Consider the following 57,671-nt stretch of genomic DNA (forward strand, 5'->3'; position numbering starts at 1 on the left):
AGCCACGCTGCGCTCTGCTCCCGGGGGCGGCGCTTGACGCGCCTTGCCCGGGCTACAGGTATTCCGCCGTCTGCGGGCCGGTAGTCCCCACGGTTTACCGCCGTCTGCGGTTGGGTAGCCCGGACAGATGCGCAGCATCGCCTCCGGGAAATTCAGCCACGGTGCACTTTGGTCCCGGGGGCGGCGCTTGACGCGCCTTGCCCGGGCTACAGGTACTCCGCCGTCTGCGGGCCGGTAGTCCCCACGGTTTACCGCCGTCTGCGGTTGGGTAGCCCGGACAGATGCGCAGCATCGCCTCCGGGAAGCTGGACGCTCCGTAGCCTGATGCTATCGTGCCAGCCGCAGCTGCTGCAGGTTGCCATCCAGCTGTAAATCGGTTTGCAGGCGCGCGATTTCCCGGCAGGTGAAGGCCATCTCTTTGTGTTCTTCCAGCTTTTTACGCCACTTCTCCGGCACGTCCGCCAGCCGGGCGTAGATCCCTTCCAGATCCTGAAAATCGGTTAATAACTGGGCTGCGCTTTTGGGCCCAATGCCCGCCACGCCGGGAACCCTGGAGCTGCTGATGCCCGCCAGCCCCCAGTAGTCGGGTAGCTGCTCCGGCGTCACGCCGAACTCTTTGGCGATAAACGGCGCGTCGAGCCAGCGCTTCTGGAAATAGTCGCGGATGCGGATCGTCGGCGACAGTAGCTGGCAGTAGCCTTTGTCGGTTGAAACGATGGTCGCCTGGTGCCCGGCCTGCGCCACCTTAACCGCCAGAGTCGCGGCAAGATCGTCGGCTTCGCTGCCGCTGAGCGCCCAGCAACGAAACCCGCGCTGCTCAAATGCCGCCCGCAGCGCCGGCATTTCCGCCTCGAGGGTTTCCGGCATCGGCGCGCGCCCGGCTTTATAATCGGGCAGGCGCTGGTGCCGCCAGCCGTGGCCGCGATCTTCGTCATCAAATACCGCCACCACGTGGGTCGGCTGGCTGTGGAGCACCAGCTGCTCGAGGGCATGTAAGCAGGTATCGACGCAGGGTGAACCCTGCACCGCGTGGATGCGGCGAATCAGATTAAGTGCGTCGACGATGAGTAAATGAACGGCCACGATTCTCCCCTTAAAACCTGGCCCATCAGGCTATTTTATTTGCTGGTTTGACGCCGGGCAGTGCGCAAAAGCCTCACGTACTACCTCTACGCTCCGGCTTCTGCACGCTCTTCGGGCCAAACTGTCTGCAACGATGATGCCTGGTGGGTTAGGCTCCTGTTCTCAATGCTTTTTAGGGTAACATCGCCGCGCCGATGAGGCTATTGGCGCCTGGAAAATCAGGAAGATGACTCGCAGTTTCCGGCTAATCGACGTGCATCAGCAGGCCGAGATCGCTATTGGTGGCTTCGCCGTACCACACGGCTTCGCGCACTGAAACCGGTTTGTTGATAAGCCCCAGCGCGTAAAACCGATCGGCGATACTTTGCTGGGCGCGAATCACTTTAAGGTCCATTGTGCGCGGGCGATGGCTGCGGCGCGCCAGGGCTCGGGTCAGAGAAGCGGCGTTAAGACCCAGCTCGGCGGAGAGCAGCTCCGCGGCTTCTTCCCGATGCTGGTCGATAAACTGCCCGGTCTGCGCCAGCTCGGCGAATAGCCGCTGCATAATATCGCTATTGCGGCTGGCGTAGTCGCGGCGCGACAGATAGAACTGATGGTTGTTGACGCGCCCCTCGCCGCTGGCTACTACCCGTAATTCGCCGCTATCTTCCGCGTCGCTAAGCAGCGGATCCCACATCATCCATGCGTCCACCGCCAGGTAGTCGCTGGCGGTCAGCGGATATTTCGGCGGAATATAGACCACTTTAACGTCGTTTAATCCCAGCCCAGCCTCTTCCAGAATATGCAGCAGCAGCCAGTGCACGTTCGAACCTTTATTCAGCGCGATACGCTTGCCGCGCAGGTCGGCAATGGTGCGAATGTCGCTGTGCTGTGGGACGACCATGGCCACGCTTTGCGGCGCGGGCGGTTCCCAGGCGACGTAGACCAGCTCGCTATTATTGGCCTGAGCGAAAACCGGCGGTGCTTCGCCGGTGGTGCCAAAGTCGATTTCATCGCAGGCCAGCGCGTGCAGGAGCTGCGGCCCGGCGGGAAACTCGCTCCACAGTACGCTGACGCCGCGGCTGGCAAAGGCTTTCTCCAGACTTTGCCGCGCCTTCAGAATGCCAAGATTGCCAAAACGCTGGAAGCCGATGCGCAGTTCCCGATCGCGAGAAACGTTATTGACCGCCGCTCCGAAGAGGGGTTCCTGGCGGCGGCGGCTTTTAATGATGCCAAAATTGGCCAGCTGCGTGCGCAGCGTATGGCGGCTAATGCCGAGCAGCGCTGCGGCCTGGCTTTGGTTATCGTCGCATTGCGCCATCGCGCCGCGAATCAACGCCCCGGTGACCCTTTCCCACAGCGGCTCGCCCGGCAGGGAGAGTTGATGACGAATAAAGTCGTCCAGTTCGTTATCGCTTACCGCCGGTGAGGCGTCGCTTAGGGTGGTTAACCGGAGCTGAGCGGGGGCGATCTCCTCTTCTTTACTCAGCAATACCGCATTATGCAGAGTGTTCTCAAGTTCGCGAATATTGCCCGGCCAGGGGTACTCCATCAGCCTTGCCAGCGTCTCCGGGGCCAGACGACGAACCGGCCGACCCAGGCGGCGGGCGTAGAGCGTAAGGAAATGGTCCGCCAGAACGGGAATATCCTGGCGGCGCTGGCGCAGCGGCGGCAGCGGGACGATGGCGATATTCAGGCGATAGTAGAGGTCTTCGCGGAAACGACGCTCGCGGATAGCCTGCATCAGGTCTACGTGGGTGGCGGCGATCACCCGGACATCGACCTTAATCGCTTTACGCGAGCCGACGCGGGTAATTTCGCGTTCCTGCAGGACGCGCAAGAGCTTCACCTGGAGCGCCAGGCTAAGTTCGCCGATTTCATCCAGCAGCAGCGTGCCGCCGTCTGCCGCTTCGAACCAGCCGGGATGGCTTTGCACCGCGCCGGTAAACGCGCCTTTTTCATGGCCGAACAGCTCCGCTTCCGCCAGGCTTTCGCTGAGCGCGCCGCAGTTAACGGCGAGAAACGGCCGCTGACGACGCGGACTATGGTGATGCAGGTAACGGGCGACAACCTCTTTACCAGTACCGGTTTCGCCGACGATCAGCACGGTCGCTTCGGTGGGGGCCAGTTTATCCAGCAGGCTCTGAAAGGCTTTTGACGCCGGATCGATGAGCGCGGGCGTGGCGGCTGGGGTTTGCGGATTCAGCATGGGTGACCTCCGGTATGTGATGTCCTGAACTTATCCTGTGCCGGAGACGGAAACCAGAGGGCAAACCTGTCGTGCTGCTGCAAAGGCGGCAGCCTGAACGCATTGGCTGCTGCATTTGCGACAGCGTTATAAAACTAACTTTTATTTAACTCAATGATTTAAATATGTAAATTTTTTATTCACCATTGGCATGATTATCGCTAACACTCATATAACCAAATTAAAACATCTCTTCGATAAATATCGGATATGGTTATATAGGAAATGGATAATGACGCAAAAAACCGACGATAAAATCAATGTGTTCTGGTTTCTGCCTACCCACGGCGATGGCCGCTATCTGGGTACCGCAGAAGGCGGCCGCCCGGTTGACCTGCCTTACCTGCAGCAGGTGGCGCTGGCGGCCGACAGTCTCGGCTACTACGGGGTGCTGATCCCGACGGGGAAAAGCTGTGAGGACTCATGGCTGGTGGCATCGGCCCTGGCGCCGCTGACCCGCCGCCTGCGCTATCTGGTGGCCGTTCGTCCTGGCCTGCAGCCGCCAACGCTGGCGGCGAGAATGGCGGCGACGCTCGATCGCCTGTCGGGCGGCCGGCTGCTGATTAACGTCGTTACCGGTGGCGATCCGGTGGAGAACAAAGGCGACGGCATTTTCCTCAGCCACGGCGAACGCTATCAGGTGACCCGCGAATTTCTCGACGTCTACTCGCGCCTGCTGCAAGGTGAAAAGGTGGACTATCGCGGTGAGCATATCCACGTGGAAGGCGCTGAAGTGCTGTTTCCACCGGTGCAGGAAAACGGCCCGCCGCTCTACTTTGGCGGATCGTCCGAGGAGGCCATCGACGTCGCCGCCGATCAAATTGATACCTACCTGACCTGGGGCGAGCCGCCGGCGCTGGTGGCCGAAAAGCTGGCTGTGGTGCGCGAGCGCGCCGCCGCCCGGGGCCGTACGCTGCAGTACGGGATTCGTTTGCACGTGATTGTTCGCGAAACCGAAGAAGAGGCGTGGGCCGCCGCCGATCGGCTGATTTCTCATCTTGACGACGAGACTATCGCCCAGGCGCAGAAAATTTTTGCCCGTATGGACTCTACCGGCCAGGCGCGAATGAGTTCGCTGCATAAAGGATCGCGCGACAATCTGCGTATTGCCCCGAATCTGTGGGCGGGCGTGGGGCTGGTGCGCGGCGGGGCCGGAACGGCGCTGGTTGGCAATCCGCAGCAGGTAGCAGAACGCATCCGTGAATATCAGGCGCTCGGTATCACCAACTTTATCTTCTCTGGCTATCCGCATCTGGAAGAGGCCCATCGCTTTGCCGACCTGGTCATGCCGTTATTGCCGCTGGCAGGCCATGAGCAGCCGAAGGCGCGTAGCGTCAATACCGGCCCGTTCGGCGAAACTATCGGCGGCGATAAACGTCCGGTGAAACAGGTGAGCGCAAGCTGAGGGGGACCGTATGTTGCACAGGTTTCTGAAGGCGGTGGGCTATGCAAACTGAACCGCACGTAGTGATTGTCGGCGGCGGATTTAGCGGCGCGGCGGTGGCGATTCATCTCCTGCGCCTGGCGCCGGTTGGCGTGCGGGTCACGCTACTGGAGCCGCGCGAGGTGCCCGGCGCGGGCGTGGCCTACTCCACGACCGAACCGAGCCACAGAATCAACGTTCCCGCCGCGCGAATGCAGCTTGCCGGTGAAGAGGAGGGCGCGTTCGATCGCTGGTACCGCAGCCAGCCTGCTTTTGCAGAAGATCCGCAGGCGCTGCTGGAGGATGGCGCGGTTTATCCGCAGCGCGGTCAGTTTGGCCGCTACGTCGCCCAGCGTTTCGCCGAGGAGGCGCGCGCCAGCGCAGGGCGGCTGACGCATCTGCGCGAACAGGCGCTGAGCATTCATCATGGCGAGGTCGTTACCGACAGCGGTCGGCGGCTATCGGCCGATCTACTGGTGCTGGCCATTAGCCATCCGCCCCCCTCTCTGCCGACGCTGACGATGCCGTTTGCGACTCATCCGGCGCTCATTGCTAATCCCTGGCGAGCGGGCGTGCTGGAAGCTATCGCACCGGAAGCGAGCGTCTCGATCGTGGGCACCGGCCTGACGATGGCGGATACCGTTGCCACCCTGACGCGGCTGGGCCATCGGGGGCCGATAACCGCATTTTCACGCCGCGGGCTGCTGTCCCGCAGCAACCTGAGCGGCAGCGGTGACCCCTGGCCTGGCGAATACGATCGCGGATCGCTGCGCCAGCGGCTGCGGCAGATCCGCGAGGATATCGCTCGCGCGGAGCAGCAGGGGCTGGCCTGGCAGGTGGTGATGGACGCGGTACGTAATCAGGGACAACGCATCTGGCAGGGGTTGACGGTCGCCGATCGCCAGCGCTTCTTGCGTCATTTGCGCAGCTACTGGGACGTTCACCGCTACCGTATCGCTCCGCAGGTCGCCGGGGTCCTTGAGCAGCGCCAGCGCGACGGCAGCCTGCGAGTACTGGCGGCCCGGCTGACGGCGCTGGAAGGCGATGTGCAAAGGCTGACGTTAACCCTGGCGCTCCGGTACGGTGAAGCACAGCGGGTGAGCGCTGACCACGTTATTTTAACCACCGGCCCGGCGCACGGGGCGCTGACCGATAGCCAGCCGCTGCTGCGCCAGCTAAGCCAGGATGGGCTGATTCGCGCCGACGCGTTCGGCCTCGGCCTGGACGTCGATCTTCGCTCGCGGGCCATTGGCCGGGAAGGGCAAGCTAATCCCAAACTACTGGTTTCCGGCCCTGCCGCGCGGGCCCGCTTCGGAGAGCTGATGGGGCTACCGCAGGTGGCTGACCATGCTGCTGACGTGGCCGCCGAAGCGCTGCAGACTCTGGGCGTCAAACAATCCGTCCGATGTCCGGCGTTCTGAACGCCTTTTATCCCCTGATTCCCTTAACTGATTATGCGCGCGGCCCGACAGCGGGGCGCGCCGTGGAGAAGCGCTATGTCATCACAACGTGAAATTCGTCTGAACGCTTTTGATATGAACTGCGTCGGCCATCAGTCGCCGGGGCTGTGGGCCCATCCGCGCGACCGCTCCTGGCAGTATAAAGATCTCGAGTATTGGGTCGACCTGGCGCGTCTGCTGGAGCGCGGCAAGTTTGACGGGCTATTTATCGCCGATGTGCTGGGCGTCTATGATGTACTGAACGGCAACGGCGATGCGGCGATCCGCCAGGCGGCGCAGGTGCCCGTCAACGATCCGCTGGCGCTGATTACGCCGATGGCGCTGGTGACGGAGCATCTGGGATTCGGCCTGACCGCTTCGCTCTCCTTTGAGCATCCCTATCCGTTCGCCCGCCGTCTTTCGACCCTCGACCATCTGACGAAGGGGCGGGTGGGCTGGAATATCGTGACCTCCTATCTGGAGAGCGGGGCGCGGAATATTGGGCAAAAAGCGCAGACCGACCATGACGCCCGCTACGACTACGCCGATGAATACCTGGAGGTGGTCTATAAGCTGCTGGAAGGCAGCTGGGAAGACGGCGCGGTGCTGCGCGACAGGGAGCGCAAGATCTTCAGCGATCCGCGAAAAATTCATCCGATCAACCATCAGGGGAACTTCTTCTCGGTACCGGGGATCCACCTTTGTGAGCCGTCGCCGCAGCGTACGCCGGTGCTCTATCAGGCGGGCGCCTCCAGCCGCGGCAAGCAGTTCGCCGCCGGCCACGCGGAGTGCGTATTTGTCGGCGCGCCGTCGAAGGTACTGCTGAAAAAGACGGTGGCGGATATTCGCCGTCGCGCCGAGGAAGCCGGGCGCGATCCGCGCAGCATCCTGATCTTCAATATGCAGACGGTCATCGTCGGCGAAACCGACCGTGAAGCCCAGGCTAAATGGCAGGAGTATAAACCGTACGTCAGCTACGAAGGGGCGCTGGCGCTGCTCTCCGGCTGGACCGGTATCGACCTTGGCCAGTATCAGCCGGACCAGGTGCTGGAGTATCTGCATACCAATGCGATTCAGTCGATGGTGGAGGCGTTTTCCACTGCCGATCCGAACAGCCAGTGGACCGTGCAGAAGCTGGCGGACTGGGCGGGAATTGGCGGCTTCGGGCCGCTGGTGGTCGGCAGTCCACAGACGGTCGCCGATGAGCTGCAGTCCTGGGTCGAAGAGACCGACGTCGATGGGTTTAATCTCGCCTATGCGGTGACCCACGAAACCTTCCGCGACGTGGTGGATTTACTGGTCCCGGAGCTGCAAAAGCGCGGCGTGTTTAAGCAGGAGTATCGCGAAGGAACCCTGCGCGAGAAGCTGTTCGGCGCCGGCCCGCGGCTGGCTGCGCCGCATCCGGGTGCAGGCTATCGCCACGGCGCGCGGGTGGCGGTCGGGAGCGAAGAGAAGGTGAGTTAATTTTGCTGGTCGCCCTCTCCCCGAAGGGCGGGGGACTGAACTGTGGGGCGGTAGGTTTTTCCCGGAGGCGGCGCTTGACGCGCCTGTCCGGGCTACGGGTCCACCGATGTCTGCGGATCGATAGCCCGGGTAAGGCGCTGGCGCCGGACCCGGGAAGGGAAAGCTTACTGCTTATCCAGCGACCAGGTCGCGCTGCGGACGTCCACCTTCACCGGTAGCAGACCGATGCGGGTGAAAGTGTCCGCCAGCGCCTGCTGCTCGTTATAGACCGCAGGCGTCATCCGCTCGGCGCCATAGGGCAGGCGCGCCAGCGTCTTCAGCCAGATAGCCTTATCCAGCCCGGTAGAGGCCGAGAGGATCCCGGCGGCATCGTCCTGATGGCTGTTGGCCCATTCGCTCAGTTTACCCAGTTCATCGACCACCTGCTTCGCGGTTTCAGGATAAGTGTCGGCAAATTTGCGGCTGGCCAGGTAGAAGGTATAGTGCGGTACCAGCCCTTCGGCATTGCGGATCTGTCGGGCTTTGGCGTTTGTTTCCACCTCGGCGAGGAACGGATCCCAGATAACCCATGCGTCAATCGCGCCGCGCTGGAAGGCGGCGCGGGCGTCGGCAGGCGGCAAATAGACCGGAGTGATATCTTTATAGCTTAATCCGGCTTTCTCCAGCGCAGCCACCAGCAGGTAGTTTACGTCGGAGCCTTTGTTAAGCCCCACGCGCTTGCCCTTAAGGTCGGCCACGCTCTTAATCGCCGAGTTTTCCGCCACTACGATGGCCTCGGTTTTTGGATTCGCCGGCGAGTGGGCTAAGTAGACCAGATCTGCCTGCGCCGCCTGGGCAAAGGCCGGCGGCGCATCGCCGGTTGCGGCGAGGTCGATGCTGCCGACGTTCAGCCCTTCCAGCATTTGCGGCCCGGCGGGGAATTCAATCCAGCGCACGGCGATGCCCTGCTTTTTAAACGTTTCATCGAGGGTGCCGCGATATTTCAGCAGCGCGAAGATATTGGCTTTCTGATAGCCGATATTGACGGTTTCCGGCGTTTTCGCCAGCGCGGAAGCGGATACGCCAGCCAGCATGAGCAGCAGCGCCGGACGAGACAGTCTGAGCATGATTTGTTCTCCTTGAGCGGTTTACCGTAAGGTAACAAATCGTCTTTATAACTAATAAATAACTAAATTATCATTTATATAACATAAATGAAGGGGGAGAGCAGGGGAAGGAAACCCGGCATGCCGCAGCATACCGGGAGGGGGCGTTAATCGCAGGCGACAATCTTCATGGCCAGGCCGCCGCGTGAGGTTTCACGATATTTGGCGTTCATATCTTTGCCCGTTTCGTACATGGTCTCGATGACTTTATCGAGGCACACCCGCGGCTCGCTGGTGCGGCGCAGCGCCATGCGCGCGGCGTTGACCGCTTTAACCGCAGCGATAGCGTTACGCTCGATGCACGGCACCTGCACCTGACCGGCGACCGGGTCGCAGGTCAGACCGAGGTTGTGCTCCATACCGATTTCGGCGGCGATGCACACCTGGCCCGGGCTGCCGCCCAGCAGTTCCGCCAGTCCGGCTGCAGCCATTGAACAGGCAACGCCGACTTCGCCCTGGCAGCCCACTTCAGCGCCGGAAATCGAGGCGTTCATCTTATAAAGTGAGCCAATGGCGCTGGCGACCAGCATATAGCGCGCCAGCGAGTTGGCGTTCACTTTGCGGATAAATTTGTCGTAGTAGGCCAGTACCGCGGGCACGATGCCGCAGGCGCCGTTGGTTGGTGCGGTCACGACGCGTCCGCCGGCGGCGTTCTCTTCGTTAACCGCCAGGGCGAACATATTAATCCAGTCAACGACCGCCATCGGGTCGCTGCTGGTGTTGTCCTGGCTTACCAGCATCCGGCGCAGCGCAGCGGCGCGGCGGGGAACCCGCAGCTTGCCCGGCAGAACGCCCTCGGTGGTGATGCCGCGCTCAATGCCGCTGCTCATCACTTCCCAGACGGCGGCAAAGTGCTGTTCCAGCGCTTCTTTACTGTGCAGCGCCAGCTCGTTTTGCATCATCAGACCGGAAAGCGACAGCCCGCTTTCACGGCAGTGGCGCTGGAGGTCGGCGGCGTTTTTATACGGAAAAGGTACGGCGACCGGCGCTTCGCGGGTGACGCCGAAATGCGCTTCGTCGACGATAAACCCGCCGCCGATGGAGTAGTACGTCTGGCTGTAGAGAACCTGGTCGCCGGCGAGGGCGGTAATTCGCATGCCGTTCTCATGCAGCGACAGATTGTCGGCATGGAAATTCATGCACTGATCGACCGGGAACGCCACTTCCTGCTGGCCGTTTGCCAGCATCAGGCGGCCATGGGTGTTGACGTCCTGGATAAAACTGGGGATAGCGTCAATGTCGACGGTATCCGGCAGGTTGCCCGCCAGTCCCATAATAATCGCGATGTCGGTATGGTGGCCTTTACCGGTCAGGGAAAGGGAGCCGTAGACATCGACGATGACTTTGGTCACCTCGGAGAGCAGCCCGCGCTCAATAAGATCGTCCGTGAATTGTTTGCCCGCTTTCATCGGTCCAACGGTGTGGGAGCTGGAAGGGCCAATGCCGATTTTAAAAATATCGAATACGCTGATCATGATGCATCCAGTGCTGTCGGGGAGCGCCGCCGTCAGGCGGCGCGGGGATATTAGCTAAACAGAGAGTAGAAAATCGCGGAGATAGCAATCAGGCCCATAATCACCACGAAAACGTTGCTGACGTGGCCGCTGTATTTGCGCATAGCCGGGACTTTCTGAATGGCGTACATCGGCATCAGGAACAGAATCATCGCAATGATCGGGCCGCCCAGGGTTTCGATCATCCCGAGGATGCTTGGGTTCAGCGTTGCCACAATCCAGGTGGTGACCAGCATGAACAGGGCAGTGATTTTGTTCAGTTTATTGATTTCGATGGACTTGCCTTTACCGCGCAGGGATTTAATCACCATGCCGTTAAAGCCTTCGCGAGCGCCCAGATAGTGGCCGAGGAAGGATTTAGTGATGGCGATCATCGCGATGATCGGCGCCATCCAGGCGATGATTGGCGCGTTAAAGTGGTTCGCCAGGTAAGACAGAATCGAGATGTTCTGCTCTTTTGCCGCCGCCAGATCCGCCGGGGAGAGGCTCAGTACGCAGCTGAAGACGAAGAACATAACGGTCAGCACCATCATAATGTGCGCGCGGGCCAGAATGCTGGAGCATTTTTTCTCAGCGCCTTCGCCGTACTCTTCGCGTTTAGCAACGGCGAAGGAGGAGATGATCGGCGAGTGGTTAAAAGAGAATACCATCACCGGTATTGCCAGCCACAGGGTCATCCACAGGCCGTTGCCGGTTGCGGTAGCGCTACTCAGGGAGAGGGTTTCCAGCGCCGCGCCGTTCCACTGCGGGATCAGGTACAGAGCCAGAATCATCAGCGCGACCACGAACGGGAATACCAGCACGCTCATCGCTTTGACGATCATCTGCTCGCCGAAGCGCACGATAGTCATCATGCCGACAATCAGAATCAGGGAAAGAATGGCGCGCGGCGGCGGCGTTATGTGCAACTGGTGCGCCATAAAGCTTTCGACGGTATTGGTGATCGCCACGCTGTATACCAGCAGAATCGGGTAGATGGCGAAAAAGTAAAGCAGGGTAATCAGTTTACCTGCGCCGACGCCGAAGTGCTCCTCGACGACTTCGGTGATGTCTTCGCCCGGGTTCTTACCGGACAGCACGAAACGGGTCATTCCGCGGTGGGCGAAGAAGGTCATCGGAAAGGCCAGAATCGCCATGATGATCAGCGGGATCATACCGCCGACGCCGGCGTTGATCGGCAGGAACAGTACGCCCGCGCCGATAGCCGTGCCGTACAGGCCCAGCATCCACATGGTGTCCGTCTTACGCCAACCGCTACGGGTAGCATCCGTAACGATGGTGCTGGTTTGAGTGGTTTCCATCTGTATCTCCTGGAGGAAGCAACAAAATCTAATGAAAAAAAACGACTAAATAATATGAAATTCGTTTGTGTACGGTTTTTTAGGCATTTTCTCCGTAACAATTGGTGCGGGAAGATACATTTATATGGTGAATGCATCAGTGATCGCGATCCCAAATGCAATAATCCACTTTTAATGTGCGTATTTTTAGTCCAACAGCCTGTTTCTGGTGATCAGCCAGAGAATTGTGGCGCGGAGGCTATCATTTTCAGCATATGAGATAATAGTGGTGTGACGTAATAACGAGGTTTTTACTGTAAAAATGCGATGTTATCGACGTTTTTACGTTAAAAGGCGTTTTTCCTGGTGATATTTATTGCTGTATTTGGAAACGCAAACGATTGGCTTTGTAAAAATGCATCTGGAAAATTCACAAAGTAAATGAATCATTTGGAAATAATACGCGCTGAGTGATGAGCGAGGCAGCAGTACTGTGGCCTGGCGAGGAAGCGTTGCCCGGGCAGAGCGCGAACCGCTGCCCGGGAGAAGAACAGTAGAGAACTCAGGAACAGATTTCGTAGCAGGGGATATAGGCGGTGCCGCCCGGCAGCTTCATACGATGCTGAGCGACGAAGCCCTGCAGCAGATCGTCCATGCGGCGCATCATTGCCGGGTCGCCGTGAATTTTATACGGACCGAATTTTTCGATAGCCTGGATGCCCACCTCTTTGACGTTACCAGCGACGATACCGGAGAAGGCGCGGCGGAGATCCGCTGCCAGCACTTCTACCGGCTGGTCCGGATAGAGTTTGAGATTGGCCATATTCTCATGGGTAGGATCGAACGGCATCTGCAGATCCGGAGCAATGCGCATCGACCAGTTGAAGCTGTAAGCATCGCCGGTCTCGCGACGATTCTCTTTCACCATCGGCATTGCTTTTTTCATCTGGCGGGCTACTTCAGCGGCGTCGTCAACGATAATGCGATAGTGGCGACGGGCGGATTCGCCCAGCGTATGGACGATAAACTCATCCAGCACGCGGAAATAATCGGCGCTCTCTTTTGGCCCGGTAAGAATCAGCGGCAGAACCTGCGACTTGTTCGACGGATGCATCAAAATGCCCAGCAGATAGAGCAGCTCTTCCGCTGTACCTACGCCGCCCGGGAAGATGATAATGCCGTGAGCGATGCGCACGAAGGCTTCCAGACGTTTCTCGATATCCGGCATGATGATCAGCTCGTTGACCAGCGGGTTAGGCGGCTCGGCGGCGATAATGGACGGCTCGGTCATGCCGATAAAGCGGCTGTCTCTGTAGCGCTGCTGCGCGTGGCCGACGGCTGCGCCTTTCATCGGCGCTTCCATGGCGCCCGGCCCGCAGCCGGTACAGATATTCAGCTCACGCAGGCCCAGCTGAGTGCCGACGCGGCGAGCGTAGAGATACTCGTTTTCGTTAATCGAGTGGCCGCCCCAGCAGACAATCATATTTGGCGCTTCGCCGACGTGCAGGGCGCGGGCGTTGCGCAAAATAGAGAACACCAGGTTGGTGATATGCACCGAGCTTTCAAGATCGAGATTCGGGAAGCGGACGGTGTTATGGATCTGGCCGTAGACAAACAGGATATCGCGCAGTACGGCAAACAGGTTGGCCTGCAGGGAACGGATAATACGCCCGTCAACGAAAGCATCTTCCGGCGGGTTAATCAGTTCCAGCTTCACGCCGCGTTCGCGACGCAGCACGTTAATATCGAAGTTTTCAAAACGAGACAGGAGCTCCTTGCTGTTATCGGTCAGGCTCCCCGAGTTGAGCACAGCAAGCGAGCAGTTGCGAAAGAGTTGATACAGGTCACTGCTGGCGGTGCGTTTAAGCATATCCACTTCCAGCTGCGACAGCATATCCATTGAACCAAGCGGGCTAACATGTGTAATCAAGTGAACTCCTTACAGGACGATTATCGTCTTCCTGTGATTACAATAGCCCTGCTGATGGCGTTTTCACAACCTTGCGCGCGGGTTAACGCACGCAAATTGTGAAAATGTTTACTATTGGCGAGCGAGGCGGCCGATGGCCGGAACAAAATCGGTGTTGCTGCGCCACGGGTTGATGTCCAGGCCGCCGCGTCGCGTATAGCGCGCATAAACGGAAAGGGCTTCCGGCTGGCAGAAACGCTGAATATCGCTGAAGATGCGCTCTACGCACTGTTCGTGGAATTCGTTGTGATGGCGGAACGAAACCAGATAGCGCAGCAGCTTTTCGCGATCGATTTTTGCCCCGCGATAGCGGATCTGTACCGAACCCCAGTCGGGCTGGTGGGTAATCAGGCAGTTGGATTTCAGTAAATGGCTGACCAGCGTCTCTTCTACCACTTTGCCGCCAGCGGCATCCTGCAGGTAATCAGCGCTGAACTGATAGTTATCAATTTCAATATCCTGATCGTCAATACAGGTGCCGTGCAGATGCGCCACCGGCTGGCCTTCGAGTTCATCGAGGCGATACAGCGACACCTTGACTTCCCCTTGCGCACAGGCGCTGAGATCGCGCGCCAGCGTCGCCTCGACCTCCTGCCAGTCGGCAAAACGCGTCTGGTTAAAGCTATTGAGATAGAGCTTAAAGCTTTTTGATTCCACCAGATTCACGGTAGTGTCGCTGAGCTCAACGTGGCCCACGGCAACCTGCGGCAGGCCTTTCGCATTCAGCCAGGAGAGTTCATACAGCGTCCAGATATCGGCGCCGTGAAACGGCAGGCTATCGGCGTGCAGGCCCAGCGGATCGCGGTTCAGGCTGCGCGGTACGCCCTGAAGCAGGCTGGCGTCGTAAGTATCGCGGTAATCGGTTGATTTACCGAGCGTCAGGCCGGCGAGCGCCTGGTGGTTATCGTAAGAAGACATGTTTCACCATAGTTAAAGCGGTTACACTATATGCCAAGTGTATCCTGTCTAACGTGAAGAGAGAAACCGGTGGATCAGCAAACCGCAGAAGCGCTACAAGCATTTACCCAACGTTATTGTGAGGCGTGGCAGCAGCAGCGCTCCAGCCTGCCGCGTAGCGAAGAGCTTTACGGCATTCCGTCGCCGTGCATCAGCGCCACGGATGATGATGGCGTTTTCTGGCAGCCACAGCCGTTTTCTTTAGAACAAAACATTAACGCGGTTGAACGGGCGCTGGAGATTGTGGTACAACAACCGCTTCATGCTTATTATACCACTCAGTTTGCCGGCGATATGCAGGCGCGGTTTGCCGGTGAGAGCATGACGCTGCTGCAAACCTGGAGTCCGGACGACTTCCAGCGGGTGCAGGAAAATCTGATTGGCCATCTGCTGGTGCAAAAGCGTTTGAAGCTGTCGCCCACGCTGTTTATCGCCACGCTGGACAGCGAACTGGACGTTATTTCGGTCTGTAATATGAGCGGCGAAGTGATCAAAGAAACGCTCGGGACCCGTAAACGTACGACCCTTTCTCCCTCGCTTGCGAGTTTCCTTAATTCCCTTAAGCCCGTTCTGTAATCTAAAGTTCCTGAGCTTTTGTGAGAGATCTCTTACAAGACCTGTAAGAGATCGTCATCATTTGAGGCGATCCCCTGCAAATACTATTTCAATAAAATCCATTAATTTCAAATGGTTAATGGTTTTATGATTCATCATGAAGACGATAAATCTTAAGATATTGTCTTAACAAGGGTTGTAAGACGGGGCGGAATCAGGGATTCTATACACGTCGACAGGGAGTCGATAAATGAAGTGAACATCAGGATGATGACGCTTCGAGAGGACCCGCCAGGACGGCGTCGCAAGGACAGGCTTCAGGATGAAGCACAGGATAGCGCAGGATTGCGTAAAGGACACCTCCAGGAAGGAGAAAGAGAGCCGGTCAGGATGCCCGGTGGATCAGGAAGATCGGGATAGACTTACGGATGAGTTATTTCACATCGGGGTGGTGTGAAAGCAGGATGCAACAGTTTACGGATGAACATGGTCAGGAGACCTCAGGAAAAGTTTTCAAGGACGAGCAGGGAGCACCAATGTAGCTGGATTGCTGCAAAACGAACCGGGAGCACTGTTTATACAGTGCTCCCTTTTTTTATTTCTCTTCTGAATTTGCTATTCTGCGCCGGTTTTCAACTCATCGAGGTTTCCCATGACTCTTGACCATCGCGTGCGCGAGCGCCTGCTCGCCATTGAAGCGCTGCTGCGCGAAACGGAACACTGGCAGGATAGCGCTCCCGACAGCCGCGCGTTTGCCAGCGAACAGCCGTTTTGCCTCGACACCATGGAGCCGCTTGAATGGCTGCAGTGGGTATTAATACCGCGCATGCATCAGCTTCTGGAAAGCGGCATGCCGCTGCCGCAAAATTTCGCCGTTGCCCCCTACTATGAGATGGCCCTGGATAATGCTCATCCCGTGCGCGAGCGGGTGCTGGCCGAGCTGCTTCTGCTGGATGCGCTGTTTGCCGGCGGCGACGCCTGATGCTGGAGATTTTATATCAGGACCCGTGGCTGGTAGCGGTGAACAAGCCTTCGGGCTGGCTGGTGCATCGTAGCTGGCTGGATCGTGATGAAAAAGTGGTGGTGATGCAGACCGTGCGCGACCAGATAGGCCAGCACGTGTTCACCGCTCACCGCCTCGACAGGCCGACTTCCGGCGTGCTGCTAATGGGACTGTCGAGCGAAGCGGGAAGACTGTTGTCGCAGCAGTTCGAGCAGCATCAAATGCAGAAACGCTATCATGCGATAGCCCGCGGCTGGTTGAGCGAAGAAGCGGAGCTTGATTATCCTCTGGTTGAGGAGCTGGATAAAATTGCCGATAAGTTCGCCCGCGAAAATAAAGATCCGCAGCCGGCGGTCACCCATTATCGCGGCCTGGCGACGATAGAAATGCCGGTGGCGACCGGACGTTATCCTACCACCCGCTATAGCCTGGTGGAGCTGGAACCGAAAACCGGACGTAAGCACCAGCTGCGCCGTCATCTTGCCCATCTTCGCCATCCGATTATCGGCGACAGTAAACACGGCGATCTGCGGCAGAATCGCAGCGCGGCCGAACACTTTGGCTGCGATCGGCTAATGCTTCATGCCAGCCAGCTATCGTTAACGCATCCTTTTACCGGTGAACCGCTGGTTATTCGCGCTGGCCTTGACGACGTCTGGATGCGCGCGCTGTCGCAGTTTGGCTGGCGCGGCCTTCTCCCGTTAAATGAAAGGGTTGAGTTTGCCGACGACTGCGGTCAGGATGAAGAGATACAGGTCACTTCAGGGAGATAGTCATGGCAGAAGTCGGAATTTTTGTCGGTACGATGTATGGAAATTCGCTCCTGGTCGCCGAAGAGGCGCAGGCTATTTTGAGCGGACTGGGGCATCAGGCGAAAGTCTTTGAAGATCCCGAAGTCAAAGACTGGGAGTCGTATACCGGAAAATATGCGCTGGTGGTGACATCGACCACCGGGCAGGGCGATTTACCGGACAGCATTGTGCCTTTATACGAAGGCATCAAAGATATGTATCAGCCGCATTTGCGCTATGGAATTATTGCCCTGGGCGATAGCACCTACGCTAACTTCTGCGGCGGCGGTTTGAAGTTTGATGCGTTATTGCAGGAACAGGGCGGCACGCGCGTTGGCGATATGCTGACGATCGATGCCAGCGAAGATCCGGAACCTGAGAGCGTTGCTAACCCATGGGTAGCGCAGTGGGCGTCGCTGCTTGATTAACAACTTTATCCCATCAGGGCTATTTTGTTTGCCATTTTGCCCTCGGGCGGTGCTCAGACTGTTTGGCTAATACCCTGTCGGCACAGCTTCTAAAAGTTTCGCCCTCTCCCTACACTAGAGGGCGCCCCTTTCTTTACTGATGTTAAATGCCAGTGGCCAGATAAACGGCCAAAATCATCGTAGCAATTCTTCAGGCGCACGGCTTCGGGCATTTGCCTTAAAACCTGTGTAATGCCATGGTCTTTACCGGGCTATTTCACGGGGTCAAGAGAGTTGATTCACACTCCTGTCTTTTGCACCGCGCTTTGCGTCTATGAACGGGCGCGGCTTTTCATTTCCGTGAACCATCCCCCATCTCATTAGGCATAAGCCATAAATCAGATTTACTCAGGCGGCGAAAGCTGTGTATTTGCACGGTGAGCCCGTCAGCCCCTCTTTTTATACTTTTCCTGCCAGTTAAAAATGCAGTGCCAGATATAACGAAAATTATGAAAAACACTAACACGTCATTCTGAGTACCCTACAGGTTGTGCTGTTCAGAATGAACGTAGCTAACGCTATGATTCAGGAGTGCAACAATGAGTTCATTAAGTCAGGCGGCAGGCGGCGCTGAAAAGCGCACCAATGCTCGCTACTGGATAGTGGTGATGTTGTTTATCGTCACATCCTTCAACTACGGCGACCGCGCCACCTTATCCATTGCCGGTTCGGAGATGGCCAAAGATATTGGTCTTGATGCCGTTGGCATGGGCTACGTCTTTTCCGCGTTCTCCTGGGCCTACGTGATCGGCCAGATCCCGGGCGGCTGGCTGCTTGACCGCTTCGGTTCTAAACGCGTCTACTTCTGGTCCATTTTTATCTGGTCCATGTTTACTCTGCTGCAGGGTTTCGTCGATATCTTTAGCGGCTTCGGCATTATCGTCGCGCTGTTCACCCTGCGTTTTCTTGTCGGCCTGGCCGAAGCGCCTTCCTTCCCCGGCAACAGCCGGATCGTCGCGGCGTGGTTCCCGGCGCAGGAGAGGGGCACGGCGGTGGCTATCTTTAACTCCGCGCAATATTTTGCCACCGTTATTTTTGCGCCGATCATGGGTTGGCTGACGCATGAGGTGGGCTGGTCGCACGTATTCTTCTTTATGGGCGGTCTCGGCATTATCATCAGCTTTGTCTGGCTGAAGGTGATTCATGAACCTAACCAGCATCCGGGTGTAAACCAGAAAGAGCTCGATTACATCGCCGCAGGCGGCGCGCTGATCAATATGGATCAGGCGGCGGCCAAAGCTAAGGTGCCGTTTAGCGTAAAATGGGGGCAAATCAAGCAGTTGCTGGGTTCTCGCATGATGATTGGCGTCTATATCGGCCAGTACTGCATTAACGCTTTGACCTATTTCTTTATCACCTGGTTCCCGGTTTATCTGGTGCAGGCGCGCGGCATGTCGATCCTGAAGGCCGGTTTTGTCGCGTCGGTTCCGGCGATCTGCGGTTTCGCGGGCGGGGTTCTCGGCGGGATTATTTCCGACTGGCTGATGCGTCGTACCGGCTCGCTGAACATCGCACGTAAAACGCCTATCGTCATGGGGATGCTGCTGTCGATGGTGATGGTGTTCTGTAACTACGTCAACGTGGAGTGGATGATTATCGGCTTCATGGCGCTGGCCTTCTTCGGTAAAGGCATCGGTGCGCTGGGCTGGGCGGTCATGGCGGATACGGCGCCGAAAGAGATCAGCGGCCTGAGCGGCGGTCTGTTCAACATGTTCGGCAATATCTCCGGTATCGTGACGCCCATTGCTATCGGCTACATCGTTGGCACCACCGGTTCGTTTAACGGCGCGCTGATTTATGTGGGCGTTCATGCGCTGGTGGCGGTGCTGAGCTATCTGGTACTGGTGGGCGATATTAAACGTATCGAACTGAAACCTGTCGCAGGAAAATCATCATGACAACGCAATCGAGCCCTATTATCACCGATATGAAGGTTATCCCGGTGGCCGGGCAGGACAGTATGCTGCTTAACATCGGCGGCGCGCACAATGCGTACTTTACCCGCAATATTGTGGTGCTGACCGATAACGCCGGCAATACCGGGGTCGGCGAAGCACCGGGCGGCGAAGTGATTTATCAGACGCTGGTGGATGCCATCCCGACGGTATTAGGCCAGGAAGTCGCCCGCCTGAACAAAGTGGTTCAGCAGGTGCATAAAGGCAACCAGGCCGCGGACTTTGATACTTTTGGTAAAGGCGCCTGGACATTCGAACTGCGGGTGAACGCGGTGGCGGCGCTGGAGGCTGCGCTGCTGGATCTGCTGGGCAAGGCGCTCAACGTGCCGGTTTGCGAGCTGCTGGGGCCGGGCAAGCAGCGCGATGAGGTGACCGTGCTGGGCTATCTGTTCTACGTGGGCGATCGCACCAAAACCGATCTGCCCTATCTGGAAAGCACGCCGGGCAACCATGAGTGGTATCGTCTACGCCATCAGGAAGCGCTGAACAGCGAGGCGGTGGTGCGCCTGGCGGAGGCCTCACAGGACCGCTACGGCTTTAAAGATTTTAAACTGAAAGGTGGCGTGCTGCCCGGCGAGCAGGAGATCGAAACCGCCCGCGCGTTGAAAAAGCGTTTTCCCGATGCGCGCATTACGGTTGATCCCAACGGCGCCTGGCTGCTGGATGAAGCCATCGCCCTGTGTAAAGGGCTGAACGAGGTGCTGACCTACGCGGAAGACCCCTGCGGCGCCGAACAGGGCTTCTCTGGCCGTGAAGTGATGGCGGAGTTTCGCCGCGCCACCGGTCTGCCGGTGGCAACCAATATGATCGCCACTAACTGGCGCGAAATGGGCCACGCGGTGATGCTGAATGCCGTGGATATTCCGCTGGCCGATCCGCACTTCTGGACCCTTTCCGGCGCGGTGCGCGTGGCGCAGCTGTGCGATGACTGGGGTCTGACCTGGGGCTGCCATTCCAATAACCACTTTGATATTTCACTGGCCATGTTCACCCACGTCGGCGCAGCGGCGCCGGGTAACCCCACGGCCATCGATACCCACTGGATTTGGCAGGAGGGAGATTGCCGCCTGACCAAAAATCCGCTGGAGATTAAGCACGGAAAAATTGCTGTTCCGGACGCGCCTGGACTCGGCGTCGAGCTGGACTGGGAGCAGGTGCAGAAAGCGCATGAGGCGTATAAAAAGCTGCCCGGCGGCGCGCGTAATGACGCAGGCCCAATGCAGTATCTGATCCCCGGATGGACTTTTGACCGTAAACGCCCCGTTTTCGGCCGTCACTGATTTGAATAAGGACTAAATTATGAGCGCACAATTTTCGACCCCCGTTGTTTCTTCTATGCAGGTCATTCCGGTCGCGGGTCACGACAGCATGCTGATGAACCTGAGCGGCGCGCACGCCCCGTTCTTCACGCGTAATATCGTGGTAATCAAAGATAATTCCGGCCATACCGGCGTCGGCGAAATTCCCGGCGGAGAGAAAATCCGCAAGACCCTTGAGGACGCGATCCCGCTGGTGGTCGGTAAAACGCTGGGTGAATATAAAAACGTGCTGACCGCCGTACGCAATACTTTCGCCGATCGGGATGCCGGCGGACGCGGTTTGCAGACCTTCGATCTGCGTACCACAATTCACGTAGTGACCGGGATCGAAGCGGCGATGCTTGACCTGCTGGGCCAGCATCTGGGCGTGAACGTGGCGTCTCTGCTGGGCGATGGACAGCAGCGCAGCGAAGTGGAAATGCTGGGCTATCTGTTCTTCGTCGGCAATCGTAAAGCTACACCGCTGCCTTATCAGAGCCAGCCGGATGACCCGTGCGACTGGTATCGCCTGCGTCATGATGAGGCGATGACCCCGGATGCGGTGGTGCGTCTGGCGGAAGCCGCATATGAGAAATATGGTTTTAACGATTTTAAACTGAAAGGCGGCGTACTGGCCGGGGAAGAGGAAGCGGAGTCTATCGTCGCGCTGGCTAAGCGCTTCCCGCAGGCGCGCGTGACCCTCGATCCGAACGGCGCGTGGTCGCTGGATGAAGCGATCAAAATTGGTAAATACCTGAAAGGATCTCTGGCCTATGCGGAAGATCCGTGCGGCGCCGAGCAGGGCTTCTCGGGGCGTGAAGTGATGGCGGAGTTCCGCCGCGCCACCGGTCTGCCGACGGCGACCAATATGATCGCGACCGACTGGCGTCAGATGGGCCACACGCTGTCGCTGCAGTCCGTGGATATTCCGCTGGCGGATCCGCACTTCTGGACCATGCAGGGCTCCGTCCGCGTGGCGCAGATGTGCCACGAGTTCGGCCTGACCTGGGGCTCGCACTCTAACAACCACTTTGATATCTCGCTGGCGATGTTTACCCACGTGGCGGCAGCCGCGCCGGGTAAAATTACCGCTATTGATACGCACTGGATCTGGCAGGAAGGCAACCAGCGCCTGACCAAAGAACCGTTTGAAATTAAAGGTGGGATGGTACAGGTACCGACGAAACCGGGGCTGGGCGTGGAGCTCGATATGGATCAGGTGATGAAAGCCCATGAGCTGTATCAGAAACACGGTCTGGGCGCGCGCGATGATGCGATGGGAATGCAGTATTTGATCCCGAACTGGACGTTTGATAACAAGCGTCCGTGCATGGTGCGCTAAGGAGATGCCGGTCCCTTCGGGGGCCGGTTTCCTGCACGGCGTCGGGTAATCGTTCATTTTAAGGACAGCATATGAAGATAGTGATCGCACCGGATTCATACAAGGAGAGCCTGAGTGCGCTGGATGTTGCAACCGCGATAGAGCAAGGTTTTCGGGAAGTTTATTCCGATGCGGAGTACGTCAAACTGCCGGTCGCCGACGGTGGCGAAGGAACCGTTGAAGCCATGGTTGCCGCGACCCAAGGGTGCCGGATAGCGGTCACCGTCACCGGTCCGCTCGGCGAGCCCGTAGAGGCTTTTTTTGGTCTTTCGGGCGATAAGCAGTGCGCGTTTATTGAAATGGCGGCGGCAAGCGGTCTGGAGAGCGTGCCGCCGGCGCGACGTAACCCTCTTCTGACGACTTCATGGGGTACCGGCGAGCTGATTCGCCATGCGCTGGACGCGGGCGTCAGGCAAATTATTATCGGCATCGGCGGCAGCGCGACTAACGATGGCGGCGCCGGGATGGTGCAGGCGCTGGGGGCGAAACTGCTGACCCGGGATAACCAGCAGATTGGCGCCGGCGGACAAGCGCTGGAGAGCCTCGCGCGCATCGACGTGAGCGAGTTAGATAAGCGCCTCGCCGGATGCCGCATTGACGTCGCTTGCGATGTCACCAATCCGCTGACGGGCCCGCAGGGCGCGACGGCAGTATTTGGCCCGCAGAAAGGGGCGACGGCGGAGATGATCGCCAGCCTCGATAAGGCGCTGGCCCATTTTGCTGAGATTATCCATCGCGACTTAGAGCTTGATGTGTTGCATCTTGAAGGCGGCGGCGCGGCGGGCGGCATGGGCGCGGGCCTGTATGCCTTTTGCGGGGCTAAGCTGCGGCCGGGCATTGAGATCGTGACCGACGCTTTGCATCTTGCCGATATCGTGGCGGATGCGGATCTGGTGATCACCGGCGAAGGGCGCATCGACAGCCAGACGATTCACGGCAAAGTGCCGGTTGGCGTGGCGCGGGTGGCAAAACGCTATAATCTGCCGGTTATCGCGATTGCCGGGAGCCTGACGGCGGACGTCGGCGTAGTCCATGAGCACGGGCTGGATGCGGTATTCAGCGTTATTTATTCCATTTGCACCCTGGATGAGGCGCTGGAAAATGCCGCCGAAAATGTGCGCATGACGGCGAGAAACGTCGCCGCTGTGCTGAAAATGGGCCAGGTATTATAGATTCTCCCCCGGTCGCAGTGCGCGAGCCGGGGCAGGCGTTTTAGATTCCCTGTAGCTTACAGGCTTCCCGCGCGACGTTGTCCATTTCATCCAGCAGTTCCAGAAGCTCCGGCTCCAGCTCCTCGGCGGCGGTGCCCGCGCGCAGCTGGCTCTCGAGAGTGTGGCAGAGTTTCTTCAGGCGCGGCACGCCGCTGTAGCTACAGCTGCCGTGCAGCTTATGAATGAGATCCAGCAGGCCTTCCGGCTGCTCTCCCACCAGCTGTTCTTCCACCTTGTTACGCACTTCCGGCATAAAAGCGAGCAGCATCTGCAGCATTTCCCGCGCCAGATCCGGTTTCATCGCCGCCTGGCGTAGCGCCAGCTGCCAGTCGAGGGTGATGTCATGGTTAACCGGTAGGTCAACCGGCTCCGCCGCGGCCTGCGGCGCAGCGGCCTGTCCCGGCTGGTAGCGCAGCAGCAGATTGTAGAGCTTATCTTCCTCAATGGGCTTCGCCAGATAGTCGTTCATCCCCGCGCTGAGCAATTTCTCTCGCTGCCCTTCCAGAGCATGGGCCGTCACGGCGATCACCGGTGTTTGCTGTTGATGAGGGAGCTGATGGATCAATTCGCAGGCGCGGATGCCGTCCATTTCCGGCATTTGAATATCCATCAGAATCAGATCCTGCTGCATTTCTCTGGCTCGTTCAACGGCGTTCTGGCCGCTGTCGCAGAGGATGACATGCTGGACTAAATCTTCAAGCAGAGCGCCGATGAGCTTAAGATTCGCCGGATTGTCATCGACGGCCATTACCGTCATGGGCAGCTTTGTACTACCGGAGCGCGGCAGCAGGAGCGTCGGCTGGGTCTGGCAGGTGGCCGTCAGCGCCGGAAGCAAGCGCGTTGAGGTCAGGGGCTTAAGCAGACAGGCTGCGATACCGTCGTGTTTAAGCGTTTCGGCGCTCACCTGGGCGTGGCACGGTAGCGCCAGCAGCAGATGATCGGCAAGCTTACGGGCTCTGGCCAGCTTATCGCGATGCTGGTTCAGATCGCGTATCGACACCGGAATGCCCGCCAGCAGGATATCGTAATGGGCATCCGGTAGGGCAGTCATCGTCGGACTGTAGACCACCTCCAGCGGCGTTGTCGCCAGCAGCTCCATGGTGCACTGCGCCGCCGCTGCGTTAGCCTCAATGTAGGCCAGCTTTTTACCCGCCAGACATTGGGTCGGTACGCTGTCGGGTACCGCGTTAGGGTTGAGATCGAGGCTGATATGGAACCAGAACGTCGAGCCGCGATTAGGCTGGCTATGGAAGGAAATATCGCCGCCCATCTCTTTTACCAGCCGCTGGGTGATAACCAGCCCCAGCCCGGTTCCGCCGTGGCGACGGGAAATACTGGCGTCTGCCTGGCGGAAAGCCTGAAACAGACGCGACTGGTCGCGCTCGGGAATACCGATGCCGGTATCGTGGATCTGAACTTCGATTTGCACTCTTGAATTGCTGATAGCGCGCTGTTCCACCAGCACGTCAATGTTGCCATGTTCGGTGAACTTAATGGCGTTGCCCATCAGGTTAGTAATAATTTGCTGCAGGCGCAGCGGGTCGCCAATCACGTTATCCGGCACATCGTTTTTGATGTTCAGGGTCAATTCCAGCCCCTTATCGTGCGCCGAATGCGCCAACAGCGTGACCACCTCGTCGAGCGAATTTCGCAGCAGGAACGGAATGCTCTCCAGAATGAGCTTCCCGGCTTCGAGCTTAGAGAAGTCCAGAACATCATTAATGATGGCCAGCAGATTGTTCGCTGAACGCTCAATAGTGGTCAGATGATCGCGCTGGGTGGTATTTAAATCGGTTTTCAGCGTCAGGCGGGTAAAGCCAATGACGCCGTTAAGCGGAGTGCGCAGCTCGTGGGACATATTGGCGAGGAATTCGGATTTGATTCGCGCCGCTTCCTGCGCGCGTTTTTTCGCCAGGTCCAGCTCAACGTTCTGGATTTCCATCTGTTCAAGCGTTTCACGCAGGTCGGAGGTGGCCTGATCGACGTTATGCTGCATCTCTTCATGATACGCCGCCAACGACATCGCCATGGAGTTGATCCCGTTTTTCAGCATATCCAGTTCGCCGAGCATAAAACCTTCCACGCGGCTATCAAGCTGGCCCCGGCGGATGCGGTCAACGGTATTCACCATGTTGCGAATCGGCCCGGTCACGTCGCGCATCAGTCGCCAGCCGAAGATCAGCGCGATGCCGATGCAGAACAGCATCATCACGCTGGAGATGAAGATCTCTTTGTACTGCTGCAGCCGCACCGATTTGAGATCCAGCTCCAGCGCCACGTAGCCCAGCATATTGTCCGGCATCTTGGCATCGCTTCCCGGTGATTCATCCGGTGAATAGCTTTCTGAAATAATTGGGGTGCGCAAAATCATCAAATCGCCGTGACGAATCACGCTTAAACGGCGGGGAAAAGGCGCCCCTTTTGGTAGCTGAAGTTCGCCGGGATCGAGCTGAAAGTTGGAGGTGACAAACAGCCTGTTGTGCGAGTCATAGATGGAAATGGCGCGCACAATATCGGAATGGCGGCGATGCAGCACGCTGATCAGCTGCCCGATTGACTCGCGGTTTTGCAAATTCATGCCATATTCACTGGAGACCGCCAGCGGTTCGATGATACTGGCTCCGGCATCTTCCAGCTGGCGCTGTAGGTCGTTATAGCGGTGTGCGACGAAGAATATACTGAGCAGCAGACCGATCAAAACGGTTGGCGCCAGAATAAGAATCATCATGCGGGCACGAAGGCTGTAGTTGGTCATGCGGTTCCATTATGGGAGAATATATACATCATCCTTACAGGCTGCTGAGGCATTGGTTACGCTGGCTCACCCTGAAAGAACTCGTGTATAGAGTCAGTATATTTAATTGAGACAAATCTCTACGATGGCGCAATTCTACTCTGCAAAACGGCGTGTGACGACGCGCCAGATCATAACCGTTACAGTAAATGACCTTGATCCCTTTGGGCAGGGCGTTGCGCGTCACCAGGGGAAGGCGCTGTTTGTTAGCGGTTTATTACCGCAAGAGCAGGCCGAAGTGGTCCTGGTCGAGGATAAAAAACAGTATGCCCGCGCGCAGGTTAAACGCCGTCTTAGCGACAGCCCGCAGCGGCAGGCGCCGCGCTGTCCGCATTTTGGTATCTGCGGCGGATGTCAGCAGCAGCACGCCAGCGTTGAGCTGCAGCAGCAGAGCAAACGCGCCGCCCTCGCGCGGTTAATGAAGCGCGAGGTTGATGACATTATAGCCGCTTCGCCGTGGGGCTATCGCCGCCGGGCGCGTCTGAGCTTGAATTATCAGCCAAAGACCCAACAATTACAGATAGGCTTCCGGAAGGCCAACTCCAGCGAAATTGTTGATGTGGTGCAGTGCCCTGTTTTGGTGCCCACTCTTGGTGCGCTACTGCCCGCGGTACGAGAATGTCTCAGCGGATTGCAATCGCTGCGTCAGCTTGGCCACGTGGAGCTGGTGCAGGCTGACAACGGCCCGCTGATGGTTTTACGCCATACCGCGGCCCTTCCGCCTGCAGATAAAGAAAAGCTGGAACGTTTTTCGCAATCTCACGGTCTTTCACTGTATCTCGCCCCGCAAAGCGAGATACTGGAACAGATTCGCGGGGAAGCGCCCTGGTATACGTCCGACGGTCTACGCTTAGTGTTCAGTCCGCGCGACTTTATTCAGGTCAACGACGGCGTAAACCAGCTCATGGTGCATACGGCGCTGGAATGGCTGGATATCCAGCCTCAGGATCGCGTGCTGGATCTCTTTTGCGGCATGGGCAACTTTACCCTGCCGCTGGCAAAGCGCGCGGCGCAGGTCGTGGGGGTTGAAGGTGTTCCGGCGCTGGTGGCGAAGGGGCAAGAAAACGCAGCGCTGAACGCGTTGCATAATGTGACGTTCTTTCATGAAAATCTTGAAGAGGACGTCACCCGCCAGGCGTGGGCGAAGCACGGTTTTGATAAAGTTCTGCTCGACCCGGCGCGCGCCGGTGCGGCGGGCGTTATGTTACATATAATTAAATTAGCGCCGCGTCGGGTGGTGTATGTTTCTTGTAATCCGGCGACTCTGGCGCGCGATAGCGACGTTTTATTGCAGGCGGGATATACCATTCAACGCCTGGCGATGCTGGATATGTTCCCGCATACCGGTCATCTGGAATCAATGGTGTTGTTTGAGCACAAGAATCATTCAAATCGCAGTGCAGCGGCATCCACAGGCGCAGGCGACTGAGATAAAAGACGAACGCCAAGGTTGATGCGGTTTGAAGGATGAAGTGTAAAAGTTGAGGCTTGCCGACTTCGGCAGGCGGTCCCTTAAGGAGAGGACAATGGTTGCGGTAAGAAGTGCACATTTAAATAAAGCTGGTGAATTTGACCCGAAGAAATGGATCGCGAGTCTGGGAATTTCCAGCCAGCAGTCGTGTGAACGCTTAGCCGAAACCTGGGATTATTGTCGAGAGAAAACGCAGGGACACCCGCAGGCCGATCTCCTGCTATGGCGCGGCGTGGAGATGGTAGAAATTCTCTCCATGCTCAGTATGGACATCGATACGCTGCGAGCGGCGATGCTATTCCCGCTGGCGGATGGCAACGTCGTCAGCGAAGAAATCATGCAGGAGAGCGTCGGGAAATCCGTCGTCACCCTGATCCACGGCGTGCGGGATATGGCCGCGATACGTCAGCTTAAAGCCACCCATACGGATTCGGTCTCCTCTGAACAGGTGGACAACATTCGCCGCATGCTGCTGGCGATGGTTGATGACTTCCGCTGCGTGGTGATTAAAATCGCCGAGCGTATTGCCCATCTGCGTGAAGTGAAAGATGCGCCGGAAGATGAGCGCGTGCTGGCGGCGAAAGAGTGCACCAATATTTACGCGCCGCTGGCCAACCGTCTGGGGATCGGCCAGCTTAAGTGGGAGCTTGAAGATTACTGCTTCCGCTATCTGCACCCGGCGGAATATAAACGCATCGCTAAGCTGTTGCACGAGCGGCGCATCGATCGTGAACATTACATTGACGAGTTCGTCAGCCACTTACGCACGGAAATGAAAACCGAGGGCGTCAAGGCTGAGGTTTACGGTCGTCCTAAGCATATCTATAGCATCTGGCGCAAAATGCAGAAAAAACATCTCGCTTTCGACGAGCTGTTTGACGTGCGGGCGGTGCGGATTGTCGCCGAGCGCCTGCAGGACTGCTATGCCGCGCTGGGGATAGTGCATACTCACTACCGCCATCTGCCGGATGAGTTTGATGATTACGTCGCCAACCCTAAGCCCAATGGCTACCAGTCCATTCATACCGTCGTGCTTGGTCCCGGCGGCAAGACGATCGAAATTCAGATCCGTACCCGCCAGATGCATGAAGATGCCGAGCTGGGCGTGGCTGCGCACTGGAAGTACAAAGAGGGCGCCAGCGCGGGGGCCAGCGGCGGACGCGGCTATGAAGATCGCATTGCATGGCTGCGTAAACTGATCGCCTGGCAGGAAGAGATGGCCGATTCCGGCGAGATGCTGGATGAAGTGCGTAGCCAGGTCTTTGACGACCGGGTTTATGTCTTTACGCCGAAGGGTGACGTAGTGGATTTACCTTCGGGTTCGACTCCGCTCGATTTTGCCTACCATATTCACAGCGATGTCGGTCACCGCTGCATCGGGGCGAAAATCAGCGGACGTATTGTGCCGTTCACCTATCAGCTGCAGATGGGCGACCAGATTGAAATCATCACTCAAAAACAGCCTAACCCAAGCCGTGACTGGCTGAATCCGAACCTTGGCTACGTCACTACCAGCCGCGGGCGTTCCAAAATTCATGCCTGGTTCCGCAAGCAGGATCGCGACAAGAATATTCTTGCCGGACGGCAGATCCTCGATGATGAGCTGGAGCATCTGGGCATCAGCCTGAAGGATGCGGAAAAGTATCTGCTGCCGCGCTACAACTTTAATGAGCAGGACGAACTGCTGGCGGCGATTGGCGGCGGCGATATTCGCCTCAACCAGATGGTTAATTTCCTGCAGGCGCAGTTTAATAAGCCCAGCGCGGCGGAGCAGGATGCGGCGGCACTTAAGCAGCTGCAGCAGAAAACCTATACTCCGCAGAATCGCAGCAAAGACAATGGTCGCGTGGTGGTGGAAGGCGTCGGCAATCTGATGCACCACATTGCGCGCTGCTGCCAGCCGATCCCCGGCGACGAGATTGTGGGCTTTATCACCCAGGGCCGAGGGATCTCGGTGCACCGGGCGGATTGCGATCAGCTCGCGGAGCTACAGTCTCATGCTCCGGAGCGCATCGTTGACGCAGTGTGGGGAGAGAGCTACTCGGCGGGCTACTCGCTGGTGGTGCGGGTCCAGGCCAACGATCGTAGCGGCCTGCTGCGCGATATCACTACTATTCTCGCCAATGAGAAGGTCAACGTGCTGGGCGTTGCCAGCCGCAGCGATACGAAGCAGCAGATGGCAACCATCGATATGACCATTGAGATCTACAACCTGCAGGTTCTGGGCCGGGTACTTGGCAAGCTGAATCAGGTTCCGGACGTCATCGACGCCCGTCGCCTGCACGGCGGTTAAAAGGAAAACGGTAAAAACGCAGCTCAGCTAACAGCTGCGTTTTTACCCTGATAGCCATGGAGCTCCCCGACGGGTGCTGGCTTACTGGATAGGCTTCAATGGATTTGAGCTTAAGTTTCTTTATTCTTTATCTCCTCTCATCCCTCACGCTGATCGCTGTGCAAATCTGGCTGTTTTTTATCGTTTATTCGCCAGACGGATCCTTGAGTTCACACCTGATATGCCGCGCTGCAAATGCCCTTGCCATGTTTGTGCAGCTTTGCGTGACGGTGAAAGGGGAGTTTCCTTTTAACATGCTTTCGTCGCAAATCCGCTATATTGACGACCCGGTGCGCATGCTGGCGTTGGTATTTATCGTGCTGCACGGCATAGTTTATGTTTTTGTAATACGCGGCGGCTTGCCAAAACCGAAACGCGAATGGCGTGACTGAAATGATGAAAAGTGCAGGATCAATAACTATGAAGGCAAATAATGAGATGGAACGGCTGCTCGGCATTATGCAGCGGCTACGCGATCCGGAAAACGGCTGTCCGTGGGACAAAGAGCAGACGTTTGCCACCATCGCTCCCTATACGCTTGAAGAAACCTATGAAGTGCTCGACGCCATCTCCCGCGAAGATTTTGACGATTTGCGCGGCGAGTTGGGCGATCTGCTGTTCCAGGTCGTCTTCTACGCTCAAATGGCGCAGGAAGAGGGGCGCTTTGATTTCAGCGATATCTGCGCCGCTATCAGCGACAAGCTTGAGCGCCGCCACCCGCATATTTTCGGCGATGCCTCCGCCGGTAGCAGCAGCGAAGCGCTGGCCCGCTGGGAGCAGATCAAAAGCGCTGAGCGAGCGGAAAAGTCCCAGCACTCCGCGCTGGACGATATTCCGCATAGCCTTCCGGCGTTGATGCGCGCGCATAAAATCCAAAAACGCTGCTCGGCGGTGGGTTTTGACTGGACCTCTCTCGGACCGGTGCTGGATAAAGTTCATGAAGAACTAGATGAAGTGATGCATGAAGCGCAGCAGGCCGTGGTGGATGAAGCTAAACTGGAGGAGGAAGTTGGCGACCTGCTGTTTGCAACGGTCAATTTATCCCGCCATTTAGGCGTCAAAGCCGAGGTTGCGTTGCAAAAAGCCAATCTCAAATTTGAACGTCGCTTCCGTGAAGTTGAGCGGATTGTCGCCGCGCGCGGCCTGGAAATGACCGGCGTCGACCTCGATACTATGGAGCAGGTGTGGCAGGAAGTAAAACGCCAGGAAACTGATCTCTAAAGAGTTTTCGTGATCAAGCGCTATTTGTGTGATTTTTTAAATAACAAGCGCTTGATTTACGTCAAAAACATTTCGCCAAAAGCGGCTATTTTCTCACTCCCCGCGTTTGTGTGGGCCTGATGAAAAGGAGGGATAATGAAAGTTTGTGGCGTCAGTCATGATCGGGTATACTGCTTTCCCGTCCTGGTTATTCCATCGTCTTTTAAACCTAACTTCTCAGGTTCAGCATGACAACGAACTATATTTTTGTGACCGGCGGGGTCGTATCCTCTCTGGGTAAAGGCATTGCCGCAGCTTCCCTCGCAGCCATTCTTGAAGCCCGTGGGCTTAACGTGACCATGATGAAACTGGATCCGTACATCAACGTCGATCCGGGTACCATGAGCCCAATCCAACACGGGGAAGTGTTCGTTACCGAAGACGGCGCTGAAACCGATCTGGACTTAGGTCACTACGAGCGCTTCATTCGCACCAAGATGACTCGTCGCAACAACTTCACCACCGGCCGTATCTACTCTGATGTCCTGCGCAAAGAGCGTCGTGGCGACTATCTGGGCGCGACCGTGCAGGTGATCCCGCACATCACCAACGCGATTAAAGAGCGCGTGCTGGCGGGCGGCGAAGGTCATGATGTGGTGCTGGTTGAAATCGGCGGTACCGTAGGCGATATCGAGTCGCTGCCGTTCCTTGAAGCGATTCGGCAGCTGGCGGTGGATATCGGTCGTGAAAACGCCCTGTTTATGCATTTGACCCTGGTGCCATACATGGCCGCCGCGGGCGAAGTCAAAACCAAACCGACCCAGCACTCCGTAAAAGAGCTGCTCTCCATCGGTATTCAGCCAGACATTCTGGTTTGCCGCTCCGATCGCGCCATTCCGGCGAACGAACGCGCCAAAATTGCTTTGTTCTGCAATGTGCCAGAAAAAGCCGTTATTTCGATGAAAGACGTCGATTCCATTTATAAAATTCCGGGCCTGTTGAAATCTCAGGGGCTGGACGATTATATTTGTAAACGATTCAGCTTAAACTGTCCGGAAGCGAACCTGGCCGAATGGGAACAGGTTATCTACGAAGAAGCGAACCCGGCAGGCGAAGTCACTATCGGTATGGTCGGCAAGTACATTGAACTGCCGGATGCCTATAAATCAGTGATTGAAGCGCTGAAACACGGCGGTCTGAAAAATCGCGTTACCGTCAACATCAAGCTGATTGATTCGCAGGATGTGGAAACGCGCGGCGTCGAAATTCTGAAGAATTTAGACGCTATCCTGATTCCTGGCGGCTTCGGCTATCGCGGCGTCGAAGGTAAGATCGCTACCGCGCGCTATGCGCGTGAAAACAACATTCCATATCTGGGTATTTGCCTGGGTATGCAGGTTGCGCTGATTGAGTTTGCGCGCAACGTAGCGGGGATGGAAAACGCCAACTCAACGGAATTTGTGCCAGACTGTAAGTACCCGGTCGTGGCCCTGATTACCGAATGGCGTGATGAAGACGGTAATGTCGAAGTTCGCTCTGATAAGAGCGATCTCGGCGGCACGATGCGCCTCGGCGCACAGCAGTGCCAGCTGGCTGAAGATAGCCTGGTGCGCCAGCTGTATGGCGAACCAACCATTACTGAACGCCATCGTCACCGCTACGAAGTCAACAACATGCTGTTGAAGCCGATTGAAAATGCGGGCCTGCGCATTGCGGGCCGTTCCGGGGATGATCAGTTGGTCGAGATCATCGAGGTGCCTAACCATCCGTGGTTCGTCGCCTGTCAGTTCCATCCGGAGTTTACTTCGACGCCGCGTGATGGTCACCCGCTGTTTGCCGGCTTTGTGAAAGCCGCTGGCGAGTACCAGAAGCGTCAGGCGAAGTAAAAGAGTTAGAACGGCAATGCACCCATCCGGGTGCATTGTTTGTCTGGAGTTTTAGTTTAACTTGTACTGAGGAAAACCTAATGTCCAAAATCGTTAAAGTCATCGGTCGTGAAATCATCGACTCCCGTGGTAACCCGACTGTTGAAGCCGAAGTACACCTGGAAGGTGGTTTCGTCGGTATGGCAGCTGCTCCGTCAGGTGCTTCTACTGGCTCCCGCGAAGCGCTGGAACTGCGCGATGGCGACAAGTCCCGTTTCATGGGTAAAGGCGTACTGAAAGCTGTTGCTGCGGTAAACGGCCCGATCGCTCAGGCAATCCTGGGCAAAGATGCCAAAGATCAGGCTGGCATCGACAAAATCATGATCGACCTGGACGGTACTGAAAACAAATCTAACTTCGGTGCGAACGCTATCCTGGCCGTCTCTCTGGCTAACGCCAAAGCTGCCGCTGCTTCTAAAGGTCAGCCGCTGTACGAGCACATCGCTGAGCTGAACGGCACTCCGGGCAAATACTCCATGCCGGTTCCGATGATGAACATCATCAACGGCGGCGAGCACGCTGACAACAACGTCGACATCCAGGAATTTATGATTCAGCCGGTAGGCGCTAAATCCCTGAAAGAAGCCGTACGTATGGGTTCTGAAGTGTTCCACAACCTGGCTAAAGTTCTGAAAGCTAAAGGCATGAACACTGCTGTTGGTGACGAAGGTGGCTACGCGCCGAACCTGGGTTCCAACGCTGAAGCGCTGGCTGTTATCGCTGAAGCCGTTAAAGCCGCTGGCTACGAGCTGGGCAAAGACATCACTCTGGCGATGGACTGCGCGGCTTCTGAATTCTACAAAGACGGTAAATACGTTCTGGCCGGCGAAGGCAACAAAGCGTTCACTTCCGAAGAGTTCACTCACTTCCTGGAAGAGCTGACCAAACAGTACCCGATCGTTTCTATCGAAGACGGTCTGGACGAATCTGATTGGGACGGTTTCGCATACCAGACTAAAGTACTGGGCGACAAAATCCAGCTGGTTGGTGACGATCTGTTCGTAACCAACACCAAGATCCTGAAAGAAGGTATCGAGAAAGGCATCGTTAACTCCATCCTGATCAAATTCAACCAGATCGGTTCTCTGACCGAAACTCTGGCTGCGATCAAAATGGCGAAAGACGCTGGCTACACTGCCGTTATCTCTCACCGTTCTGGCGAAACTGAAGACGCTACCATTGCTGACCTGGCTGTTGGTACCGCTGCAGGCCAGATCAAAACTGGTTCTATGAGCCGTTCTGACCGCGTTGCTAAATACAACCAGCTGATTCGTATCGAAGAAGCGCTGGGTGAAAAAGCGCCGTACAACGGTCGTAAAGAGATCAAAGGTCAGGCATAAGCCTGTCTTAATCTGATATGAAAAAGCCAGCCTACGGGCTGGCTTTTTTTATCTCTACAAAAGTGGCTACTTAAAATCTACCGCCATTTGCTGCGGGATAGAAAGCCCGCGCGTGGTCTGTACGCAGCGGTCAATGTAATCGGTAAAGCGCGGCGGTTTTGGCATACCCATGCTGAGCAGCTTGTCGTTGCTGAATCGTACGTTGAGCGTGGCGAAGGCGCCGTAAAGGCGCATGGCTTTTAGCATCAGCCGTTCGTTGCAGGGGCCAAAAATAGCCTTCAGCTCACGACGCATTTTGACCAGCGTTTCATAGCTGACCTGCGCGTATTTATCGCCGACCGGCGCCTGTTCGAGGGCGGAGGCCATTGCGTTATCGATATCCGCAAACCTTACGCTGTTTTCTTCCCCCGCAGAAATATGCACCACTTCTCCGCGCGCCAGCGGGCTGACAAGCAGCATCAGCAGCGCATCGGCACAGTAATCGACGGGGATCACATCAATGCGGTCTTCCATCGAACACATAAATTTTTGCAGCATCAGCCCCATGCTGAATACCCAGAAAATACTGCTGGAGGGCTGACAGCCGTGATGAGTGTGGCCAACAACAATAGAGGGACGGGCGATCGCCAGCGGTAGGGTTGAGCATTCCTGCCGCATGAGACGCTCAATCATTGATTTAGAGTGCGTGTACTCGACCAGATGCGCAGCGCGTTCACGAAACGCTGTGCTTTCCGCTACCAGAGAATCGGGATCTGGCGAGCAGGACATCGCGGTGCCGACGTGCAGAAAGCGCTCAAGGCGGCTGACCTGAGCCATCCGCCGGGCAAACTGCAGCGTACCTTCGACGTTGATCTTCCAGATAAGCGGGTTGTTACCAAATGAGGCGACGGCAGCGCAGTTGAGCACGTGGGTAACCTGATTCAGGCGCGGGTCGTCGAGAAAGGGCTGCGGATTGGCCAGATCCCCCAGCAGAATGTTGCCTGGCGTCAGGGCAGTTAGTCTCTCTTCGCTAATATTGAATTTTCGCAGATTTTCCTTTACCCGCTCTACGGCAGCTACACTATTATCTGCACGAACTAACAGTAATAGATTAGGCGCATTCTTTTTATTCATAATGCTTTCTAACACTGCTCCACCGAGAAATCCGGTCGCGCCAGTAATTAATAATGTATTCATGAATGCAGTCTCATTATGGTTGGTGGACTGGATTCTAGGCGCGAAAAATTAAACGGATATTAAATGGGTGAAGATCATAACGTACGGTTTATTAAGGTTATTTTAAGGTTGTTTTACGTCGTGGATCGAATTTGACCCTTCGCTATGGCAATAAATTCATTATTTCGTGTATCCATTTGTACATCATTGAAATTTATTATTTTTAAATTTGTTATTTTTATTTTTGGTTTTCAGGGTGATACATGTTTTGTTACACCAAAAATTTCAGCTATGCTGCTTAATAGTAGCCTTATTATTATCAGGCTAGTTAAATCAGCCGCCTCTGGATAGGGATATCGACCAACTGACGGACCTTTATCAATAAGGATTGGGCTTAGCCACCACGCGGCGCAGCGCAGGACAAGATCTGCGCGAGTAAATCTGCGATAATGCGCGCTCTTAACCCAATACAGAGATGATTATGCAGTACCCGATTAACGAGATGTTCCAGACCTTGCAAGGCGAAGGTTACTTCACCGGCGTTCCCGCCATTTTTATTCGTTTACAGGGATGCCCGGTTGGTTGCGCCTGGTGCGATACCAAACATACCTGGGATAAACTTGCCGATCGAGAAGTCTCTCTGTTCAGCATTCTGGCAAAAACCAAAGAGAGCGATAAATGGGGCCCGGCAAGTAGCGAAGATCTGCTGGCCATCATCGGGCGTCAGGGCTGGACTGCTCGACACGTGGTGATTACCGGTGGCGAGCCCTGTATTCATGATTTAACGCCGCTGACCTCGCTGCTGGAGCAAAACGGCTTTAGCTGCCAGATTGAAACCAGCGGCACTCACGAAGTTCGCTGTACGCCTCATACCTGGGTGACGGTATCGCCGAAGGTGAATATGCGCGGCGGCTATGATGTCCTTTCTCAGGCGCTGCAGCGAGCTGATGAAATAAAACATCCTGTTGGACGCGTGCGCGATATCGAAGCGCTCGATGAACTGCTGGAGACGCTGGCTGACGACAAGCCGCGCATCATCGCGCTGCAGCCAATTAGCCAGAAAGAGGACGCGACGCGCCTGTGCATCGAAACCTGCATCGCGCGCAACTGGCGTTTATCTATGCAGACGCATAAGTATCTGAACATCGCCTGATCCCTTCTTTTTTGCCGGGCTGGCTGATAGCTGTCCGGCAAGCACTTTATTCATATATGAATTCATCAAGCCCCCTCGCTTCAGCGTACTAGTTAAGATTCCCGCTCATACCTGCGGTGGTATAATCGATTCGTACATCAGCCGCCCCGGCGCGCTGTCGATATGTTGACTTAAGGATCGAGTTAAACATGCAGCCAATTGAGCCATCCCATGCTTTTTCTATGGAGTTCTTCTCCCTCAAAGGGAAAACCGCCATCGTCACCGGGGGGAATAGCGGACTGGGGCAGGCTCTTGCCCTTGCTCTGGCCACGGCGGGAGCCAATCTGTTTATTCCCGGACGACGCGTCGATAATGCGCAAACCCGTGAACGCATTGAGCAGCAGGGCGCTGAAGTGGAGTTCATGCTGGCGAATATTACCGACAACGGCATGCCGCAGCGCATTATCGCCGCCTGCTGCCAGCGTTTTGGCACGGTCGATATCCTGGTGAACAATGCCGGTATTTGTCGTTTGAATAAGGTCCTGCGCTTTGGCCGCGCCGACTGGGACCCGATGATTGAGACCAACCTGACGGCGGCTTTCGAGCTCAGCCATGAGGCGGCGAAAATAATGGTTCCCCGCCGCGGTGGCAAAATTATCAATATCTGTTCGGTGTTTTCTTATTTAGGCGGCAGCTGGTCGCCGGCTTATGCAGCAACCAAACATGCCCTCGCGGGGTTAACCAAAGCCTATTGTGAAGAGCTCGCTCCATATAACATTCAGGTTAACGGTATTGCCCCCGGCTATTATGAGACCGACATGACGGCGATCGTCCGCAACACGCCTAAGGAAAACAGGCGCGTCCTGGCGCATATTCCGGCCGGCCGTTGGGGTGAGGCGCAGGATCTGATGGGCGCAGTCGTCTTCCTGGCCAGCCGGGCCTCGGATTACGTGAATGGCCATATCCTGGCGGTAGATGGCGGTTATCTGGTGCGCTAGCCGCGAACTAGCCCAGGCGAGGCGGGAAACGGCGAGAGGCGAAAAGGCCATCGCGCCGCTAACAGGCGACCTACGCGATGGCGAAAGGGATCACTCGCCGCGATAGACGCAGCCCGCCGTGCAGGTTTCTTTGATCATCACCGCGCTGAGTAGCGGAACCAAAGGCTTCATCTGCTCCCAGATCCATTTTGCCAGGACTTCGCTGGTAGGATTGGAAAGTCCTGGAATATCGTTCAGATAGTAGTGATCCAGGCGATCGTAGGTGGGTTTGAATGCGGCTTTGAGCTCGGCGAAATCCATGATCCACCCGGTATGGGGATCGACTTCACCGGTAATCTCCAGGCGCACCATAAAAGAGTGACCGTGCAGGCGTCCGCACTTGTGGCCTTCCGGTACGTGCGGCAGGCGGTGAGCGGCTTCGAAAGTGAAATCTTTAAACAGCGTGGTGGACATCTTTTATTCTCAATATGGCAAAAAAACCGCCGTAGGGTACCGGAAAGTACATTTTTTATCATTAACTAAAACGGTCCTGAACACAAAATGGACATATCCATGCGGTTTATGGGAATTATATCTTTATATTACAGCGGCTTATTTAATCGATTTTGTTGTTAATAACTATAACTAAAACAGGTTAGTCCATTTGGTTATTTGTTATTTCCATCCCTTCTTTAATTGTTACTATCTGCGCCGTTAACCTTCTATTCTCTTCTGTTTTATCACGCTGACAGGGCGTGAATCACAGCTTTGCTTACTGGAACATAACGACGCATGACGACACAGGCCCCACCTTCCAATTTGCTACCGCTGAGTCCGGAGCAAATGGCGCGCCTTCAGGCGGCCACGACTGACTTCACGCCTACCCAGCTAGCCTGGGTTTCCGGCTATTTTTGGGGGATGCTGAATCAGCAGCCCGGCGCGGCGGTTGTTGCGCCAGCCCAGGCGGCTGAAGTGCCGTCCATCACGCTGATTTCGGCCTCGCAAACCGGCAATGCCCGCCGCATCGCTGAAGCGCTGCGTGACGATCTACAGGCGGCGCAGCTGAATGTGAAGCTGATTAACGCAGGCGACTATAAATTTAAACAAATTGCCACCGAAAAACTGCTGGTCGTCGTGACGTCAACACAAGGCGAAGGTGAGCCGCCGGAAGAAGCCGTCGCACTGCATAAGTTCCTGTTCTCGAAGAAAGCGCCCAAGCTGACCGATACGGCATTTGCCGTGTTTGGCCTCGGCGATACCTCCTATGAATTCTTCTGCCAGTCCGGCAAGGATTTTGATAACAAGCTGGCCGAGCTGGGCGGTGAACGCCTGCTGGATCGCGTTGACGCTGATGTGGAGTATCAGACCGCCGCTGCCGAATGGCGCGCCCGCGTGGTTGAGGTGCTGAAAGCGCGCGCGCCCGCTGCTTCTCCGTCTCAGCTGGTTACCAGCGGGGCGGTGAATGAAATCCACACCAGCCCGTATACCAAAGAGGCGCCGCTGACTGCGACGCTGGCGGTGAATCAGAAAATCACCGGCCGTGATTCAGAAAAGGATGTGCGCCATATTGAAATCGACCTCGGCGACTCCGGCCTGCGCTATCAGCCGGGCGATGCGCTGGGCGTCTGGTATCAGAACGATCCGGCGCTGGTGAAGGAGCTGGTGGAGCTGCTCTGGCTAACAGGTACGGAACCGGTCACGGTCGACGGCAAAACGCTACCGCTTGCTGAAGCGCTGGAATGGCATTTTGAGCTGACGGTCAACACCGCCAATATCGTGGAAAACTACGCCACCTTAACCCGCAGCGAGTCTTTACTGCCGCTGGTGGGCGATAAGGCACAGCTTCAGCACTACGCCGCAACCACGCCGATCGTCGACATGGTGCGTTTCTCGCCGGCGCAGCTGGATGCCCAGGCGCTGGTTGACCTGCTGCGCCCGTTGACGCCGCGGCTCTACTCGATCGCCTCTTCGCAGGCGGAAGTGGAAAGCGAAGTCCACGTCACCGTTGGCGTAGTGCGTTATGATATTGAAGGTCGCGCTCGTGCCGGCGGCGCTTCCAGTTTCCTGGCTGACCGCGTCGAAGAAGACGGCGAAGTTCGCGTTTTTATCGAGCATAACGATAACTTCCGTTTGCCTGCGAACCCGGAAACGCCGGTGATCATGATTGGTCCCGGTACCGGCATCGCGCCTTTCCGCGCGTTTATGCAGCAGCGCGCGGCGGAAGGCGCAGAGGGTAAGAACTGGCTGTTCTTCGGCAATCCGCACTTTACTGAAGATTTCCTCTATCAGGTGGAGTGGCAGAGCTACGTCAAAGAAGGCGTGCTGAGCCGCATCGACCTGGCCTGGTCCCGCGATCAACTACAAAAAGTCTACGTTCAGGACAAACTGCGCGAGCAGGGAGCCGAACTGTGGCGCTGGATTAACGACGGTGCCCATATTTATGTCTGCGGCGATGCCAATCGTATGGCAAAAGACGTTGAGCAGACGTTACTGGAAGTGATTGCCGAATACGGCGCGATGGACGCCGAAGCGGCGGACGAATTTTTAAGTGAGCTGCGCGTAGAGCGCCGTTATCAGCGAGATGTCTACTAATGAGCGAAAAACATCCAGGCCCGCTGGTGGTCGAAGGTAAACTGACTGACGCCGAGCGCATGAAGCTCGAAAGCAACTACCTGCGCGGCACCATTGCGGAAGATTTGAATGACGGCCTGACCGGCGGTTTTAAAGGCGATAACTTTCTGCTGATCCGTTTTCACGGTATGTATCAGCAGGATGACCGCGATATCCGCGCCGAACGTGCGGCGCAGAAGCTGGAGCCGCGTCACGCGATGCTGCTGCGCTGCCGCCTGCCGGGCGGGGTGATCACCACCAAACAGTGGCAGGCGATCGATAAATTCGCCGCCGATAACACCATCTACGGCAGTATCCGTCTGACCAACCGTCAGACCTTCCAGTTTCACGGCATTCTGAAGAAGAACGTCAAGCCGGTGCACCAGATGCTGCATTCGGTCGGACTGGATGCGTTGGCCACCGCTAATGACATGAACCGTAACGTGCTCTGTACGTCCAACCCGAACGAGTCTCAGCTGCACGCCGAAGCTTATGAATGGGCGAAGAAGATCTCCGAGCACCTGCTGCCGCGCACTCGCGCCTATGCCGAGATCTGGCTGGATCAAAAGAAAGTCGCCACCACCGATGAAGAACCGATCCTCGGCCAGACCTATCTGCCGCGTAAGTTCAAAACGACCGTGGTGATCCCGCCGCAGAACGATATCGATCTGCACGCGAACGATATGAACTTCGTGGCTATTGCTGAAAACGGCAAGCTGGTGGGCTTTAATCTGCTGGTGGGCGGCGGTTTATCGATTGAGCACGGCAATAAGAAAACCTACGCTCGTACGGCGAGCGAGTTTGGCTATCTGCCGCTGGAGCATACCCTGGCGGTAGCGGAAGCGGTGGTGACGACCCAGCGCGACTGGGGCAACCGTACCGACCGTAAAAATGCGAAAACCAAATACACCCTGGAGCGCGTTGGCGTTGAGACCTTTAAAGCAGAAGTGGAGCGTCGGGCGGGCATCAAGTTTGAACCGATTCGTCCATACGAGTTCACCGGCCGCGGCGATCGTATCGGCTGGGTGAAAGGTATCGACAATAACTGGCATCTGACGCTGTTTATTGAAAACGGACGTATCCTTGATTATCCGGGCCGCCCGCTGAAAACGGGTCTGCTGAAGATCGCGAAGATCCATAAGGGCGAATTCCGTATTACGGCAAATCAGAATCTGATTATTGCCAGCGTACCGGAAGATCAGAAGGCGAAGATCGAGAAGCTGGCCCGCGAGCACGGCCTGATGAACGCCGTTACGCCGCAGCGCGAAAATTCGATGGCTTGCGTCTCATTCCCGACCTGCCCGCTGGCGATGGCGGAAGCCGAGCGCTTCCTCCCGTCATTCATCGATAAAGTCGAGGCGGTGATGAGCAAACATGGCGTTGGCGACGAGCATATCGTTACCCGCGTCACCGGTTGCCCGAACGGCTGCGGTCGCGCGATGCTGGCGGAAGTGGGCCTGGTGGGTAAAGCGCCGGGCCGCTACAACCTGCACCTTGGCGGCAACCGTAGCGGGACGCGGATTCCGCGCATGTACCGGGAAAACATTACCGAGTCGGAAATTCTCGACTCAATCGACGAACTGGTAGGGCGCTGGGCGAAAGAGCGCGAAGCGGGTGAAGGCTTCGGCGACTTTACGGTGCGTGCGGGCATTATTCGTCCGGTGCTCGATCCAGCCCGGGATTTCTGGGAATAACATCCCGCTGCCCGGTGGCGTTTCGCTTACCGGGCCTGCGGGTCTTGTCGACCGGGTAAACGCAGGGCCCCCGGTAAAAACAGGCAAATGAGGTTCTTATGTCCGTACTCGATTTAAACGCGCTGAACGCATTACCGAAGGTCGATCGCGTTTTACAGCTAGCGGAAACCAATAGTCAGCTGGAAAAGCTGAGCGCGGAAGCGCGCGTTGCGTGGGCGCTGGAAAACCTGCCGGGGGAATACGTGCTCTCTTCGAGCTTTGGTATTCAGGCGGCGGTGAGCCTGCATCTGGTCAATCAGGTGCGCCCGGATATCCCGGTTATTCTGACCGATACCGGCTATCTGTTCCCCGAAACCTACCAGTTTATCGATGAGTTAACGGACAAACTCAACCTGAACCTGAAGGTCTATCGGGCGAAGGAGAGCGCCGCCTGGCAGGAAGCGCGCTACGGTAAACTGTGGGAGCAGGGCGTTGAGGGCATTGAAAAATATAATGACATCAACAAGGTTGAGCCGATGAACCGGGCACTGCAAGAGCTGAACGCGCAAACCTGGTTTGCGGGCCTGCGCCGCGAGCAATCCGGCAGTCGCGCCCACTTACCGGTGCTGGCGATCCAGCGTGGCGTGTTTAAGGTGCTGCCGATCATCGACTGGGATAACCGCACGGTTTACCAGTATCTGCAAAAGCACGGCCTGAAATATCATCCGCTTTGGGATCAGGGCTATTTGTCGGTAGGAGATACCCACACCACGCGCAAATGGGAGCCGGGGATGGCGGAGGAAGAAACGCGCTTCTTTGGCCTGAAAAGAGAGTGCGGGCTGCACGAAGGTTAATATGAGTCCCGGCGCTGCCCTGCGTAACCCCATAAAAGCGGGGTAAAATAGCTGAACTCTGTTTAGCGATGGCCAGGGCATGCTGGCCGTCACGCTCCTGACTTCCACCATCTTCGAAAAATCAACAGTAAAAGGTGCTGTGACCGCTTAATCGGCTGAGCTGCACCGTATTTTAGGCATAACCGTAGCTCCTTCAACACAACCGGGTGCTGAAACTGGCATGGGAAGGCCGAAAGATAAGCTGCCGGGATTCGACTCAATTTTCTGCGGCCCGTGTTCAACACAAGCCGGGGCTTTCCTGGGTTTTGCTGCAACTAAGAATCTCATTTTATGAATTCATTATTGATTCATATATTCTTATTGTTAGTTGTGTAGCCGGCATGGATGAACAACGTAAGTGATTCATGTTTTATTACGAGCTTATCTAATAATTATCCGCTACGCGCTAATTTCTTGTTTCTTCCCGGCTTGACACAGACTACGAATTATATTTATATTTTTTCCTTCAGGGCGAATACAGAACGAATAAATTTCACATTTTCTTGCACCATATGAATAGCGTAATGTTTTTCTGAACGCCTTGCTTATGCCTCTCCGTATTTATGTCTGCTGGGGATCTTTATCTTAAATAAAGCGCAAGGTAGCGTCATGTTCTTTGAAAAGGAAATAGTTATAAAAGGCAATTATTATATCTCCCTTGAAGGGGGAATTGAACGCTGTTACGCCAAAAGTGCCGGTAAACGATGTATATATCTCGAAGATGAACATTTCATTCAGCAATCTGGTACGGACGAGTTTGCATTCGACATGCTATCTGATGCAGTTTCTTTCAGAAAAAACCTCATCAGTAAATATCAAAGAATTTTCAAAATCAGTAAATATCAAAGAATTTTCAAACTTTTTTGCGGCATTCTGGTAGATGAACCGGGAACTGCCTGTTCTCAAGAAAGCAGCACTTTCCCTCAACCGAGAAGACATCAGAAAAGCAAACGACAGAACAATTTTCTGCGTAAATTAAAGGGATTATCAAGGAATGTTCTCTCATCATACGCGATAAATTAATGATTATTTACGAGTGAACCAGGAAAAATTGGGCCGTCGAAAACATAAACGAGAAACTTAAGAATAGCGCGGAAAGGTTACTGATTATTAAAAATGGAACGCAGTGCGATATCGACTACCCAGGCAGATCGTATGGCTGCCTCACAGGAAATGGATATAAATATGATTTACCTGAACCATCACGCTACAACTATCACCGCTTCTGCAGTTCGCTCTACCGCCACTGCGTTTTGGTTCCAGACGCATTTCCAGCGGCATACAATGTCAGCGCGCGTTTTATTGATTTACCATCTGCATCCGGTTTTTCCGCGCTATTTGCTCTCTGGTTATTGCGTAAAACGTTTGCTGCGCATGTTGTTTTCGGCGGCGGGTGGATACTGTCAGGGATGAGCTTTCCGGGCACTTCTAAAGATTTTGTCGAATCGTACTAACAAAACCCACCGGATCGGTTACGCGGATTGTCGTGGCGTGCTTTCATTGGCCAGAGAAGGGTACGCAGCCCTGCCAGAGGCACAGTAAATGCCCTTTCTCACCTGCAGGTTGGCCAGCAAGCGCAATTATGACTGGCGCTTCTGCAATGGCAGACTGGCTGAGCAGAAGGATCTTTTCTGGCGGATGTAAGCCGTGGAGACGGTAAAGGATACACACGGGATAGGTATGACATGAAACGGAGTTCGTACTATGCAGGAAATAGTTAAAGCAGTGCCGCTGTTATGTTTTTTACTGCTGGGCTGTGATCCGGCAGAAAAAGAAGCACCGCGCGGCAGCGGGAAGAGCAGCTACGTGGCGGCTAATCTGCTGGGCTATAACCATATGGCAGGCACGAATATCAACTGGTTCTCCGTCAACGGCTACCGGGGACACGCCGGGGGGTTTACCTGCTGTATATCGCTGCCGGAAAAATGGCGGCCCAATATGCAGGTGGTAGTGGAGTGGGAGGTTAACCCTAACCCGTTTCCGAAGGATCTCCCCCACTTCTATGATCCAAACTATGAACATTATATGGAAAAATATAAGGCTACCTTTCGTCAGTATAAAGCGGTGGCCACTATTCCCGAATATGAAGATTCCTGCGGCCTGCAGGTGCATTTCTTGCCCTGTCAGCAGATTAAAGTAACGGCCACCTGCCACGGGCCGACTCATCCTGACCACCCGATTAAAGAACCTTTCGATCTGCCGGAGCCTGCCCAGTGCCCGCCAGAAACACCATGATTTTATTGTTGTGAGCGGTGCATTATTAACCGCAGCAGAGGCTGCGCCTTCAGTGTGACATGAAACGGAGTTCATACTATGCAGGGAATAGTTAAAGCAGTGCCGCTGTTATGTTTTTTACTGCTGGGCTGTGATCCGGCAGAAAAAGAAGCACCGCGCGGCAGCGGGAAGACCAGCTACGTGGCGGCTAATCTGCTGGGCTATAACCATATGGCAGGCACGAATATCAACTGGTTCTCTGTCAACGGCTACCGGGGACACGCCGGGGGGTTTACCTGCTGCATATCGCTGCCGGAAAAATGGCGGCCCAATATGCAGGTGGCAGTGGAGTGGGAGGTGGATCCTGACCCGTTTCCGAAGGATATCCCCAGATTCAGCGACCCTAAGTATGATGAATATATAGAAAAACACAGGGCTAACTATCGCCATTATAAAGCGGTGGCCACTATTCCCGAATATGAAGATTCCTGCGGCCTGCAGGTGCATTTCTTGCCCTGTCAGCAGATTAAAGTAACGGCCACCTGCCACGGGCCGACTCATCCTGACCACCCGATTAAAGAACCTTTCGATCTGCCGGAGCCTGGCCAGTGCCCGCCAGAAACGCCATGATTTTATTGTTGTGAGCTGTGCATTATTAACCGCAGCAGAGGCTGCGCCTTCAGTGTGACATGAAACGGAGTTCATACTATGCAGGGAATAGTTAAAGCAGTGCCGCTGTTATGTTTTTTACTGCTGGGCTGTGATCCGGCAGAAAAAGAAGGACCGCGCGGCAGCGGGAAGAGCAGCTACGTGGCGGCTAATCTGCTGGGCTATAACCATATGGCAGGCACGAATATCAACTGGTTCTCCGTCAACGGCTACCGGGGACACGCCGGGGGGTTTACCTGCTGTATATCGCTGCCGGAAAAATGGCGGCCCAATATGCAGGTGGTAGTGGAGTGGGAGGTTAACCCTAACCCGTTTCCGAAGGATCTCCCCCACTTCGATGATCCAAACTATGAACATTATATGGAAAAATATAAGGCTGCCTTTCGTCATTATAAAGCGGTAGCCACTATTCCCGAATATGAAGATTCCTGCGGCCTGCAGGTGCATTTCTTGCCCTGTCAGCAGATTAAAGTAACGGCTACCTGCCACGGGCCGACCCATCCTGATCACCCGATAAAAGATCCCTACCGCCAGTCGGAGCCTGCCCAATGTCCCCAATAACCGAATATTTTAAGAAACGTTTTGGTAATCATCAGCTTACCACTACGGGCGATCCGTGCTGGGTTCCTCCCGCTTTTCCGAAAGAGGGCCGGTTGCTTTTAAGCCAGCGGCAGGTCAACGCCAATATAATCAAAATCGACAGGGAGGAGGCATTATTTCGCCAGGAGTCCCGCCGGCAAAAAAGCAGCCCCTGCTGTAAGAGCCTGCATATCAGCCTGTTTTTTGACGGTACCAATAATAATGCGCTAAAAGATACCGCCTGCATGCCGCCGCACCCGTCGAACGTGGCAAAACTATACCGTGCCTGCGCGCCTGATGATCTCATGGCAAATGAGCGTGGATTTTACGCCTTCTATATTCCCGGCCTCGGTACGCCTTTTCCGCAGATTGGCACCTATGACTATTATTCGTCGGGACTGCAGTTTGCTGTCGGCGGCGAGGACCGTATCAACTGGGGGATGGTGCAGCTGTGTAATGCCCTGAACCATACCGTGACAAAAAATTTCCTCGGCAATGGCATAATGAAAGGGGCGGTTCAGGCGATGAACAGCTCCAGCACTCCGGCGGCTGTGGAACTGGGGTTATTCGCTGGCAGCGCGGCGATGTCTTACAACCGTGAAAAAGTAAACCAGGCCTATCTGGACTCGCGGAAGACAATGCCTGGTCAGATGCGGATGCGGTTGCGTATGTTTGAACAACTCTTAAGGCTGGTGCAGGAAAAATTCGTGCGCGCGCAGTGCAAGACGGCAGCGATAAAGCTGTTTGTGTACGGTTTTTCCCGCGGCGCGGCAGAAGCCCGCGCTTTTGTCAGCTGGCTGGATGAGGCGCTGGCCGAAGGGCTACTCGGTTTCCCGGCAGGAACGCTGCTCGGCGTGAAGGTTTCGGTGGAATTTTTAGGCCTCTTTGATACCGTGCCGGCAGTGGGAATTGCCAATGTGGTTCCGGGTTTTACCGGTCACAACGGCTGGGCGAAACAGACGCAGCCGCTGACGCAGTCGGGGTTAATCAAGCGCTGCTATCATCTGGTGGCGGCTCACGAGCAGCGCCAGGCATTTTCGCTGGACTCCATCCGTACCGCCGCTGGCAGCTATTTATCCCAGACTCAGGAAGTGGTCTACCCCGGTATGCACTCCGACGTTGGCGGGGGATACCCCTGTGGGGATCAGGGCAAGGGCCGGGGCGGTGCGGGCGATCTGTTATCGCAAATTACTCTGCATGATATGTATGCGGCCGCGATGGATGCCGGGGCGCCGCTGTCGTTTCATCCTGATGTTTTTGCCCTGTTGCACCCGGATTTAAGGCAAATTTATGCATTTCGGGAAATGCAAGGTATGACCTTCGATGAATTTAATATATCTCCCGAACTGATAGACACCTTTAACAACTGGCGGTCGACCCTCTCCCTTGACAATCAGCAGGAGGATCCGCTGTCTGACGATGCTATCTACGCGCCGTTTCGTTTTGAGTCAGTCTGTCTGGAAGAGATGCTGGAAGCGGAAATGATCTGGATGACCAGCTGGCGTATCGCACGTTTTGCTTCGCCCAGGACATCGCCAATAAATCTCACGTCGCAGCCCTTCTTCCAGCATGCGGCCCAGCACCCGGAGATTACCGCCCAGCCGTATGCGGCAGGGTTCAGCCAACAGGCGCAGCGCGCCCTTGCCCGTGAGTGGTCGCTTTTGCAATGCAAAGCTGAGGCGATAGCGCAGGCGCGTAATAAAGAGGCGTCCAGACACAGGGGCGATGAAAATTGGTTCCCTGGCCCGGAGCTTGTTGGGCAACCGTTGTTCGATGCCAACAACGCCCGCGGTCAGCTTTGGGAAGCCGCCACCGAGTTTGCGGCGGACTACATGCGTAAAGCTCGCCCCCAGGCGCTGTTTAAACCGGCGATGAAGCAGAAAGCGCAGGGGGCGATCGATTCGGCCACCTGCACTATTGCCGCAAGTGCCGAAACCGGCTTTTCATGGGAGATAAGCACGACGGCGGCAAATCTACAGATACTGGATCCACTGCTCGCCCAGGCGGCCTACTTTTATACCCATCAGAATGAAGCCTATGAATATCTGCGATTTAAGCAGGCGGGCGAGTACAGATTCCGTCAGCATATTGAGCCGTGCCTGTTGAAACGAGAGCAGAATGATAAAATCAGCGGGCTGATCACTCTGTATGATAACTATATCCATGATTCCCGGGCCTGGTTTATGCACTCGGAAAGCGGCGTCAGAGAGCCTTTTGGCAGCTACTTTTTATCCAGAATGATCTATTTTGGCGATAAGTGGAGCAAGGCCGTCCAGCTGCGCTTTGATGGGCAAACGATGTCAGGTATTAGCGAGGCGCTGCAGGATAAGGCCATTTTTGCTCATGTGCCAACCTACGGTGTAAAGGTCTTTAACCGTGATACCGGGCAAGAAATTCCCGTTGACGAAAGCAGTCTGCCAGCGCCCACGCATGAGTTTATCGCGCAGCTTAAACCCCTGGTTAAACAGCGCCAGCAGGCAACGGAAACGGCCAGGCGCGAGCGCATCGCAAATGCGCTCAACGACTTATGGGACTCCGAAATACTCCATTCACCTCAGGTATAATTTGACAGAGGTGAGAGGTCAGTGGTGGCGTATTTGTTATCTGAACAGGTTCGGGGCAGCGTTTTTTCAGCTCCCCAGATATAAACCTGGCTGTCGGCGATGGAGCGCATGCTGACAGCCAGTAGCAGGAACAACGGTATTAAAAAATGAAAACGCATCATGGCGACAGTCCTTGTTGCCGCACTTTATCGTTAGTCTATTTTGAGGCGGGTCTCTTCTCCGCCTTCGCCAGCTCTTTCACCAGCGGCAGCATAACCCTCATCACATCGCGGCTGCGCTGAGCAATACGGCCCGGCAGGGCTTTATCAATATACTGCTGGTTATCCAGCTGAACGTTGTGCCAGCTGGTACCGTCCGGGAACGAACGAGATTTGGCGCGCTGCTGGTAGCCATCTTTGCGTCCCAGAGACCAGTTGGTGGCTTCGACGGTCAATACCGGGATCCCGGCTTCGTCAAACACGCTGGCATCATTACAGCAGCCGGTCCCTTTTGGATAGTCAGGATTCAGGCCAGGATTGCTGGCGGCGCTAATACCTTTACTACGAGCGATAGCCAGCGCCCGGTCGCGGGTGAGCTTGCGCACCGAGGATGGCGTGCTGCGGCCGCTATTAAAATAGAGCTTATCGCCCACCACCAGATTATCGAGGTTAATGACCAATAGGGTATTTTTCTTCTCCGCGTCGCTCATACGCTTAAGCATATTCTGCGCACCCAGACGACCCTCTTCTTCACCGCTGGTGGCGACGAAGCGAATACCATAACGCGTAGGGATGTTCTTTAACTGCTCAGCAAGTTCCAGCATGACCCCCAGACCGAGGGCGTTATCATCGATGCCCTGCAGCGTCAGGCCGCCGAGGTTATTTTCTATGTCGGCATCGGTCTGCGGCGCGTAGGTATCGAGATGGGCCATGATGATGATTTGCTGGCGATCTTTCCCCTCATGCGCGGCGATAACCGTGCTGCCGGTGACGTTTTGCCAGTTTTTGCGATTATCGTTGTTGGTGTAAATGTATCGGGTATTAAAACTGCGAATATCGCTCTCGTAGCCCATTTGCGTGAACTGCTGACGCAAATAATCTGCCGACAGCATCTCAGCGGGCGAACCGGTCATTCTTCCGGGAAAAAAGGTAGCGATGTGACGAGCCTGAGCATTGGCGGTGTCGCCCAGAGCGCTTATTGCCGGGGCGGCGGTGAAGACAAAACCTGCGCTCAACGCCAGGGGAAGCAGGCGACGGCACAATGCGGAAAACATAGGGGGGTCCTTTAGCACTTAAAACAATTTCACCCGCGTAGTATGAAACTGTGATCGGGGTTAAACAATTTCAATCGCTCTTAAATGGTGGAAAAACCGCGTGTTAAGCACTTTTTGATATTAGCTTTTCCAGGCCGTTATTCTTTTGAGTCACAACTCATTCCATTTCGTAATTTCATTTGCTCTAAACCGCACCCTATAGTCGCTCTATTGCTGATTGTAAGAGAGTTGTTGCGCAGTGGAATACTTGCCGATATTTGCCGAAGTGAAAGAGAGACCCGTACTGGTGATCGGCGGCGGCGAGATTGCCGCGCGCAAGATCACCTTTCTGCTGCGTGCTGAAGCGAAGGTACAGATTGTCGCCGACGCGCTAATTCCGGAACTTGCCGGCAAGGTTGAGCGTCAGGAAATTCAGTGGCGGGCCACCGAATTTGAAGAGCAGCAGCTTGATAACGTATTCCTGGTGATTGCCGCTACCGAAGATGACGCGCTGAACCTGCGCGTTTATGCCGCGGCCAACGCGCGCTACCGGCTGGTCAACGTGGTTGATAATCAGGCGCTGTGCTCGTTTGTTTTCCCGTCAATCGTCGATCGTTCTCCGCTGCTGGTGGCTATCTCTTCCAGCGGCAAAGCGCCGGTGCTGTCGCGAATTTTGCGCGAAAAAATCGAAGCGCTGCTGCCCACCAACCTGGGGCGGCTGGCCGAAACGGCGAGCTACTGGCGTCATCATATTAAAACCCATCTGAAAACCACTGCCGAACGCCGTCGTTTTTGGGAACGCGTGTTTACCGGCCGCTTTGCCAGCCTGATGCTGGCGGGCAATAAAGCCGAAGCGGAAAAGGCGCTGGAAGATGAGCTCCGACAGCCGGAAAAGCGGCTCGGTGAAATTATCCTCGTCGGCGCGGGGCCTGGCGATGCCGGACTGCTGACCCTGCGCGGCCTGCAGGCTATCCAGCAGGCGGATGTGGTGTTTTACGACAATCTGGTCACGCCGGAAGTCCGCGAGCTGGTGCGTCGCGACGCGGAGACAATCTGCGTGGGCAAAAGCGCCGTCGGCGTCTCCGTACCGCAGCAGGACATTAACCGCATGCTGGTAGAGGCGGCGAAAGCGGGCAATACGGTGATTCGCCTGAAAGGCGGCGACCCGTTTATTTTCGGGCGCGGCGGCGAAGAGCTGCAGGCTGCGGCTGAAGCCGGTATTCCGTTTCAGGTTGTCCCGGGCGTGACGGCAGCGGCTGGCGCCACGGCTTATGCCGGGATCCCGCTGACCCACCGCGATTACGCGCAAAGCGCAACTTTTATTACCGGGCACTTCGGTGCGGAAAACTCCCCGCTCAACTGGACTCGGCTGGCGCAAAGCGGCCAGACCCTGGCGATTTATATGGGCAGCCTGAAAGCGGCGGAAATCAGCGCTCAGCTGATCGCTAACGGTCGCGCGGGCGACACCCCGGTGGCGGTGATCTCGCGGGGTACTCGCGCTGATCAGCAAACCCGGACCGGCACATTACAACAACTCGAAAACCTGGCGAAAGATGCCCCGATGCCCGCGCTGCTGGTAGTGGGCGAAGTGGTGCGATTACATCATCAGCTTGCCTGGTTTCAACACACCTCATCCTCAGACGCCTTTAAGGCTTCTGTAGTAAATCTGGCTTAAGGAACGGTTATGGACCAAAAACGACTTACTCACCTGCGGCAACTGGAGGCGGAAAGCATCCATATTATTCGTGAGGTGGCCGCCGAATTCTCTAACCCGGTGATGATGTACTCCATCGGTAAAGACTCCAGCGTAATGCTGCATCTGGCGCGTAAAGCGTTTTATCCAGGAACTCTGCCGTTCCCGCTGCTGCACGTTGATACCGGCTGGAAATTCCGCGAAATGTATGAGTTCCGCGACCGTACCGCTAAAGCCTACGGCTGCGAACTGCTGGTGCATAAAAATCCGGAAGGGGTGGCGATGGGGATTAACCCGTTCGTTCACGGCAGCGCCAAACATACCGATATCATGAAAACCGAAGGCCTTAAGCAGGCGCTGAACAAATACGGCTTCGATGCCGCGTTCGGCGGCGCGCGTCGCGATGAAGAGAAATCTCGCGCCAAGGAGCGTATTTACTCCTTCCGCGACCGCTTCCATCGCTGGGACCCAAAAAACCAGCGCCCGGAACTGTGGCACAACTATAACGGCCAGATTAACAAAGGTGAAAGCATCCGCGTGTTCCCGCTCTCCAACTGGACCGAGCTGGATATCTGGCAGTACATCTATCTGGAAAATATTGAAATTGTTCCGCTGTACCTGGCGGCAGAGCGTCCGGTGCTGGAGCGCGACGGGATGCTGATGATGATCGATGACGATCGCATTAATCTGCAGCCCGGCGAGATGATCAAAAAACAGATGGTGCGCTTCCGTACCCTTGGCTGCTGGCCGCTGACCGGCGCGGTGGAGTCCAATGCGCAAACGCTGCCGGAGATCATCGAAGAGATGCTGGTGTCGACCACCAGCGAACGACAGGGGCGCGTGATTGACCGCGACCAGGCAGGCTCCATGGAGCTGAAGAAACGTCAGGGTTATTTCTAAGGAGCCGCCATGAACACTACGATTGCACAACAAATTGCTGATGAAGGCGGCGTAGAAGCCTATCTGCACGCCCAGCAGCACAAAAGCCTGCTGCGCTTTCTGACCTGCGGCAGCGTTGATGACGGTAAAAGCACGCTGATTGGTCGATTGCTGCACGATACCCGACAGATTTACGAAGATCAGCTCTCATCTCTGCATAATGACAGCAAACGTCACGGTACGCAGGGCGAAAAATTGGATCTGGCGCTGCTGGTGGATGGCCTGCAGGCCGAGCGCGAGCAGGGCATCACCATCGACGTCGCCTATCGCTATTTCTCTACCGAGAAGCGCAAGTTTATTATCGCCGATACGCCGGGGCACGAGCAGTACACCCGTAATATGGCGACCGGTGCATCAACCTGCGAACTGGCGATCCTGCTGATCGACGCCCGCAAAGGCGTGCTCGATCAAACCCGTCGTCACAGCTTTATTTCGACACTGCTGGGGATCAAACACCTGGTGGTGGCGGTGAACAAAATGGATCTCGTCGAGTTTAGCGAAGAGACTTTCAACACCATCCGCGAAGCGTATCTGACCTTTGCGGAGCAGCTGCCTGGCGATCTCGACATTCGCTTTGTTCCGCTTTCTGCCCTGGAAGGGGACAACGTCGCCAGCCAGAGTGAGAAAATGCCGTGGTACAGCGGTCCGACGCTGCTGGAAGTGCTGGAAACCGTTGAGATTCAGCGCGTGGTGGAAAGCCAGCCGCTGCGCTTCCCGGTACAGTACGTAAACCGCCCGAACCTCGACTTCCGCGGATTTTCCGGGACGGTGGCCTCCGGTAGCGTGAGGGTAGGGCAGCGTCTTAAGGTGCTCCCGTCCGGAGTGGAATCCACCGTTGCGCGCATCGTCACCTTCGACGGCGATCTGCCAGAAGCGGCGGCCGGGGAAGCGATCACCCTCGTGCTGAAGGATGAAATTGATATCAGCCGTGGCGATCTGCTGGTCGATGCGGCAGTTTCTCTGCCCGCAGTACAAAGCGCCAGCATCGATGTGGTATGGATGGCGGAGCAGGCGCTGACCCCGGGCCAAAGCTACGACATTAAAATCGCCGGTAAGAAAACTCGCGCCCGCGTTGATAGCGTTCGCTACCAGGTGGATATCAACAACCTGACCCAGCGCGAAGTGGAAACGCTGCCCCTGAACGGCATCGGGCTGATCGATCTCACTTTTGACGAGCCGCTGGTGCTGGATAAATACCAGGATAACCCGGTTACCGGGGGCCTGATCTTTATCGACCGTTTGACCAACGTCACCGTTGGCGCAGGTATGGTTCATGAACCCCATGAACGGGTTCAGGCGAGCGCTTCACAGTACAGCGCGTTTGAGCTTGAGCTGAACCAGCTTATTCGCAAGCACTTCCCGCACTGGGACGCTCGCGACCTGCTGGGAGGCAAGTAATGGCCCGACATGACGAAAACGTCGTCTGGCATGACCATAAGGTAACACGTAAAGATCGAGAAGCGCTGCATGGGCATAAAGGCGCAGTGGTCTGGTTTACGGGACTTTCCGGTTCGGGAAAATCAACCATTGCCGGCGCGCTGGAAGAGGAGCTGCATCGGCTCGGCGTGAGCACCTGGTTACTGGATGGCGATAATGTGCGTCACGGCCTGTGCAGCGATCTTGGCTTCAGCGACGACGACCGCAAAGAAAACATTCGCCGCGTGGGGGAAGTGGCGAAGCTGATGGTCGATGCCGGGCTGGTTGTATTGACGGCGTTTATATCTCCGCATCGCGCAGAGCGACAAATGGTGCGCGAACGTATAGGGGAAGGGCGCTTTATCGAAGTATTTGTCGATACGCCGTTAGCGATCTGCGAAGCGCGGGATCCGAAGGGCCTGTACAAGAAGGCGCGGGCCGGGGAATTGCGCAACTTTACCGGGATCGATTCAGTGTATGAATCCCCGGAGAGGGCAGAAATTCACCTCGACGGTGAACAATTGGTAACAAATTTGGTGCACCAACTATTAGACCTGCTACGACAGAGCGATATTATCAGATCCTGAAACGGCGGCGGTATCAGCGAATGATGCCGGTCGCCAGGTCAACAGGATTCGATATGCGCAATACCCAGAACCTCAGTATTATTCGTTCAGAACCGCCGCCGGCCGCCAGCGACGAGACCACGTGGTCTCTGTCGGGGGCGGCCGTGGGCTTTATTTCATGGCTGCTGGCGCTGGGTATTCCCTTCCTGATCTATGGCAGTAACACGCTATTTTTTCTCCTCTACACCTGGCCGTTCTTCCTGGCGCTGATGCCGGTTGCCGTTGTGGTTGGCATTGCGCTGCATTCGCTGCTGGACGGCAAACTTCAGTACAGCGTCTGCGCGACGATTCTGACCGTCGGGCTGATGTTCGGTCTGCTGTTCCTCTGGCTACTGGGGTAGTCTTTTCACGAATGAATCTGGCCTGGGTATCAACGGTAAAAATGTGGTACAGTCCCCGCGTTACGCGGCGTCGTCCGCGCGCCAGAGTAGAGAACTCGGGCGAGTTATGGGATGATGATGCCGTTTTTCAGGGGGCAGGATGGGTAAACTAACGCTGCTGTTATTGGCTTTGCTGGTCTGGCTACAGTACTCGCTGTGGTTCGGCAAAAATGGTCTGCATGACTATAGCCGGGTTAATGACGATGTCTCCGCGCAGCAGGCAACTAACGCTAAATTAAAAGCACGCAACGATCAGCTGTTCGCCGAAATTGACGATCTCAACGGCGGCCAGGAAGCTATCGAAGAGCGCGCGCGCAATGAACTCAGTATGACCCGCCCGGGCGAAACGTTTTATCGTCTGGTGCCGGATGCGTCGAAACGCAACCAGGCCGCGGGGCAACAGCAGAATAATCGATAAACAGGCCCAGGATTACAACATGGCAGCCACTTTTCCGGGCGTTTGCGCCGTGGTGCCGGCAGCCGGTTTTGGCCGCCGCATGCAAACGGAATGCCCGAAACAATATCTCTCTATCGGTAACAAAACGATTCTCGAACACGCGGTCGCCGCGCTGTTGGCAAACGCGCGTATACAGCGGGTGGTGATTGCCGTCAGCCCGGGAGACGAGCGCTTTAGCCAGCTGCCGTTGGCGAATCATCCTCAGATCACCGTTGTTGATGGCGGTACAGAACGTGCGGACTCCGTCCTTGCGGGCCTGAAGGCTCTTAGCGAGGCCGATTGGGTGCTGGTACACGATGCTGCGCGCCCCTGCCTGCACCAGGACGATCTCAGCCGCCTGCTTCAACTCTGTGAGACCAGCCGAACGGGCGGCATTCTGGCCGCCCCGGTTCGCGATACCATGAAACGCGCGGAGCCGGGCAGGGCGGCTATTGCCCATACCGTCGAACGCAACGATTTATGGCATGCGCTGACGCCACAATTTTTCCCTCGCGAACTGCTTGTTGATTGCCTGACGCGGGCGCTTAATGAAGGGGCGACCATCACCGATGAAGCCTCGGCGCTGGAGTACTGCGGCTTTCATCCTGAGCTGGTCGCCGGACGAGCTGATAATATTAAAGTGACGCGCCCGGAAGACCTGGCGCTGGCCGAATTTTACCTTACCCGTTCCCGACACCAGGAGAAGGCTTAATGCGAATTGGACACGGTTTTGACGTACACGCTTTTGGCGGTGAAGGCCCCATCATCATCGGCGGCGTGCGCGTACCTTATGAAAAAGGGCTGCTGGCGCATTCCGACGGCGACGTCGCGCTGCACGCGCTGACCGATGCGCTGTTGGGCGCGGCGGCGCTGGGCGACATCGGCAAGCTGTTCCCGGATACCGACCCGGCCTTTAAGGGGGCCGATAGCCGCGAACTGCTGCGCGAAGCGTGGCGGCGCATCCAGGCAAAAGGCTTTACCCTTGGCAACGTTGACGTCACCATCATCGCCCAGGCGCCGAAAATGCTGCCGCATATTCCCCAGATGCGCATCTTTATTGCTGAAGACCTCGGCTGCCATATGGACGATGTTAACGTCAAAGCCACCACCACTGAAAAGCTGGGCTTTACCGGCCGTGGCGAAGGCATCGCCTGTGAAGCGGTGGCGCTGCTGCGTAAGGCTGAGAAATGATCGCTTTTGACGAACTCACTTATCTGCATGGAAAACCGCTGAGCCAGGGGCTGCTAAAAGCCAATCCGGAAGACTTTGTGGTGGTTGAGGATCTCGGCTTTGCGCCCGATGGCGAAGGCGAACATGTGCTGGTGCGTATTCTGAAAAACGGCTGCAATACCCGTTTTGTCGCTGACGCGTTGGCCAAATTCCTTAAAATTCATGCGCGCGAAGTGAGCTTTGCCGGGCAGAAAGACAAACATGCGGTGACTGAACAGTGGCTGTGCGCCCGAGTGCCGGGCAAAGAGATGCCCGACCTGAGCAAATTCCAGCTTGAAGGCTGTCAGGTACTGGAGTACGCGCGCCATAAGCGCAAGCTGCGCCTCGGGGCGCTGAAGGGGAACCAGTTTACGCTGGTGCTGCGCGAAATCAGCGATCGCGACGATGTCGAAACGCGTTTACAGGCGATTGCTGAGCATGGCGTACCCAACTATTTTGGCGCCCAGCGCTTCGGTATCGGCGGCAGTAACCTGCTGGGGGCGCTGCGCTGGGCCGAGAGCGGCGCGCCGGTGCGCGATCGCAATAAACGCAGTTTTTGGTTGTCGGCGGCCCGCAGCGCATTGTTTAATCAACAGGTTGGTATTAGATTAAAAAAACCGGAATTTAATCAGGTTGTTGATGGCGATGCGCTACAATTAGCGGGGCGCGGAAGCTGGTTCGTTGCGACCTCTGAAGAACTGACGGAGCTCCAGGCGCGGGTAAATAATCGCGAACTGATGATTACCGCTGCGCTTGTAGGTAGCGGCGACTGGGGCAGCCAGCGGGACGCGCTGGCCGCCGAACAGGCGGCCGTCGTTGAAGAGACGCAGCTACAGACGCTGCTGGTGCGTGAAAAAGTAGAGGCCGCACGCCGGGCGATGCTGCTTTATCCCCAGCAGATGAGCTGGAACTGGTGGGATGACGTTACCGTTGAACTGCGTTTCTGGCTGCCCGCAGGCAGCTTCGCCACCAGCGTAGTAAGGGAGCTTATCAATACAACGGGTGACTATGCGAATATTGCTGAGTAACGATGACGGGATCCACGCGCCGG

49 protein-coding genes (1 of these 49 running past the window's edge) are annotated in these 57,671 nt (G+C 56.1%); 38 read left to right on the plus strand and 11 right to left on the minus strand.

The window, feature by feature from the left end; all coding sequences use genetic code 11:
* Positions 1-327 precede the first annotated feature (327 nt).
* Both xni and K2184_RS08205 read right to left on the minus strand, forming a co-directional pair.
* Positions 328-1,083: a flap endonuclease Xni gene (xni, locus tag K2184_RS08200; RefSeq protein WP_004105061.1), complete on the minus strand. Its 756-nt coding sequence runs from the start codon at positions 1,081-1,083 to the stop codon at positions 328-330.
* A 244-nt stretch (positions 1,084-1,327) separates the two neighbouring features.
* The gene (locus K2184_RS08205) at positions 1,328-3,271 is read right to left on the minus strand and encodes a sigma-54-dependent Fis family transcriptional regulator (RefSeq protein WP_023329995.1); all 1,944 of its coding nucleotides are present in this window, start codon (positions 3,269-3,271) and stop codon (positions 1,328-1,330) included.
* A gap of 271 nt (positions 3,272-3,542) precedes the next feature.
* On the opposite strand from K2184_RS08205, the gene ssuD reads away from it, so the two are divergent.
* The 3 genes from ssuD (at position 3,543) to K2184_RS08220 (ending at position 7,636) form a co-directional block, all read left to right on the plus strand.
* The gene (gene ssuD / locus K2184_RS08210) at positions 3,543-4,715 is read left to right on the plus strand and encodes an FMNH2-dependent alkanesulfonate monooxygenase (protein WP_004105057.1); all 1,173 of its coding nucleotides are present in this window, start codon (positions 3,543-3,545) and stop codon (positions 4,713-4,715) included.
* A gap of 41 nt (positions 4,716-4,756) precedes the next feature.
* Entirely contained in the window at positions 4,757-6,154 is a 1,398-nt protein-coding gene (locus K2184_RS08215) for an FAD/NAD(P)-binding protein (protein WP_163525286.1), read from the plus strand.
* A 75-nt stretch (positions 6,155-6,229) separates the two neighbouring features.
* The gene (locus K2184_RS08220) at positions 6,230-7,636 is read left to right on the plus strand and encodes an LLM class flavin-dependent oxidoreductase (RefSeq protein WP_004105053.1); all 1,407 of its coding nucleotides are present in this window, start codon (positions 6,230-6,232) and stop codon (positions 7,634-7,636) included.
* Positions 7,637-7,800: 164 nt separating this feature from the next.
* Here K2184_RS08220 and K2184_RS08225 read toward each other — a convergent pair whose 3' ends face one another.
* From K2184_RS08225 to queF, 5 genes are all read right to left on the minus strand, one after another.
* Positions 7,801-8,742: an aliphatic sulfonate ABC transporter substrate-binding protein gene (locus tag K2184_RS08225; RefSeq protein WP_032729000.1), complete on the minus strand. Its 942-nt coding sequence runs from the start codon at positions 8,740-8,742 to the stop codon at positions 7,801-7,803.
* Between the two features lie 146 nt (positions 8,743-8,888).
* The gene (locus tag K2184_RS08230; protein WP_004105050.1) at positions 8,889-10,256 is read right to left on the minus strand and encodes an L-serine ammonia-lyase; all 1,368 of its coding nucleotides are present in this window, start codon (positions 10,254-10,256) and stop codon (positions 8,889-8,891) included.
* Between the two features lie 50 nt (positions 10,257-10,306).
* The gene (locus tag K2184_RS08235; protein ID WP_004105047.1) at positions 10,307-11,596 is read right to left on the minus strand and encodes an HAAAP family serine/threonine permease; all 1,290 of its coding nucleotides are present in this window, start codon (positions 11,594-11,596) and stop codon (positions 10,307-10,309) included.
* Positions 11,597-12,137: 541 nt separating this feature from the next.
* The gene (gene ppnN, locus K2184_RS08240; RefSeq protein ID WP_004105045.1) at positions 12,138-13,505 is read right to left on the minus strand and encodes a nucleotide 5'-monophosphate nucleosidase PpnN; all 1,368 of its coding nucleotides are present in this window, start codon (positions 13,503-13,505) and stop codon (positions 12,138-12,140) included.
* Between the two features lie 111 nt (positions 13,506-13,616).
* Positions 13,617-14,462 carry an NADPH-dependent 7-cyano-7-deazaguanine reductase QueF gene (queF, locus tag K2184_RS08245; RefSeq protein ID WP_004114939.1) on the minus strand — a complete coding sequence of 282 codons (846 nt, stop codon included), beginning with the start codon at positions 14,460-14,462 and terminating at the stop codon, positions 13,617-13,619.
* Positions 14,463-14,531: 69 nt separating this feature from the next.
* Here queF and syd point away from each other — a divergent pair, with 69 nt between their 5' ends.
* The 8 genes from syd to K2184_RS08285 all read left to right on the plus strand — a co-directional run bounded on the left by syd (position 14,532) and on the right by K2184_RS08285 (position 23,123).
* On the plus strand, positions 14,532-15,077 hold the full coding sequence (gene syd / locus K2184_RS08250) for a SecY-interacting protein (RefSeq protein ID WP_004114937.1): 546 nt from the start codon (positions 14,532-14,534) through the stop codon (positions 15,075-15,077).
* Between the two features lie 631 nt (positions 15,078-15,708).
* Positions 15,709-16,038, plus strand: a complete 330-nt coding sequence (locus tag K2184_RS08255) for a YqcC family protein (RefSeq protein WP_004114935.1) — start codon at positions 15,709-15,711, stop codon at positions 16,036-16,038.
* Complete coding sequence (gene truC / locus K2184_RS08260; RefSeq protein ID WP_004105035.1) at positions 16,038-16,832, plus strand: tRNA pseudouridine(65) synthase TruC; 795 nt, start codon at positions 16,038-16,040, stop codon at positions 16,830-16,832. Before K2184_RS08255 ends, truC begins: the two co-directional genes overlap by 1 nt.
* 2 nt (positions 16,833-16,834) lie before the next feature.
* Positions 16,835-17,278, plus strand: a complete 444-nt coding sequence (locus K2184_RS08265; protein ID WP_004105033.1) for a flavodoxin — start codon at positions 16,835-16,837, stop codon at positions 17,276-17,278.
* Positions 17,279-17,856: 578 nt separating this feature from the next.
* Positions 17,857-19,215, plus strand: a complete 1,359-nt coding sequence (gudP, locus tag K2184_RS08270; protein ID WP_004105031.1) for a galactarate/glucarate/glycerate transporter GudP — start codon at positions 17,857-17,859, stop codon at positions 19,213-19,215.
* Complete coding sequence (locus tag K2184_RS08275) at positions 19,212-20,552, plus strand: enolase C-terminal domain-like protein (RefSeq protein ID WP_004105029.1); 1,341 nt, start codon at positions 19,212-19,214, stop codon at positions 20,550-20,552. The genes gudP and K2184_RS08275 overlap by 4 nt, the downstream gene beginning before the upstream one ends.
* A gap of 19 nt (positions 20,553-20,571) precedes the next feature.
* Positions 20,572-21,912, plus strand: a complete 1,341-nt coding sequence (gene gudD / locus K2184_RS08280) for a glucarate dehydratase (protein WP_023329991.1) — start codon at positions 20,572-20,574, stop codon at positions 21,910-21,912.
* Positions 21,913-21,983: 71 nt separating this feature from the next.
* Positions 21,984-23,123 carry a glycerate kinase gene (locus K2184_RS08285; protein ID WP_016807598.1) on the plus strand — a complete coding sequence of 380 codons (1,140 nt, stop codon included), beginning with the start codon at positions 21,984-21,986 and terminating at the stop codon, positions 23,121-23,123.
* A 40-nt stretch (positions 23,124-23,163) separates the two neighbouring features.
* Here the strand turns inward: K2184_RS08285 and barA are convergent, their stop codons facing one another.
* Complete coding sequence (gene barA, locus K2184_RS08290; protein WP_004105019.1) at positions 23,164-25,917, minus strand: two-component sensor histidine kinase BarA; 2,754 nt, start codon at positions 25,915-25,917, stop codon at positions 23,164-23,166.
* Between the two features lie 124 nt (positions 25,918-26,041).
* Between barA and rlmD the strand changes: the two genes are divergently transcribed.
* The 6 genes from rlmD to eno all read left to right on the plus strand — a co-directional run bounded on the left by rlmD (position 26,042) and on the right by eno (position 34,224).
* Positions 26,042-27,385, plus strand: coding sequence for a 23S rRNA (uracil(1939)-C(5))-methyltransferase RlmD (rlmD, locus tag K2184_RS08295; protein WP_064370259.1), 1,344 nt, complete (start codon positions 26,042-26,044; stop codon positions 27,383-27,385).
* 97 nt (positions 27,386-27,482) lie between these two features.
* On the plus strand, positions 27,483-29,720 hold the full coding sequence (gene relA, locus K2184_RS08300) for a GTP diphosphokinase (protein ID WP_004105015.1): 2,238 nt from the start codon (positions 27,483-27,485) through the stop codon (positions 29,718-29,720).
* 98 nt (positions 29,721-29,818) lie between these two features.
* On the plus strand, positions 29,819-30,151 hold the full coding sequence (locus K2184_RS08305; protein ID WP_004105013.1) for a hypothetical protein: 333 nt from the start codon (positions 29,819-29,821) through the stop codon (positions 30,149-30,151).
* A 28-nt stretch (positions 30,152-30,179) separates the two neighbouring features.
* Entirely contained in the window at positions 30,180-30,980 is an 801-nt protein-coding gene (mazG, locus tag K2184_RS08310; RefSeq protein WP_004114917.1) for a nucleoside triphosphate pyrophosphohydrolase, read from the plus strand.
* 227 nt (positions 30,981-31,207) lie between these two features.
* Entirely contained in the window at positions 31,208-32,845 is a 1,638-nt protein-coding gene (gene pyrG / locus K2184_RS08315; RefSeq protein ID WP_004105009.1) for a glutamine hydrolyzing CTP synthase, read from the plus strand.
* Positions 32,846-32,925: 80 nt separating this feature from the next.
* Positions 32,926-34,224, plus strand: a complete 1,299-nt coding sequence (gene eno, locus K2184_RS08320) for a phosphopyruvate hydratase (protein WP_004105008.1) — start codon at positions 32,926-32,928, stop codon at positions 34,222-34,224.
* A 66-nt stretch (positions 34,225-34,290) separates the two neighbouring features.
* On the opposite strand, the gene K2184_RS08325 is transcribed toward eno, so the two are convergent.
* A complete protein-coding gene (locus K2184_RS08325; protein ID WP_163525290.1) occupies positions 34,291-35,400 on the minus strand; it encodes an SDR family oxidoreductase in 1,110 nt (369 codons plus the stop codon).
* 460 nt (positions 35,401-35,860) lie between these two features.
* Between K2184_RS08325 and queE the strand changes: the two genes are divergently transcribed.
* Both queE and K2184_RS08335 read left to right on the plus strand, forming a co-directional pair.
* Positions 35,861-36,532, plus strand: coding sequence for a 7-carboxy-7-deazaguanine synthase QueE (gene queE, locus K2184_RS08330; protein ID WP_004105003.1), 672 nt, complete (start codon positions 35,861-35,863; stop codon positions 36,530-36,532).
* Positions 36,533-36,720: 188 nt separating this feature from the next.
* Positions 36,721-37,509: an SDR family oxidoreductase gene (locus K2184_RS08335; RefSeq protein ID WP_163525292.1), complete on the plus strand. Its 789-nt coding sequence runs from the start codon at positions 36,721-36,723 to the stop codon at positions 37,507-37,509.
* Between the two features lie 90 nt (positions 37,510-37,599).
* Here K2184_RS08335 and queD read toward each other — a convergent pair whose 3' ends face one another.
* The gene (queD, locus tag K2184_RS08340; protein WP_004104999.1) at positions 37,600-37,962 is read right to left on the minus strand and encodes a 6-carboxytetrahydropterin synthase QueD; all 363 of its coding nucleotides are present in this window, start codon (positions 37,960-37,962) and stop codon (positions 37,600-37,602) included.
* 318 nt (positions 37,963-38,280) lie between these two features.
* Between queD and cysJ the strand changes: the two genes are divergently transcribed.
* The 9 genes from cysJ to K2184_RS08385 all read left to right on the plus strand — a co-directional run bounded on the left by cysJ (position 38,281) and on the right by K2184_RS08385 (position 48,690).
* Entirely contained in the window at positions 38,281-40,080 is a 1,800-nt protein-coding gene (gene cysJ, locus K2184_RS08345; protein WP_163525294.1) for an NADPH-dependent assimilatory sulfite reductase flavoprotein subunit, read from the plus strand.
* On the plus strand, positions 40,080-41,792 hold the full coding sequence (gene cysI, locus K2184_RS08350) for an assimilatory sulfite reductase (NADPH) hemoprotein subunit (protein ID WP_004104995.1): 1,713 nt from the start codon (positions 40,080-40,082) through the stop codon (positions 41,790-41,792). Before cysJ ends, cysI begins: the two co-directional genes overlap by 1 nt.
* A gap of 98 nt (positions 41,793-41,890) precedes the next feature.
* Complete coding sequence (gene cysH / locus K2184_RS08355; RefSeq protein ID WP_049095061.1) at positions 41,891-42,625, plus strand: phosphoadenosine phosphosulfate reductase; 735 nt, start codon at positions 41,891-41,893, stop codon at positions 42,623-42,625.
* 648 nt (positions 42,626-43,273) lie between these two features.
* Complete coding sequence (locus K2184_RS08360; RefSeq protein ID WP_163525298.1) at positions 43,274-43,687, plus strand: hypothetical protein; 414 nt, start codon at positions 43,274-43,276, stop codon at positions 43,685-43,687.
* Between the two features lie 132 nt (positions 43,688-43,819).
* Positions 43,820-44,077, plus strand: a complete 258-nt coding sequence (locus tag K2184_RS08365) for a hypothetical protein (protein WP_071786786.1) — start codon at positions 43,820-43,822, stop codon at positions 44,075-44,077.
* Between the two features lie 291 nt (positions 44,078-44,368).
* A complete protein-coding gene (locus tag K2184_RS08370; protein ID WP_163525300.1) occupies positions 44,369-44,899 on the plus strand; it encodes a DUF3304 domain-containing protein in 531 nt (176 codons plus the stop codon).
* Between the two features lie 78 nt (positions 44,900-44,977).
* Entirely contained in the window at positions 44,978-45,508 is a 531-nt protein-coding gene (locus tag K2184_RS08375; protein ID WP_123829905.1) for a DUF3304 domain-containing protein, read from the plus strand.
* A gap of 78 nt (positions 45,509-45,586) precedes the next feature.
* Entirely contained in the window at positions 45,587-46,108 is a 522-nt protein-coding gene (locus tag K2184_RS08380) for a DUF3304 domain-containing protein (RefSeq protein WP_123829904.1), read from the plus strand.
* A complete protein-coding gene (locus tag K2184_RS08385; RefSeq protein WP_163525302.1) occupies positions 46,096-48,690 on the plus strand; it encodes a T6SS phospholipase effector Tle1-like catalytic domain-containing protein in 2,595 nt (864 codons plus the stop codon). The genes K2184_RS08380 and K2184_RS08385 overlap by 13 nt, the downstream gene beginning before the upstream one ends.
* A 196-nt stretch (positions 48,691-48,886) precedes the next feature.
* Here the strand turns inward: K2184_RS08385 and K2184_RS08390 are convergent, their stop codons facing one another.
* Positions 48,887-49,942, minus strand: coding sequence for an aminopeptidase (locus K2184_RS08390; RefSeq protein WP_004114889.1), 1,056 nt, complete (start codon positions 49,940-49,942; stop codon positions 48,887-48,889).
* A 247-nt stretch (positions 49,943-50,189) separates the two neighbouring features.
* Here K2184_RS08390 and cysG point away from each other — a divergent pair, with 247 nt between their 5' ends.
* The 10 genes from cysG to surE all read left to right on the plus strand — a co-directional run.
* Positions 50,190-51,596: a siroheme synthase CysG gene (gene cysG, locus K2184_RS08395; RefSeq protein WP_163525304.1), complete on the plus strand. Its 1,407-nt coding sequence runs from the start codon at positions 50,190-50,192 to the stop codon at positions 51,594-51,596.
* 9 nt (positions 51,597-51,605) lie between these two features.
* Positions 51,606-52,514 (plus strand): sulfate adenylyltransferase subunit CysD, encoded by a 909-nt coding sequence (cysD, locus tag K2184_RS08400; protein ID WP_004104981.1) that lies wholly within the window; start codon positions 51,606-51,608, stop codon positions 52,512-52,514.
* Between the two features lie 9 nt (positions 52,515-52,523).
* Positions 52,524-53,951, plus strand: a complete 1,428-nt coding sequence (gene cysN, locus K2184_RS08405; protein ID WP_004104980.1) for a sulfate adenylyltransferase subunit CysN — start codon at positions 52,524-52,526, stop codon at positions 53,949-53,951.
* Positions 53,951-54,556 (plus strand): adenylyl-sulfate kinase, encoded by a 606-nt coding sequence (cysC, locus tag K2184_RS08410; protein ID WP_004104979.1) that lies wholly within the window; start codon positions 53,951-53,953, stop codon positions 54,554-54,556. The genes cysN and cysC overlap by 1 nt, the downstream gene beginning before the upstream one ends.
* A 53-nt stretch (positions 54,557-54,609) precedes the next feature.
* The gene (locus tag K2184_RS08415; RefSeq protein ID WP_004104978.1) at positions 54,610-54,936 is read left to right on the plus strand and encodes a DUF3561 family protein; all 327 of its coding nucleotides are present in this window, start codon (positions 54,610-54,612) and stop codon (positions 54,934-54,936) included.
* Between the two features lie 139 nt (positions 54,937-55,075).
* Positions 55,076-55,393: a cell division protein FtsB gene (ftsB, locus tag K2184_RS08420; RefSeq protein ID WP_004104977.1), complete on the plus strand. Its 318-nt coding sequence runs from the start codon at positions 55,076-55,078 to the stop codon at positions 55,391-55,393.
* 19 nt (positions 55,394-55,412) lie between these two features.
* A complete protein-coding gene (ispD, locus tag K2184_RS08425) occupies positions 55,413-56,123 on the plus strand; it encodes a 2-C-methyl-D-erythritol 4-phosphate cytidylyltransferase (RefSeq protein WP_032728994.1) in 711 nt (236 codons plus the stop codon).
* Positions 56,123-56,602, plus strand: coding sequence for a 2-C-methyl-D-erythritol 2,4-cyclodiphosphate synthase (gene ispF / locus K2184_RS08430; protein WP_004104972.1), 480 nt, complete (start codon positions 56,123-56,125; stop codon positions 56,600-56,602). The genes ispD and ispF overlap by 1 nt, the downstream gene beginning before the upstream one ends.
* Positions 56,599-57,648 (plus strand): tRNA pseudouridine(13) synthase TruD, encoded by a 1,050-nt coding sequence (gene truD, locus K2184_RS08435; RefSeq protein ID WP_004104970.1) that lies wholly within the window; start codon positions 56,599-56,601, stop codon positions 57,646-57,648. The genes ispF and truD overlap by 4 nt, the downstream gene beginning before the upstream one ends.
* On the plus strand, positions 57,629-57,671 hold the 5' end (the start) of the coding sequence (gene surE, locus K2184_RS08440) for a 5'/3'-nucleotidase SurE (protein ID WP_004114878.1). Its footprint extends 719 nt past the window's final position; the window shows 43 of its 762 coding nt (coding positions 1-43); the start codon lies at positions 57,629-57,631; its stop codon lies off the right edge, out of view. The genes truD and surE overlap by 20 nt, the downstream gene beginning before the upstream one ends.

Source organism: Klebsiella sp. K5-306 (genome assembly GCF_051835185.1).
Taxonomy (GTDB): domain Bacteria; phylum Pseudomonadota; class Gammaproteobacteria; order Enterobacterales; family Enterobacteriaceae; genus Klebsiella; species Klebsiella oxytoca.

Excerpts from the sequence above, each read along its gene's own strand:
- ssuD (WP_004105057.1), top strand. The coding sequence starts at position 3,543 with ATGACGCAAAAAACCGACGATAAAATCAATGTGTTCTGGTTTCTGCCT.
- cysN (WP_004104980.1), top strand. The coding sequence starts at position 52,524 with ATGAACACTACGATTGCACAACAAATTGCTGATGAAGGCGGCGTAGAA.
- queE (WP_004105003.1), top strand. The coding sequence starts at position 35,861 with ATGCAGTACCCGATTAACGAGATGTTCCAGACCTTGCAAGGCGAAGGT.
- K2184_RS08380 (WP_123829904.1), top strand. The coding sequence starts at position 45,587 with ATGCAGGGAATAGTTAAAGCAGTGCCGCTGTTATGTTTTTTACTGCTG.
- relA (WP_004105015.1), top strand. The coding sequence starts at position 27,483 with ATGGTTGCGGTAAGAAGTGCACATTTAAATAAAGCTGGTGAATTTGAC.
- K2184_RS08225 (WP_032729000.1), bottom strand. The coding sequence starts at position 8,742 with ATGCTCAGACTGTCTCGTCCGGCGCTGCTGCTCATGCTGGCTGGCGTA.
- pyrG (WP_004105009.1), top strand. The coding sequence starts at position 31,208 with ATGACAACGAACTATATTTTTGTGACCGGCGGGGTCGTATCCTCTCTG.
- gudD (WP_023329991.1), top strand. The coding sequence starts at position 20,572 with ATGAGCGCACAATTTTCGACCCCCGTTGTTTCTTCTATGCAGGTCATT.
- cysJ (WP_163525294.1), top strand. The coding sequence starts at position 38,281 with ATGACGACACAGGCCCCACCTTCCAATTTGCTACCGCTGAGTCCGGAG.
- truC (WP_004105035.1), top strand. The coding sequence starts at position 16,038 with ATGCTGGAGATTTTATATCAGGACCCGTGGCTGGTAGCGGTGAACAAG.
- eno (WP_004105008.1), top strand. The coding sequence starts at position 32,926 with ATGTCCAAAATCGTTAAAGTCATCGGTCGTGAAATCATCGACTCCCGT.
- queD (WP_004104999.1), bottom strand. The coding sequence starts at position 37,962 with ATGTCCACCACGCTGTTTAAAGATTTCACTTTCGAAGCCGCTCACCGC.
- K2184_RS08385 (WP_163525302.1), top strand. The coding sequence starts at position 46,096 with ATGTCCCCAATAACCGAATATTTTAAGAAACGTTTTGGTAATCATCAG.
- K2184_RS08285 (WP_016807598.1), top strand. The coding sequence starts at position 21,984 with ATGAAGATAGTGATCGCACCGGATTCATACAAGGAGAGCCTGAGTGCG.
- cysH (WP_049095061.1), top strand. The coding sequence starts at position 41,891 with ATGTCCGTACTCGATTTAAACGCGCTGAACGCATTACCGAAGGTCGAT.
- K2184_RS08335 (WP_163525292.1), top strand. The coding sequence starts at position 36,721 with ATGCAGCCAATTGAGCCATCCCATGCTTTTTCTATGGAGTTCTTCTCC.
- ispF (WP_004104972.1), top strand. The coding sequence starts at position 56,123 with ATGCGAATTGGACACGGTTTTGACGTACACGCTTTTGGCGGTGAAGGC.
- gudP (WP_004105031.1), top strand. The coding sequence starts at position 17,857 with ATGAGTTCATTAAGTCAGGCGGCAGGCGGCGCTGAAAAGCGCACCAAT.
- K2184_RS08325 (WP_163525290.1), bottom strand. The coding sequence starts at position 35,400 with ATGAATACATTATTAATTACTGGCGCGACCGGATTTCTCGGTGGAGCA.
- K2184_RS08205 (WP_023329995.1), bottom strand. The coding sequence starts at position 3,271 with ATGCTGAATCCGCAAACCCCAGCCGCCACGCCCGCGCTCATCGATCCG.
- K2184_RS08275 (WP_004105029.1), top strand. The coding sequence starts at position 19,212 with ATGACAACGCAATCGAGCCCTATTATCACCGATATGAAGGTTATCCCG.
- cysC (WP_004104979.1), top strand. The coding sequence starts at position 53,951 with ATGGCCCGACATGACGAAAACGTCGTCTGGCATGACCATAAGGTAACA.
- K2184_RS08305 (WP_004105013.1), top strand. The coding sequence starts at position 29,819 with ATGGATTTGAGCTTAAGTTTCTTTATTCTTTATCTCCTCTCATCCCTC.
- K2184_RS08415 (WP_004104978.1), top strand. The coding sequence starts at position 54,610 with ATGCGCAATACCCAGAACCTCAGTATTATTCGTTCAGAACCGCCGCCG.
- mazG (WP_004114917.1), top strand. The coding sequence starts at position 30,180 with ATGAAGGCAAATAATGAGATGGAACGGCTGCTCGGCATTATGCAGCGG.
- K2184_RS08235 (WP_004105047.1), bottom strand. The coding sequence starts at position 11,596 with ATGGAAACCACTCAAACCAGCACCATCGTTACGGATGCTACCCGTAGC.
- K2184_RS08220 (WP_004105053.1), top strand. The coding sequence starts at position 6,230 with ATGTCATCACAACGTGAAATTCGTCTGAACGCTTTTGATATGAACTGC.
- K2184_RS08255 (WP_004114935.1), top strand. The coding sequence starts at position 15,709 with ATGACTCTTGACCATCGCGTGCGCGAGCGCCTGCTCGCCATTGAAGCG.
- K2184_RS08360 (WP_163525298.1), top strand. The coding sequence starts at position 43,274 with ATGTTCTTTGAAAAGGAAATAGTTATAAAAGGCAATTATTATATCTCC.
- barA (WP_004105019.1), bottom strand. The coding sequence starts at position 25,917 with ATGACCAACTACAGCCTTCGTGCCCGCATGATGATTCTTATTCTGGCG.
- ispD (WP_032728994.1), top strand. The coding sequence starts at position 55,413 with ATGGCAGCCACTTTTCCGGGCGTTTGCGCCGTGGTGCCGGCAGCCGGT.
- K2184_RS08365 (WP_071786786.1), top strand. The coding sequence starts at position 43,820 with ATGGCTGCCTCACAGGAAATGGATATAAATATGATTTACCTGAACCAT.
- K2184_RS08370 (WP_163525300.1), top strand. The coding sequence starts at position 44,369 with ATGCAGGAAATAGTTAAAGCAGTGCCGCTGTTATGTTTTTTACTGCTG.
- K2184_RS08390 (WP_004114889.1), bottom strand. The coding sequence starts at position 49,942 with ATGTTTTCCGCATTGTGCCGTCGCCTGCTTCCCCTGGCGTTGAGCGCA.
- K2184_RS08230 (WP_004105050.1), bottom strand. The coding sequence starts at position 10,256 with ATGATCAGCGTATTCGATATTTTTAAAATCGGCATTGGCCCTTCCAGC.
- ftsB (WP_004104977.1), top strand. The coding sequence starts at position 55,076 with ATGGGTAAACTAACGCTGCTGTTATTGGCTTTGCTGGTCTGGCTACAG.
- rlmD (WP_064370259.1), top strand. The coding sequence starts at position 26,042 with ATGGCGCAATTCTACTCTGCAAAACGGCGTGTGACGACGCGCCAGATC.
- K2184_RS08375 (WP_123829905.1), top strand. The coding sequence starts at position 44,978 with ATGCAGGGAATAGTTAAAGCAGTGCCGCTGTTATGTTTTTTACTGCTG.
- K2184_RS08265 (WP_004105033.1), top strand. The coding sequence starts at position 16,835 with ATGGCAGAAGTCGGAATTTTTGTCGGTACGATGTATGGAAATTCGCTC.
- K2184_RS08215 (WP_163525286.1), top strand. The coding sequence starts at position 4,757 with ATGCAAACTGAACCGCACGTAGTGATTGTCGGCGGCGGATTTAGCGGC.
- cysI (WP_004104995.1), top strand. The coding sequence starts at position 40,080 with ATGAGCGAAAAACATCCAGGCCCGCTGGTGGTCGAAGGTAAACTGACT.
- truD (WP_004104970.1), top strand. The coding sequence starts at position 56,599 with ATGATCGCTTTTGACGAACTCACTTATCTGCATGGAAAACCGCTGAGC.
- cysD (WP_004104981.1), top strand. The coding sequence starts at position 51,606 with ATGGACCAAAAACGACTTACTCACCTGCGGCAACTGGAGGCGGAAAGC.
- queF (WP_004114939.1), bottom strand. The coding sequence starts at position 14,462 with ATGTCTTCTTACGATAACCACCAGGCGCTCGCCGGCCTGACGCTCGGT.